29 protein-coding genes (1 of these 29 running past the window's edge) are annotated in these 57,671 nt (G+C 45.5%); 15 read left to right on the top strand and 14 right to left on the bottom strand.

Annotated features, from left to right (window positions below):
- From OSCI_RS24120 to OSCI_RS24110, 3 genes are all read right to left on the bottom strand, one after another.
- On the bottom strand, window positions 1-674 hold the 5' portion of the coding sequence (locus OSCI_RS24120) for a type I polyketide synthase (RefSeq protein ID WP_007357805.1). 4,345 nt of this gene lie to the left of the window's left edge; the window shows 674 of its 5,019 coding nt (coding positions 1-674); the start codon lies at window positions 672-674; the stop codon falls past the left edge of the window.
- Window positions 675-1,009: 335 nt separating this feature from the next.
- A complete protein-coding gene (locus OSCI_RS24115) occupies window positions 1,010-1,468 on the bottom strand; it encodes a hypothetical protein (protein WP_007357804.1) in 459 nt (152 codons plus the stop codon).
- A 250-nt stretch (window positions 1,469-1,718) separates the two neighbouring features.
- Entirely contained in the window at window positions 1,719-2,900 is a 1,182-nt protein-coding gene (locus tag OSCI_RS24110) for an amidohydrolase family protein (protein WP_234708817.1), read from the bottom strand.
- Here OSCI_RS24110 and OSCI_RS31745 point away from each other — a divergent pair.
- The 5 genes from OSCI_RS31745 to OSCI_RS28010 all read left to right on the top strand — a co-directional run bounded on the left by OSCI_RS31745 (window position 2,835) and on the right by OSCI_RS28010 (window position 16,657).
- Window positions 2,835-3,113, top strand: a complete 279-nt coding sequence (locus OSCI_RS31745) for a hypothetical protein (RefSeq protein ID WP_234708818.1) — start codon at window positions 2,835-2,837, stop codon at window positions 3,111-3,113. The two genes, OSCI_RS24110 and OSCI_RS31745, sit on opposite strands and share 66 nt — an antisense overlap.
- 529 nt (window positions 3,114-3,642) lie before the next feature.
- Window positions 3,643-4,857 carry an RNA-guided endonuclease InsQ/TnpB family protein gene (locus OSCI_RS24105; RefSeq protein WP_007357802.1) on the top strand — a complete coding sequence of 405 codons (1,215 nt, stop codon included), beginning with the start codon at window positions 3,643-3,645 and terminating at the stop codon, window positions 4,855-4,857.
- A gap of 89 nt (window positions 4,858-4,946) precedes the next feature.
- The gene (gene gntT / locus OSCI_RS24100; protein WP_007357801.1) at window positions 4,947-6,386 is read left to right on the top strand and encodes a guanitoxin biosynthesis MATE family efflux transporter GntT; all 1,440 of its coding nucleotides are present in this window, start codon (window positions 4,947-4,949) and stop codon (window positions 6,384-6,386) included.
- An 80-nt stretch (window positions 6,387-6,466) separates the two neighbouring features.
- Complete coding sequence (locus tag OSCI_RS24095) at window positions 6,467-7,663, top strand: arginine deiminase family protein (protein WP_007357800.1); 1,197 nt, start codon at window positions 6,467-6,469, stop codon at window positions 7,661-7,663.
- A 120-nt stretch (window positions 7,664-7,783) separates the two neighbouring features.
- On the top strand, window positions 7,784-16,657 hold the full coding sequence (locus OSCI_RS28010; RefSeq protein ID WP_007357799.1) for a type I polyketide synthase: 8,874 nt from the start codon (window positions 7,784-7,786) through the stop codon (window positions 16,655-16,657).
- Between the two features lie 13 nt (window positions 16,658-16,670).
- Here OSCI_RS28010 and OSCI_RS24085 read toward each other — a convergent pair whose 3' ends face one another.
- Complete coding sequence (locus OSCI_RS24085) at window positions 16,671-17,570, bottom strand: RNA-guided endonuclease InsQ/TnpB family protein (protein WP_007357798.1); 900 nt, start codon at window positions 17,568-17,570, stop codon at window positions 16,671-16,673.
- Complete coding sequence (locus OSCI_RS32525; RefSeq protein WP_083811334.1) at window positions 17,525-17,686, bottom strand: helix-turn-helix domain-containing protein; 162 nt, start codon at window positions 17,684-17,686, stop codon at window positions 17,525-17,527. The genes OSCI_RS24085 and OSCI_RS32525 overlap by 46 nt, the downstream gene beginning before the upstream one ends.
- 330 nt (window positions 17,687-18,016) lie before the next feature.
- On the opposite strand from OSCI_RS32525, the gene OSCI_RS24080 reads away from it, so the two are divergent.
- Entirely contained in the window at window positions 18,017-23,698 is a 5,682-nt protein-coding gene (locus tag OSCI_RS24080; protein WP_007357797.1) for a type I polyketide synthase, read from the top strand.
- 280 nt (window positions 23,699-23,978) lie between these two features.
- Here OSCI_RS24080 and OSCI_RS24075 read toward each other — a convergent pair whose 3' ends face one another.
- Window positions 23,979-24,764 carry a hypothetical protein gene (locus OSCI_RS24075; RefSeq protein WP_007357796.1) on the bottom strand — a complete coding sequence of 262 codons (786 nt, stop codon included), beginning with the start codon at window positions 24,762-24,764 and terminating at the stop codon, window positions 23,979-23,981.
- A 276-nt stretch (window positions 24,765-25,040) separates the two neighbouring features.
- On the opposite strand from OSCI_RS24075, the gene OSCI_RS24070 reads away from it, so the two are divergent.
- The 3 genes from OSCI_RS24070 (at window position 25,041) to OSCI_RS24060 (ending at window position 31,591) form a co-directional block, all read left to right on the top strand.
- Window positions 25,041-29,147, top strand: coding sequence for a type I polyketide synthase (locus OSCI_RS24070; protein ID WP_007357795.1), 4,107 nt, complete (start codon window positions 25,041-25,043; stop codon window positions 29,145-29,147).
- 120 nt (window positions 29,148-29,267) lie between these two features.
- Complete coding sequence (locus OSCI_RS24065; RefSeq protein ID WP_007357794.1) at window positions 29,268-30,704, top strand: amidohydrolase family protein; 1,437 nt, start codon at window positions 29,268-29,270, stop codon at window positions 30,702-30,704.
- A gap of 53 nt (window positions 30,705-30,757) precedes the next feature.
- Window positions 30,758-31,591 (top strand): 2OG-Fe(II) oxygenase, encoded by an 834-nt coding sequence (locus OSCI_RS24060; RefSeq protein WP_007357793.1) that lies wholly within the window; start codon window positions 30,758-30,760, stop codon window positions 31,589-31,591.
- 256 nt (window positions 31,592-31,847) lie between these two features.
- Here OSCI_RS24060 and arr read toward each other — a convergent pair whose 3' ends face one another.
- The 3 genes from arr to OSCI_RS24040 form a co-directional block, all read right to left on the bottom strand.
- Window positions 31,848-32,318: an NAD(+)--rifampin ADP-ribosyltransferase gene (gene arr / locus OSCI_RS32520; RefSeq protein ID WP_407635873.1), complete on the bottom strand. Its 471-nt coding sequence runs from the start codon at window positions 32,316-32,318 to the stop codon at window positions 31,848-31,850.
- 509 nt (window positions 32,319-32,827) lie between these two features.
- Window positions 32,828-33,472: a hypothetical protein gene (locus OSCI_RS24045; RefSeq protein ID WP_007357790.1), complete on the bottom strand. Its 645-nt coding sequence runs from the start codon at window positions 33,470-33,472 to the stop codon at window positions 32,828-32,830.
- Window positions 33,473-33,567: 95 nt separating this feature from the next.
- A complete protein-coding gene (locus OSCI_RS24040; protein ID WP_007357789.1) occupies window positions 33,568-35,127 on the bottom strand; it encodes a cytochrome P450 in 1,560 nt (519 codons plus the stop codon).
- Window positions 35,128-35,409: 282 nt separating this feature from the next.
- Here OSCI_RS24040 and OSCI_RS24035 point away from each other — a divergent pair, with 282 nt between their 5' ends.
- The gene (locus OSCI_RS24035) at window positions 35,410-35,589 is read left to right on the top strand and encodes a helix-turn-helix domain-containing protein (RefSeq protein ID WP_007357788.1); all 180 of its coding nucleotides are present in this window, start codon (window positions 35,410-35,412) and stop codon (window positions 35,587-35,589) included.
- Between the two features lie 530 nt (window positions 35,590-36,119).
- Here OSCI_RS24035 and OSCI_RS24030 read toward each other — a convergent pair.
- Together OSCI_RS24030 and OSCI_RS30935 are read right to left on the bottom strand one after the other, a co-directional pair.
- Window positions 36,120-36,413 (bottom strand): hypothetical protein, encoded by a 294-nt coding sequence (locus OSCI_RS24030; protein ID WP_007357786.1) that lies wholly within the window; start codon window positions 36,411-36,413, stop codon window positions 36,120-36,122.
- Window positions 36,414-36,940: 527 nt separating this feature from the next.
- Window positions 36,941-37,111, bottom strand: a complete 171-nt coding sequence (locus tag OSCI_RS30935; RefSeq protein ID WP_007357785.1) for a hypothetical protein — start codon at window positions 37,109-37,111, stop codon at window positions 36,941-36,943.
- Between the two features lie 168 nt (window positions 37,112-37,279).
- On the opposite strand from OSCI_RS30935, the gene OSCI_RS24020 reads away from it, so the two are divergent.
- A complete protein-coding gene (locus OSCI_RS24020) occupies window positions 37,280-37,873 on the top strand; it encodes a DUF3611 family protein (protein ID WP_007357784.1) in 594 nt (197 codons plus the stop codon).
- A gap of 535 nt (window positions 37,874-38,408) precedes the next feature.
- Complete coding sequence (locus tag OSCI_RS24015; RefSeq protein ID WP_007357782.1) at window positions 38,409-44,090, top strand: trifunctional serine/threonine-protein kinase/ATP-binding protein/sensor histidine kinase; 5,682 nt, start codon at window positions 38,409-38,411, stop codon at window positions 44,088-44,090.
- A gap of 169 nt (window positions 44,091-44,259) precedes the next feature.
- On the opposite strand, the gene OSCI_RS24010 is transcribed toward OSCI_RS24015, so the two are convergent.
- The 3 genes from OSCI_RS24010 to OSCI_RS24000 are packed head-to-tail and all read right to left on the bottom strand — an operon-like array spanning window position 44,260 to window position 48,249.
- Window positions 44,260-46,005, bottom strand: a complete 1,746-nt coding sequence (locus OSCI_RS24010; RefSeq protein ID WP_007357781.1) for an aconitase/3-isopropylmalate dehydratase large subunit family protein — start codon at window positions 46,003-46,005, stop codon at window positions 44,260-44,262.
- Between the two features lie 8 nt (window positions 46,006-46,013).
- A complete protein-coding gene (gene leuB / locus OSCI_RS24005; protein ID WP_007357780.1) occupies window positions 46,014-47,072 on the bottom strand; it encodes a 3-isopropylmalate dehydrogenase in 1,059 nt (352 codons plus the stop codon).
- Complete coding sequence (locus OSCI_RS24000; RefSeq protein WP_007357779.1) at window positions 47,065-48,249, bottom strand: 2-isopropylmalate synthase; 1,185 nt, start codon at window positions 48,247-48,249, stop codon at window positions 47,065-47,067. Before OSCI_RS24000 ends, leuB begins: the two co-directional genes overlap by 8 nt.
- 546 nt (window positions 48,250-48,795) lie before the next feature.
- Here OSCI_RS24000 and OSCI_RS23995 point away from each other — a divergent pair.
- From OSCI_RS23995 to OSCI_RS23985, 3 genes are all read left to right on the top strand, one after another.
- Window positions 48,796-56,184, top strand: a complete 7,389-nt coding sequence (locus OSCI_RS23995; RefSeq protein ID WP_007357778.1) for a non-ribosomal peptide synthetase — start codon at window positions 48,796-48,798, stop codon at window positions 56,182-56,184.
- A complete protein-coding gene (locus tag OSCI_RS23990) occupies window positions 56,177-56,383 on the top strand; it encodes a hypothetical protein (RefSeq protein WP_007357777.1) in 207 nt (68 codons plus the stop codon). The genes OSCI_RS23995 and OSCI_RS23990 overlap by 8 nt, the downstream gene beginning before the upstream one ends.
- A gap of 285 nt (window positions 56,384-56,668) precedes the next feature.
- On the top strand, window positions 56,669-57,671 hold a 1,003-nt coding region (locus tag OSCI_RS23985), incomplete at its 3' end, for a methyltransferase (protein ID WP_039962966.1).

Raw genomic sequence — 57,671 nt, 5'->3', positions numbered from 1 at the left:
TCTCGCTGACGCAGACTCTGACAGGCTTGATGAACAGAAACCAAAGAAGATGAACAAGCTGTATCGATCGCAAAACTGGGGCCCATCAAACCCAGGATATAGGATATCCTCCCCGCAGCGACGCTCACATCAGTGCCACTTAAGTCATACAAATCGGTTTGCCCAATCCGGTTCCTGTTTTCGATCTTTAAAGATTTGTAGTTGCTGCCACCAATACCGATAAATACACCAGTCGAACTATCAAAAAGGGTTGCGGGAACGATATTCGCCGATTCAAGAGCTTCCCAACTGACTTCAAGCAGTAAGCGTTGCTGTGGGTCCATGCTAACGGCTTCACGCGCAGAAATGTTAAAGAATGATGGCTCAAATGTATCGACCTCATCCAAAAAACCGCCGTAACGAGTATACATTTTCCCGACCGATGTGGGGTCGGCATCATAATATTTATCCACATCCCAGCGATCGGCAGGAATTTCTGTAATGGCTGATATACCCTCGCGCAGTAATACCCAAAAACGCTCTGGAGTGGTGACACCGCCCGGAAAACGGCAACTCATACCAACAATGGCGATCGGCTCATTCTTTTGGGCTTCTACCCCAGCTAATTGCGATCGTAGGCTATTGATCTCGTTCAAGGCATTTTTCATCAAAACGCCATAATTTGGCTGAGTCATCTTCGCTTATTACCCTGGGTAAGCCCCCATATCTTCTGACAGGGCTGTTTTATTCTAAGTTACTCCCTTCCCGCCAGAAAATTTTTGTATCTGGGGGTGGACAAATTATGCGATCGCACTGGTGGCCAGCCCACGAGTGATAACTAAGCAGTAATACTCACAGATATAGTTTTGAGAGCATTTCATGGGCGCGATCGTCCAACAGAAGGCTATTTTTTCGCGTAGGCGTAGCCAGCCGAAGGCATCGCACAAATCGAACTCACGTTTAATAAGATTTTTCCCCGTTTTACCCACCTAAAACTTTCACTCGAAGGGTGAAGCCCAAAAAACAGTAATCAAGCATCAAGATAGCTTATTAATAAATTACAAATCTCTTCCGTTAATGGTATTTTTGTTTCTATTTCTAGCCAAAGGTATTGACCAAAAGGATTATTTTCTAAAAACACATATTCATTGTTGGGAGTCACAATAAAATCCATCGCTCCATATAATAGTTTTTGCTCCTCCAAAAATTCGATGCAGAATCTTTCTATTTTTGCCGGTAGTTCAAAGATAGAATGTGGATTAATTTGAGTATGGAGTCGCCAATCAATTTTGGTCTCTTCATGGGCTTGTGAATCAATTTTAACGGCAAATACTTTTTTACCAATAATTGTAATCCTTAATTCAAAAGCTTTTTCGATATATTCTTGCAATTGAGTAGGTGATAAAGAAATATTTTTATAGAATTTATAAAAATCATTTTTGCCAATCTTTCTGGAGGGGATTCCCTGATTGAGCCCATCAATGGTCACATTTCCAGTATAAATGGTTTTAACTAAAATCTCTTTTCCGCACTCTAGAAAAAACTCTTTCGCTGTTTCTGGTTGAGTGGTTATAAGTGTTTTGGGAATTTTTACCCCGTATTTATTGACCAGTAAAAGTTGTTGAAATTTTACTTTCGCTTTATTGGCGATAAATGGTTAGTTGGGAAAAACCTGGAGAAATAGAGACTTTAGAAAACGAAAACAAACACACAAGAGTATTACAACTTCAAGGATATTCCTACAATTGACCCCTCGCCATCGCCTCCATCAGCACCAATTTTTTGTGGATGGGATCGGCCGCCACACATTGGGAGAGTCGTTGGGCTTCTACTTGCGCGTCGGCAACGATCGCGGATTCATCTACAGTGAGGACTCGGTAGTCTTCCACTAACAGTTTTCCCGCAACCATAACACTTTTAACTTCATGTCCTGAAGCAGCGTACACGAAGTTGGACACGAGATTGCGAATTGGATCTAGCAAGGTAGGCGAGAGGTTAAGGGCACTGAGGTCTAGTAAGATCAGGTCAGCTTCTTTGCCAACTTCAAGTGAGCCAATCTTGCGATCCAAGCCAATCGCCCGCGCCCCTTCGATGGTCGCCATGCGTAAGACTTCCCAAGCTGGCATGATGGTTGGATCGTGATATTTTATTTTGTTGAATAAGGCGGTCAGTTTCATCTCATTGAAGAGATTATTGTAGCTGCTGCCGATCGCAACGGGGCCACCTGCCTGCCGAAAGACGTGCGCGGGCGGCACTAGACCGTCGATGATGCCAATCATGCCGGAACAGAGCACCATACCAGCACCACTTTTGGCCACTTGTATCGCTTCTTCATCTGTCGCATCTGTCAGGTGAACCGCCAGCAACTGTTCGTCCAAATAGCCAATCTCAGCCAGAAAAGCAATCGGACGCTTACCATATCGTTTAACGATTTGCTCTGTTTCCCGATCGCCCTGCGCCACATGAAAATGCAGCATTAAGCCTTCCCGTTGTGCAATCTCTTTGGCTTCGCGTAGCATCTCCAGCGGCACCATATCTGGCGAATACATCCCTAACATGGTGGTGATACGTCCTTCTGCCGCCCCATTCCATGCACGGGAAAAGTCCACAGCCTCTGCCATCGCCCGCCGTCCCGCCTTTATATCGAAGGGATAAAGATCCCCCTCCTGAAGCGGTGGCAATTCCAGTGGGAGTGCGTCGAACATAGGGGCCAGACTAGCCCGTACTCCAATTTCATCAAAAAATTCTCCCCAGAGGGGACTAAAAACTTTATTATCGCAGAATGTTGTTGTGCCTGCCTTCAACTCTTCCACCACTCTCAAGCGTGTTGCAGCCATGCTCGCTACGGGTGTCATATGGGCGAAATAAGGCATTGTCGCGTCCATCAGCCAATTGGTTACATCTTGCGCCACCCCACGCATCAGCACCAAACTTGTGTCTACGTGAGCATTAATCAGCCCAGGCAAGACGGCGCAATTCGCGGCCTCAATAACCTTTCTGCCCTCAAAATGACTCAGCAACGCCTCGGTAGAATCAACGGCTACAATACGGCTACCCTCAATGGCGATCGCCCCATCAGCAATATATCCCACCCCCGCGCCCTGCATGGTAAAGAGATGAGCGTGGATTGCTAATGTATCTACCTGTTTTTTTGTTGTCATAAGATTCATGTTCGCTTCAGAAGAACGTAAACTTGAGATGAAAGACTGAAACTAAGTAATGCCAAGTCCGGTTGTCAAAACTCTTTATAAAAACTGACCCAATTCCGTTCTATCACCATCATCTTAGCTGCTGATACCGCTGCTCGTAGTAGTCCATACCAGGGTCGGCGTACTGTCCGCCAGTCGTCCAGAGCCGTTAGAAAACGGGACTTAAACGAAAATAGACAAGCAATAAAGGTACAATCCAGGCATGGCAGCAGATATTTCACATTAAGGCTTGAGTGATGAAAGAGCCAACTTCCGCCGCCATGCCTCCTTGCTTCCATAGATGGTGTAAACGCTTTGATGTTCTCTGGACACATCAAGCCCAAAAAAGGGAGTTTAGGAACTATATTGGGGGGTAACAACTGTTTGCAAAAGTCTACCTAAATCTGCTCAAATCTACCTAAAAACTGCGCTATGACGACTAAATGAGGAGAAATCAAAAACGGTAATTGAGATTATGTACGCCATCAAACTCGAACTCAAACTCAATAATAAGGAACGTACCTTGATGGCGCGACATTCTGGTTACGCTAGATTTTGCTACAACTACGCATTGAGCCTTTATCAAGAAGTGAAAAACCTCCCAGGTGGTAGCACAAAAAAAGTAGCAGCAATCGAAAGAGTTTTCACCAACCATGTCAAAAAGATGCCGGAATATCAATGGACTAACACCCTGTCTTCTAGGGTTTACAAAATGACATTCCGGTATTTTAAGGAGGCTTTATCCCGTTTCTTCAAAGGATTAGGAGAGTTCCCTAAATTCAAAAGAAAAAAAGATGGTGATTCATTCACTGTGGATGCTGCTGATTGGAATCACTCACTTTTATTGACAGCTAATAAGTCAATTAAAATTCCGACTCTCGGAACATTTCGACTCAAAGAATTTATCCCATTTCCCTGCGTAGCGCAGACGTTTACCATCTCTCGCACGGCGGATAAATGGTATGTATCCTTTGCTATTAAAGCCGAAAAAATACCACCAATGTTTCATCCCGTTGCTGAACCAGTGGGAATTGACTTAGGGGTATCAACATTTGCGACTCTTTCTGATGGCAATTCTTACGAGTCTCCTCGTCCACTCACTCAAGCGAAAACCAAGCTGAGCAAAGAACAGTGGAGAAATCGAAAAAAAGAATTGGGCAACAGAAAGTTAGATGTAAAAGCATCAAAAAATGCTCACAAACACTATCGTAGAGTTGCTAAAATTCACGCGAAAGTCGCTAATCAACGCCGTGATTTCTTGCAGAAAACCACAACAGAAATTAGCCAAAAATATGCTCACATTCGCATCGAAGATTTGAATGTGAGCGGGATGATTGCTAATCATAAGTTAGCGGCAGCCATTTCCGATTGTGGATTTTATGAATTTCGTCGTCAGTTGACGTATAAATCTGAAATGTATGCCACGAAAGTTGAGTTGGTAGATAGATGGTTTCCTTCTTCTAAAACCTGCTCAAATTGTGGTCATGTTCAGTCAATGCCATTAAAGGAACGAGTATTTAATTGCGGCGGCTGCAATTTATTAATTAATCGCGATCTAAACGCAGCAATTAACTTGTCTCGTTGTTCGGAAAAAGTAAGGCTAGCTCAGTCTGAAGTTACGCCTGTGGACAAGAAGGAGCCGACTCCCTTGGTAGAAGCAGGAAGTGAATGTCAAATCTGCCGTAGGTAGATTTGAGTAGGTTTCATGGAGCGGATTATTAGGAGAAAGTGAACGAAAAAGCCTGTCTCAAATTGCGAATAATGCTGTCGGACTAATCTATGAACCTGACATTTCCAAGCCAGTACGACTTTATACCCCGCTACTTCCGACTAGCTTTTACCAACGTCCTATCGAATATTATGGTACCGCTGGCTAATTTAGTCAGTATCATGTTCTTGGGTCATCTCTCGGAAATCCACCACCTAGCTGGAGTAGCCCTAGCTGGAAACCTCCTTAACTTTCTCTACTTTGTTTTATCGTTTTTACGAATGGGCACCACTGGGATAACAGCACAAGCCGTCGGACGAGATGACCGAGAGGGTGTGCTGTTGGTGGGACTGCGTAATGGTTTAATCGCTTTGGTGCTGGGGGTTGCGATCGTACTGTTGCAATACCCGTTGGGGGTGGTGGGGTTTTCTATACTAGATGTCGCCCCAGAGGTTAAGTCTTCAGCTCAAGCGTATTTTAACACCCAGAGTTGGGGAGCGCCTGCCATTTTGCTCAACTTTGTCCTGCTGGGCTGGTTTCTGGGACGGGAAAAAAATGGCTTAGTAGTGTTGTTGTCGGTTGTGGGCAATGCTGCTAATATCGCACTCGACTACTTGTTTATTATCCACTTAGACTGGTCGAGCATGGGGGCAGGAGTGGCTTCTGCTACAAGTCAATATCTCACCCTATTGGTGGGATTGTTTTTTGTGTGCAAAGAAATCCCGTGGCCAGAGGTACGAGAAGTAGCTGGAAAAATTTGGGACATAAAAGCTATACGCTCCAACTTAACTCTCAATGGAAACATCTTTGTCAGCAATTTAGTTTTTATGTTTACCGCCTTAACGTTTAACTACGAGGGGGCGCAAATGGGGACAATTATCTACGCTCAAAATGCCTTACTCTTACAAATATGGAGTTTGAGCCTCTACATTGTTGAAGGATTGGGATTCGGTACAGAAACTCTGGCAGGAAACTTTAAAGGGAAAGGAGCCACAGAACAGTTAGCACCCCTGGCAAAAGTTTCTGTGGGAATGGCTCTGCTGGTTAGCGTAGTTTTCGGCGGAGCGTGTTGGCTATTTCCCGATACTGTTTTTGGGTTGTTAACCAACCACACGGAAATCATTGAGAATATTGATATTTTTATTCCCTGGTTGGTACTTCTCCTAGTATGCAATTCATTATATTGCATACTCAGTGGGTACTTCTTGGGTTTGGCTCAAGGGCATATTCTCCGCAATGTTAGCTTAGTCGCGCTTGGTGTAGGATTTTTGCCTGCGGATGTAGCCGCAGTTAAATTTGAGAGTAACCATATCTTGTGGTTGGCTTTCTTTTTGTTCAACGCCATTGGAATGCTGATGTTTGGAGTCCAGATGGCCAGGACATATATCAGTGATGTTGAGGAGAATAGTGTATCTATTCCCGCTTTAGAAGCTACTCACACCTTGGCTTTAACTATAGAAGAAACCAGTCAAAAGATGGTAGCTGAAAAAATGGAGGTAGGTCAGGATTAAAGGTCATCGATCAACTAATGGTTAAATGTACTAAGAACAACAAACCACCAACAATTAACCCCAAAAATGTAGCGCGAGATATGCAAAAAAGAATTGTTAATGCCTGGAATGAATGGGATGAACTAGAAGAGATAGTGGTCGGGATTGCAGATGATGCCTATTTTGAACCGACTGAGCCAGGCAACCACCCCACTTTACGCGACAAAAACATTGCGGAAATATTACCTTTCCCCAGGGGGCTGAAAAAGCAAGAAGTCACAGAGAAAGCTAATGAGGAGTTGAATGGGCTGGTAGCACTTCTAGAATCACACTGCGTAACTGTGCGCCGCCCAGAGAAACATAACTTTGGCGTGTCTGTGAAAACGCCGCTCTTTGAGGTAGAGAATCAATATTGTGCGGTCTGCCCGCGTGATGTTTTGATCACCTTTGGTAACGAAATTCTCGAAGCAACTATGTCTCGGCGATCGCGTTTCTTCGAGTATCTGCCTTATCGCAAGCTAGTCTACGAATACTGGCACAACGATCCTTATATGATCTGGAATACTGCGCCCAAACCGAGTATGCAGGATGCCATGTATCGCGAAGAGTTCTGGGAGTGGCCGCTAGAAGAGCGCTTTAAGCGGATGCACGATTTTGAATTTTGCATAACCCAGGATGAGGTGATTTTTGATGCGGCAGACTGTAGCCGTTTTGGCTGTGATATCTTTGTGCAGGAGTCCATGACGACCAATCGTCTAGGAATTCGCTGGCTCAAACGGCATTTGGAGCCACGCGGCTTCCGCGTGCATGATGTTCACTTCCCACTAGATCTTTTTCCCTCCCACATTGACTGTACCTTTGTCCCGTTGGCACCTGGCGTTGTGCTAACGAATCCAGAGCGCCCCATCAAAGAGGGCGAAGAGAAACTCTTCATGGACAACGATTGGCAATTCATCGAAGCAGCACAACCCACTTCAAGCAACGAGGAGATGCCCATGTTCTGCCAGTCAAGCAAATGGTTGGCGATGAATGTGTTGAGCATCTCGCCCAAGAAGGTTATCTGCGAAGCGCAAGAGCATCGGCTTCATGATTTGCTCGACAAGCACGGCTTTGAGGTCTACCCGATTCCCTTCCGCAATGTCTATGAGTTTGGCGGCTCTCTGCACTGTGCAACGTGGGATATCCGTCGCAGGGGAACCTGTGAAAATTACTTCCCTAAACTAAACTACACGCCGCTAGCTGCAACAACCAATGGCGTGTCCTGCTTCATTATGTATAGCAACCGCCAGGGCGATTAGGGCAAGTACAACTGTTACCTTTAGTCCAGAATCCTTTACAGAGTAACCTCTTGCCTCTTCCCTCTTCCCTAGCCCCTAGCCCCTAGCCCCTAGCCCCTAGCTATAGAAGGCCCTCCACCCATGACAGAGAAAGAACGTCAACAGGTTTTATTTGATGGGAACGCAACGCAAACTGAGTTTCCCGATCTCTGCGTTCACCAATTGTTTGAGCAACAAGTTGCAGAGCAACCGGACGCGATCGCACTCATTTTCAACGATCGATCCCTTACCTATGGGGAACTAAATACACGCGCTAACTACGTAGCCCAGCGTCTCTTGTCCCTAGCCTGCCAGCCTGATGACCTCATCGCCATCTGCATCGAGCGATCGGCTGAACTGTTCATTGGTTTGTTGGGTATCCTGAAGGCTGGATGTGCATACGTGCCGTTAGATGCAGATTATCCAGCCGATCGCATCGACTATATGTTGCGTAACTCTAGCGCAGGTGTGTTGCTGACATCAAACAACGTTGCCCAGAAACTTGCATCAACCGTACCTGCGCTGCAAGGGTGCCAGCTTGTTTGTTTGGATGGAGAGTTCGAGGTTTTTCAAGAAAAGACGGTCTGTGACACGCTACAAACAGAAGTTTCTCCCAACAATTTGGCCTACTGCATCTACACCTCTGGTTCCACTGGCAATCCCAAAGGGGTTTTGATGGAACATCGATCGCTGGTCAATATGCTCTGGTGGCATCAGCAGACGCGGCGATCGGTTCGGGGTGTCAGGACGTTGCAATTTTGTGCAGTGAGCTTTGACTTCTCTTTCCATGAGATATTCTCCACGCTCTGTCTTGGCGGGACGCTGGTCTTAGTTCCAGACGCAGTACGCCAAAATCCCTTTGCGCTGGCCGAGTTCATCAGCCAACAGGCGATCGAGAAATTGTTCCTGCCCGTCACGGCGCTGCTACAGTTAGCCGAGGCTGCCGATGGGAGCAGACACATCCCAACTGCGCTTTGCGAAGTCATCACCACAGGCGAACAGATGCGTGTTACACCCGCCGTCGCCAACCTCTTTCGACATACTGGGGCTATCTTGCATAACCACTACGGCGCAACGGAATTTCAAGATGCCACCACCCATAACTTAGATGGCGATCCAGAGAGTTGGCCGACGCTGGTGCCAGTGGGGTGTCCGCTGCACAATGTTCAAGTGTATATTCTGGATGAGGCCCAGCAACCTGTGCCTGTTGGTGAAGAGGGTGAGTTCTGTATTGGTGGTGTTGGCGTGGCGCGTGGCTATCACAATCTGCCCGATCTGACGAATGAGAAATTCATCCCCAATCCATTTCTGGAATTCACTAAGACTAGCGGGCAGGGGGGCAAACTCTACCGCACGGGCGACCTAGCACGCTACCTGCCCGACGGCACGATCGAGCATTTGGGACGCATAGATCATCAAGTCAAGATTCGCGGCTTCCGTGTAGAGCTAGGTGAAATTGAGACTGTGTTGGCACGTCATCAGGCTGTGCGCGAATGTGTCGTTGTGGCACGCGAGGTTACAGGTGATACGCAGTTGGTGGGGTATATCATCCAAAACGATACAGATGGAGTCAGTTTCGAGCAACTAGAACCCATCTGGCGGCGACATCTAGAAGAGGTGCTGCCAGAACACATGGTGCCCTCCCGATTTATCCAGCTCGACGTTATGCCGTTGACCCCCAGTGGAAAGCGCGATCGCCATGCCTTGCCTGTTCCCAAGCGTGCGCGTCCGGCTTTGTCCACGCCATTGGTCAAGCCTCATACGCAGACAGAGCAACGTCTGGCAGAAATTTGGAGTAGACATCTTGCACTGGATAGCGTTGGCATTCATGACAATTTCTTTGAGTTGGGGGGCACATCTCTGCTCTTGACCCAGGCGCACAAAGCATTGCACAGCGTCTTTGACATTCAACTGTCGGCTGTTGCGCTCTTTCAATATCCGACGATTCAGACATTGGCCAGTCATATCGACTCCCAGCGTCACGGAAGCCAAAACGGAGAAAGTCAAAAAGGCGCACACGAGAATCTAAGCCAGCGTTTTTCGTCTCGCCAATCTGAATCCGCCCAATCTAATATTGCCATCATCGCAATGGCTGGACGCTTTCCTGGGGCTGAAACCATCGAGCAATTTTGGCAAAATCTCTGCAATGGCGTTGAATCGATCGCCTTCTTCAGTGATGATGAGTTGGAGCAAAGTTCGCCAGATTTGAGCAACAATCCCAATTACGTCAAAGCAGGGGCGGTATTGAATGAAATCGATCGCTTTGACGCTGACTTTTTTGGCTACAGCCCCAAAGAAGCTGCCGCGTGCGATCCACAGCAGCGTATATTGCTCGAATGTGCATGGGAAGCCTTTGAACGCGCTGGCTACAACCCCGAAACGTATCCAGGGTCAGTTGGTGTTTATGCCGGTTCGAGCCTGAGTACCTATCTGCTCAACAATATCTGCTCCGATTTAGGCATCATTACCGATCGGCCTTTTATCGAAACGGATATGGCGCAGTTTCAAGCCAAAATTGGCAACGATCGCAGCTATCTCGCCACACGCATTTCCTACAAGCTCAACCTCAAAGGGCCGAGTGTCAATGTGCAGTCTGCCTGCTCAACCTCATTAGTAGCAGTCCACATGGCCTGCCAGAGTCTCATTAGTGGAGAGAGTGACATGGCTTTGGCGGGTGGCATCTCTGTGGTTGTCCCCCACAAAGGGGGCTATCTCTATGAAGAGGGCATGATTCGATCGCGGGATGGTCACTGTCGCGCCTTTGATGCAGAAGCGCAGGGGACTCTCTTTGGCAATGGAGGTGGCTTGGTCTTGCTCAAACGCTTGCAGGATGCGCTGGACGATCGCGATCGCATTGTGGCTGTTATCAAAGGTTCGGCCATCAACAACGACGGGGCCCTCAAGATGGGCTACACAGCTCCAAGCGTAGATAGACAGGCCGATGTTATTAGTGAAGCACTCGCCAGGGCCGACGTGGATGCCAGCACTATCGGTTATGTGGAAACGCACGGCACAGGCACCAAACTGGGCGACCCGATTGAAGTTGCAGGGTTAACACAGGCATTTCAGCGCAGTACGGACAGCGTACTTGATGCACGGCAATGTGCCATAGGTTCAGTTAAAACTAACATCGGTCACTTGGATGAAGCGGCAGGCATTGCTGGTTTGATCAAGGCGGCGTTGGCTGTGCAACATGGGCAGATTCCACCGAGCTTGCACTATGTCAAACCCAACCCCCAGATTGATTTTGACGCAACCCCGTTCTTTGTCAACACGGAATTACGCGAATGGTCAAGGAATGGTCATCCGCGACGGGCGGGAGTGAGTTCTTTTGGTGTCGGTGGAACCAACAGCCATGTTGTGCTGGAAGAACCTCCTGTGCGAGAAACCACAGCGACTTCCTCTTTGCCAGAACGGAGTCATCACCTATTAACGCTCTCTGCCCCTACACAAAAGGCTTTACACGATCTGGTGCAACGCTACATCCACCATATCGAGGCACACCCCGATCTTGACTTAGGCGACCTCTGTTTCACAGCCAACACAGGACGCAAGCATTTTGAGCATCGTTTGGCAGTGGTGGCCGAATCAATTTCAGGCTTGCAAACACAACTCAAAACTGCACAGACTGCGATTTCAGCACAACAAGAAAATGCCACACCGACGATCGCTTTCCTGTTTACAGGACAAGGTTCGCAGTACGTCAATATGGGACGCACACTCTACGATACTGAACCAACATTCCGAGCAGCCCTCGATCGCTGTGATGCCATCCTGCAACAAGATTTAGGGATCGAGTCCATTCTCTATGTCATTTTTGGCTCATCTGAGCATAGCCTCTCGTTAGATAACACGGCCTATCTCCAGCCCGCCCTCTTTGCCGTCGAATATGCGCTCTATCAGTTATGGCGCTCGTGGGGCATCCAGCCGACCGTAGTGATGGGTCATAGCTTGGGTGAATACGTGGCCGCTTGTGTGGCGGGGGTCTTTAGCCTGGAAGATGGGCTTAAACTGGTTGCAGAGCGGGGACGGCTGATGCAGGCGCTTCCTCGTGATGGGAGCATGATTTCTGTGACGGCAAGTGAGGCGGAGGTTACAGATTTCATTCGGCCTTATAGGGGACAGGTGGCGATCGCAGCGATTAATGGCCCCCAAAGTGTTGTAATTTCTGGGCAACAGGAAGCGATTGCTGCTATTTGTGCCACGTTGGAAACTGAGAAAATCAGAAGCGAGAGGCTAAACGTCTCCCATGCCTTCCACTCGCCGCTAATGGAACCGATATTGGACTCTTTCTCGCAGGTTGCACAAGAGGTGACATACTCGGAACCGAAAATCAAGCTCATCTCCAATTTGACGGGACAATTGGCAAGCCATGAAGCTTGTACCCAGGAACCCCAAATCGCCACCGCAGAGTATTGGGTGCGCCATGTGCGGCAGCCTGTCCGATTTGCGGCAGGAATGGAGAGCCTGGAGCGTCAAGGGGCAAACATATTTATAGAAATCGGCCCCAAACCCGTTCTTTTGGGCATGGGACGCAACTGCTTGCCTGAAGGTGAGGGGGTTTGGTTGCCTAGTTTGCGCCCGAAACAGGATGATTGGCAACAGCTATTAAGTAGTTTGTGCAAGCTTTACTTAGCAGGTGTGACCGTCGATTGGGCAGGTTTCGATCGGGGGTATGCTCGTCGCCGCGTGCCACTACCGACTTATCCTTGGCAGCGAGAGCGGTATTGGGTAGAGCCAATTAGTAGTCATCAGCGATCGCTACCACCAGCCACAAATACTACCAAGTCAACTCGCTACGCCAGCGTGGCACAGCATCCTCTGCTTGGTCAACGGCTCCAGTTGTCGCGTACTCAAGAGATTTACTTTCAAAGCTTCATCCACTCCGACTCCCCAATTTGGGTAGCCGATCATAAAGTATTTGGAAATGTCATCATTCCGGGCGTTGCCTATTTCGAGATGGCACTGGCAGCAGGGAAAGCACTTAAACCAGAAAGTACATTCTGGCTCGAAGATGTGTCGATCGCACAAGCACTCATTATTCCCGATGAAGGGAAAACTGTGCAAATAGTTTTAAGCCCACAAGAAAAGTCCGCTTATTTTTTTGAAATCCTCTCCTTAGAACAAGAAAACTCTTGGGTGCTTCATGCCTCTGGTAAGCTATTCGTCCCAGAGCAATTGCTAGAAACCGAGCCCATCGACTTGATGGCGTTACAGGCACATTGTTCTGAAGAAGTAGCGGTAGACGTGCTTTATCAGGAAGAAATGGCGCGTCAGATGGATATGGGGCCAATGATGCGGGGGGTGAAGCAGCTTTGGCGTTATCCAGTCTCATTTGCCAAAAGCCATGATGCGATCGCACTCGCCAAGGTTAGCTTGCCAGAAATCTTGCTTCACGAGTTTAATGCCTACCAATTCCATCCCGTACTCTTGGATGCGGGGCTTCAAATGATAACGGTCTCTTATCCTGAAGCCAGCCAAGGTCAGACTTATGTACCCGTTGGCATTGAGAGTCTGCAAGTCTACGATCGTCCTAGTTCAGAACTGTGGTGTCGCGCCCAATATCGGCCTCCTTTGAGTACAGATCGAAAGCAGGATATTGATTCGCCACCAAAGAAACTGATTGCAGACCTTCATCTATTTGATACCGAGGGACGTGCGATCGCCATTATGTCCGGCGTGCAATCTGTCCTCGTGCGCCGTGAAGAAATGTTGCGATGGCGAAACGCCGCGCCGAAGGCATCGCAAGACTCTTGGCGAAATTGGCTTTATCAGGTCGTGTGGAAACCTCAAGCGCGTTTTGGACTCTTACCGAATTACCTGCCAACGCCAGATAATATTCGCAAACGCCTCGAAACAAAGTTAGCTTCGGCGATCGTCGAAGCAGATTTGGCAACTTATGGTATCGCCTATACCCAACTCGAAAGGTTAAGTCTGGCTTACGTTGTGGACGCTTTCCAACAAATGGGGTGGCTGTTTGAACTCGGCGAACGTTTTTCCACTGCCCAGAAGGGCTCGGAGTTGGGGGTTGTCGATCGACATCGGCAACTGTTCGCTCGTTTGCTCGATATCCTAGCCGAAGCAGGAATACTCCGAGGCGAAAAGTCGATGACGACATGGGAAGTTATTTCACACCCTGAAACGATTGACCTACAGGTGTTTCTCGATCGACTCGAAGCAAAAGAAGCACAAGCTGAGATCGCACTGGTCTCGCGTTGCGGTGCAAAATTGGCAGAAGTACTACAAGGAAGATACGACCCCATACAGTTGCTCTTCCCTGCGGGCGACACAACAACATTAAGCAAGCTCTATGGCGAAGCCAAAGTTTTAGGTGTCACGAATACTCTCGTACAAGAAGCGGTTCTTTCAGCCCTCGATCAGTTACCGCAGGAACGTGGTTGGCGAATTTTAGAGATTGGTGCTGGCACAGGCGGAACCACAGCCTACTTGTTACCGCATCTGCCTGTCGATCGCACAGAATATGTCTTTACCGACATCAGTTCCTTTTTTATCGGCAAAGCGAGAGAGCGCTTTAAAGATTACCCGTTTGTGCGCTATCAGGTATTAAACATCGAACAAGCGCCACAGGCGCAAGGATTTGAATCCCTAAAGTACGATTTAATCGTGGCGGCGGATGTATTACATACTACTAGCGACTTGCGTCAAACGCTGGCAAATGTCCAGCAATTGTTGGCACCAGGCGGGATGTTGATCCTGATGGAAGACAGCGAACCCGCACGTTGGGCCGATATAACTTTTGGCTTAACAGAAGGCTGGTGGAAGTTTACAGACCGTGACTTACGCCCCAACCATCCGCTATTGTCTCCCGATCGCTGGCAAATGTTGTTGCAAGAAATGGGATTCAGCCAAACAACTGCTTTATGGCCAGAAATAGATGGCCCCCATAAATTGCCACGCGAGGCGGCGATCGTGGCGCGTAAGGAACCAGCAGTCAGAACACCGCGAAGATGGCTGCTCTTGGCTGATGAGGAGATTGGTGGGCTACTAGCAAAACGGTTGCGTGGAGAAGGAGAGGATTGTACGCTCCTTTTACCAGGGGAAAAGTACGCAGAGATAGACTCGCAAACGTTCACGATCGCTCCTACAAGCCTTGAAGATTGGAAACAATTGTGGAAGCGGGTAACAAACATCCAAGAAATCGTGCATTGTTGGAGCATGGTTTCGACTGACTTGGAGGCGACCACTCTTTTAAGTTGTGGCAGTACGCTGCACTTAATTCAAGCGCTGGCAAGCTATCCAGAAACCCCTCCTCGCTTGTCACTGGTTACGTTGGGCGCACAAGCCGTCAACGAACATCACGTTCAAAATGTGGTTGAATCGGCTCTGTGGGGGATGGGAAAAGTAATTGCGATCGAACACCCAGAGCTAGGGGTGGTGCAAGTGGATTTAGACCCCAATACGACAGTTGAGGCGCAAGTGGAAGCGCTTAAGGGCGAACTTTTCGCGATCGCAGAGCCTGCATCAGCAACAGTGGAAGTAGAGCAGGGGGGCAAGGGGGCAGGGGAGCAGGGGGGCAGGGGAGAGATTTCCATATTCCATCTCCCCCGCTCCCCCGCTCCCCCGCTCCCCCGCTCCCCCGCTCCCCTGCTCCCCCGCTCCCCCGCTCCCCCGCTCCCCATTCTTTATGCGCCCGATCTGCAAACGCGACCTCGCGAACAGCAAATAGCATTTCGCGAACAAAGGCGTTATGTGGCAAGACTTTCGCCCTTAGCCCGCCCCACTAGAGGGGAAGATAAACAAGAGCCTCTCACATTCCGCGACGATGGCAGCTATCTGATTGCTGGTGGTCTAGGCGGACTGGGGTTACTGGTGGCTCGTTTTCTAGTTACGCATGGGGCCAGGCACCTTGTGCTGGTCGGACGACGTGGTGCGAGGGAGGAGCAGCAAGCTCAATTAAGCGAACTAGAGCAACTGGGAGCTTCCGTGACAGTCGTACAAGCCGATATTGCCGATGCAGCACAACTAACCCGATCGCTTGCAGCAGCAACGTACCCACCATTACGGGGCGTTATTCACGCGGCAGGTACATTAAATGATGGGATTCTACAGCAGCAAAGTTGGCAAGCCTTTGAAGAAGTGATGGCTCCCAAGGTAGCAGGTGCGTGGAACCTACATACACTGACCAAAAATCAGCCTTTAGATTTCTTTGTCTTGTTCTCTTCCGCCACCTCTTTGCTCGGTAACGCTGGGCAAGCCAATCACGCTGCGGCAAACGCTTTTCTTGATGCGATCGCCTCTTATCGTCGCCACTTAGGGCTACCGAGCCTATCAATTAATTGGGGTACGTGGAGCGAAGTGGGAATTGCGGCTCGACTTGGACTAGATAAGTTGTCCAGCAAACAGGGAGAGGGAACCATTACCCTGGCACAGGGTTTGCAAATTCTCGACCAGTTGCTCAAAGACGAGAGTACGGTGCATCAAGTGGGTGTCATGCCGATCGACTGGCCACAATTCTTAGCAAGGCAATTGACTCCGCAGCCGTTCTTCAGCGATGTGATGAAGAATATTGACACCTCCGGTAAACTAACCTTGCAGGAGAGGGGCTCTCGCTCCCAAGCTTACGGGCATAATATTCGAGATCAATTAGAGAAAGCTCCGCCCAAAGAGGGTATGACTCTCTTGCAGGCTCATGTTCGGGAGCAGGTGGCCCTAGTTTTGGGAATAGACGCGAATACTCTACTGGCAAAGCAAGAGGTGGGCTTCTTTACCCTGGGAATGGATTCCCTGGCCTCTGTCGAGTTAAGAAACAGGTTACAAGCCAGTTTGGGTTGCTCTCTTTCTTCCACTTTGGCTTTAGACTATCCAACGCAACAGGCTCTCGTGAATTATCTTGCCGACGAATTGCTAGAAACACCTAAGCAGCTACAAAAGCCTGAATCTGATGAAGAAGATGAGATGTCGTCAATAGATGAGATAACGCAGTTGCTTGCCGCGAAACTAGAGATGGAACTGTGAACGAACCTGACGGTCAACGGAGTACCGTTAGACCGCAGGCTTCTATTTCCCTTTGTGCAAGGGCTTTTTTGAGTGACGAAGTTCCCCCGCCACTTTGATGAATTAGACCAATCTTTTTGATCAGCTTAGCCGAGTTTTCATCTCGGTCTAAAGACTCGCCGCATTGACAAGAATGCCACCGCTCCGACAATTCTTTCGGTACTTTATTGAGGCAATTCCAGCAATGCTGAGAAGTTCCCCTCGGATCGACGAACAAAACATTCTTACCCAATTTCCAGGCAACATACTTGAGGACATTGGCAAATTGACCGTGAGCAGCATCAAGCATTGATTTGTTTAGACCACTCTTGGCTGCTTGACCATTCGGCAAATAAACCAAGTTGCCATCTTCAATGTCTGTCTTGATTTTAGCGCGTCTTGTTAAATTCTTGATACTCAAATCTTCAACCACCAAAACATCACACTTGCCAAATAGTTCATGTGCTGTCTTGAATTGAAAATCAAGCCTCGCTCTAGCTACAAATTGATGCAGCCGAGAAATCTTGCTCTTGAGAATATGCCAAGACTTAGAGCCTTTGACTCTACTAGCCAACTTTGCCTGAAGTTTTGCTAATTTCTCAGCAGATTTCCTCAAGAATCTAGGATTCTCAATTCTTTCACCGTTGGAGAGGTAAACATAATTAGTGATTCCTAAGTCAATACCAAGAGTGTTTTCAGTAGTCGGTTGAATCTCTGCAACCGTCACGGGAACCGTTTTATCTTCTAACGTCAGGGCAATATACCACCCGTCTGCCTCTCTAATAACCGTCCCCGTCTTGACCTTGAATCCTGTTGGTATTGGGCGATGGAATACCATCGGCACTTGACCTATTTTGGCCAGGCATTGATAGGTGTTCTCGTGGATTCCCACCATCTAAACCTTTCGCCGAGGCGGTAGTTGTATTGCCTACGGCAGAGTTCTAGGTGGGTCGCAATCGTTGCCAACTGAGCTTTTGTGGGCTTGAGGCGGTATTTGTAGGTGAGTTGCATTGGAAACTTCCTTTCGGCGACTTAGAAGTGAATTCCCTGAAAGAGTGAATGAGTTTTACCGCACAAAAATCACAGTTTAAATGCGAAACAGCTTAGTTCGTATTTCATCGCTTCCTGTGGAGGTGTCACTGTTTCTGCACTTAGAGGTATATTGAAAATCAGGATGCTCCAGAAGATTGATCCACGGTAGTCGAGTCTAATTGTCGGCTTCCGTACCTCCATCCGACGAGCCTTTCATCCCTGCGGTAATTTATTCGGGGTACTTCGCGCAGCGCTCAGATTCATCCCCTCTAAATATACCGAGGGACTTCCCGGCTGTTAGTTAAGCACATGGATAAAAAACTAGAAATATACGAACGATTAGTCAAGCAATCCTATCACAAGATAGAGGCTCTGGAAGCTGAAGTTAACAGGTTGAAGGAGAGCCAACACGAACCGATCGCGATCGTTGGTATGGGCTGTCGATTTCCGGGTGCGAATAGTCCAGAAGAGTTCTGGCAGTTGTTGCGTGATGGGGTTGATGCTATTGGTGAGGTACCAAAAGACCGCTGGGATGTTGATGCCTATGTAGACGGAAATCTGGAAAGCGCAGACAAGATGTCAATTCGCTTTGGTGGGTTTGTCGAGCAACTTGAGGAGTTTGATGCTCAATTCTTTGGCATATCACCGCGAGAAGCGGTTTCTCTTGACCCACAGCAACGTTTGCTATTAGAGGTGACTTGGGAAGCACTGGAAAACGCAGCGGTGATTCCACCTTCGGCAACGGGCGTATTCGTTGGTATTAGTAACCTTGATTATCGTGAAATACTCTTGAAGCAAGGAGCAATTGATACTTATTTGGCTTCGGGTAATGCTCATAGTACAGCCAGTGGTCGCTTATCCTACTTTCTAGGTCTGACAGGCCCCTGTCTCTCAATAGATACGGCTTGTTCTTCGTCGTTGGTGGCTGTACATCAGTCACTGATAAGTCTGCGCCAGCGAGAATGTGACTTAGCGTTGGTTGGGGGAGTCTATCGGCTGATAGCGCCAGAGGAAAGTATCTCACTAGCAAAAGCCCGTATGTTGTCTCCCGATGGTCGTTGCAAAGTCTTTGATGCGTCGGCAAATGGGTATGTCCGAGCCGAAGGATGTGGCGCGATCGTGCTCAAGCGCTTGTCGGACGCACAAGCCGATGGGGACAACATCTTGGCGTTGATTCGCGGGTCAGCCATCAACCAAGACGGTCGCACGAGTGGCTTGACCGTTCCGAATGGCCCCCAACAAGCTGCCGTAATTCGCCAAGCGATCGCCAATAGCGGCATCACACCAAAACAAGTTAACTATATAGAAACTCATGGCACAGGAACTTCATTAGGAGATCCGATCGAAGTCGGCGCGTTGGGAACGATCTTTAATCAGCGATCGCAGCCTTTAATTATTGGTTCAGTCAAAACAAATATTGGCCATCTAGAAGCCGCAGCAGGGATTGCTGGACTGATTAAGGTCGTCCTTGCCATGCAGTATGGCGAAATCCCGCCTAATTTACACTTTCACCAGCCCAGTCCTCGCATTAACTGGGAGCGATTGCCGATCGCCATCCCAACAGAACGCACAGCTTGGCCTGCGGGCGATCGCTTCGCCGGGATCAGTTCTTTCGGTTTTAGTGGCACCAATGCTCATGTCGTGTTAGAGGAAGCCCCAAAAATAGAGCCGTCTACTGTAGAGATTCATTCAAAGCAGCGTGTTCTTACCTTATCAGCAGAGACACCTCAAGCACTACAAGAACTTGCTCGGCGTTATGTGACTTATCTAACTAAAAACTTGCAGGAGAGTCTGGCGGATATTTGCTTTACAGCCAACACAGGGCGCAAACATTTTAAACATCGCTTTGCCGCAGTAGCAGAGTCTAAAACGCAGTTGCGCCAGCAATTGGAAACGTTTGCGCGATCGGGAGAGGGGCTCTTTGAGGCGACCTCTCTCTCAAAAATAGCTTTTCTCTTTACAGGTCAAGGCTCGCAGTATGTAGGAATGGGGCAAGAACTTTATGAGAGCCAACCTACCTTCAGGCAAACGATCGATCGCTGCGATCGGATTTTGCGATCGCATTTGGGCAAGTCGATCCTCTCAATACTCTATCCCAGCCAAGAGATGGGACTGGACGCAACATCCCAAATTGATGAAACGGCTTATACTCAACCCGCTCTTTTCGCTCTCGAATATGCACTGGTGCAGTTGTGGCGCTCGTGGGGCATTGAGCCTGATGTGGTGATGGGGCATAGTGTGGGAGAATATGTGGCCGCTTGTGTGGCGGGTGTCTTTTCTTTAGAGGATGGTCTCAAACTGATTGCGGAAAGAGGCCGTCTGATGCAAGAATTGCCTCGCGATGGGGCGATGGTATCGGTGATGGCCAATAAATCGCGCATAGAGCAAGCGATCGCACCTTTGGGCCGAGAGGTTTCTATTGCGGCCATCAATGGCCCAGAGAGTGTGGTTATCTCTGGTAAAAGGGAGACATTACAACAGATTACCCAACAGTTAGTTGCCGAAGGCATCAAGACACGCCAACTAACTGTTTCTCACGCCTTTCACTCGCCATTGATGGAGCCAATGTTAGGTCAATTCCGCCGAGTTGCCAACACAATCACCTATCAACCACCGCAGCTCAACCTAATCTCGAATGTCACAGGCCGACGAATATATGAAGAAATCGCCACTCCCGATTACTGGGTGAGACATTTGCAAGAGGCTGTCCGTTTTGCGGATGGGGTTAAGGTGTTACACGAACAGAATGTCAATTTCGCGATCGAAATCGGCCCCAAACCCACACTGCTTGGCATGGTTGAGTTACAAAGTTCTGAGAATTCATCCTCTGCGCCAATGATGATGATGCCCAGTTTGCGCGAGCATCGTAGCGACTGGCAGCAGATGTTGGAGAGCTTGAGTCAACTCTATCTACATGGTGTTGAGATTGACTGGATCGGTTTTGATAAAGACTATGTGCGACATAAAGTTGTCCTGCCGACATACCCCTGGCAGCGGCAGCGTTACTGGGTAGAATCAGCCCAACAGAAGCACGCCGCTAAAAGCCTGCATCCTCTACTCGACAGGTGCATGAAACTGCCGCGTCACAACGAAACAATCTTTGAGAAAGAATTTAGTCTAGAGACATTGCCCTTTCTTGATGACTATCGCATTTATGGTGCAGTTGTGTTGCCAAGTGCAAGCTATCTATCAATGCTACTGAGTATTGCCGAGTCATATACAAATGGTCATTTAAGAGGAGGGAATAGTGCAAAGCAAACTACCTATTTGCTAAAAGATGTTACCTTCCCTTTACCTCTGGCGATCGCTGATGAAGCGAGTCGCACAGTGCAAGTCGCCTGTTCTCCCTCTAATGCTGCGCTAAACAAGCGTGGCAACGAGACACAATTTGAATTGTTTAGCTTTGCTGAGGATGTACCTGAGAGCAACAGTACAGATGCTAATTTTGAGACACCCGTCACCCATGCCAACGGGCAATTTAAGCTTGAAGATACAGTGCCTCCTAGAGTGGAGCTAGAAGAAATACAAGCACGTTGCCCGCAGGAAATCGATCGCAACCTTTTCTATCAAACATTCACAGACAAAGGTCTGGTTTTTGGCCCTCGTTTTCGCTGGTTAGAAAAAGTATGGATAGGCAATGGAGAAGCCTTGGCGCGTCTGCAAAAACCGGAAAGCATTGAATCGTTCAACGGATATGTAATTCATCCCGGTTTGTTGGATGCCTGTACGCAAGTGCCATTTGCTATTTCGTCTGGCGATGAAAATGGGAAATCAGAAACGACAGTGCCCTTTGCGCTGAAGGAACTACGTTGTTATCAGCCTGCAAGCGGACAAACGTGGTGGGTTCATGCCACAGAAAAAAATAGATACACATGGGAAGTTTCTCTGTTTGATGAGAGTGGGCAAGCGATCGCGGAATTTGTAGGGTTAGAAGCTCGTGTTGCTATGCCCGAAGCCTTGCAAGGGGTAGACTTTTGGCATGACTGGCTCTATACCGTCGATTGGCGATCGCAACCTCTACTAATCTCGGAGGGGCTGGATGTTAATAAAACAGGTGCAGAAACGTGGCTTCTTTTTGCACAACCCGAAGGAATAGGGGCGGACTTGGCAGCACATTTGCAGAGCCAAGGAAAGCGGTGTATTTTTGTAGTGCCTGGGCGTGAGTATACTGTTACCGAGCAACACATTACACGCGCTGGACATCTTGGTGATGTCGCCCTCGATGGTGTGACAAAATTAACAACAGTTGTCACACTTAATCCCGCTTTTCTTAATGACTATAAATGTTTTTTGGAAACTCTGACAGACAGTGGATCGCCTTGTCAATATGTACTCTATCTGTGGAATCGTCACGATCTAACAAATGTTTTTAATAATTTGATAGTGCCAGATATCGTCCTAAACTTATGTGGTGGTCTTCTTCATTTGGTACAAGCCCTCAGCGAGATAGAGTGGGCACCCAAACTATGGTTAATTACACAAAATAGTCAAGCGGTTGGTGATGACTTAGCGAATTTACAGATCGAACAAGCACCCTTATGGGCATTGAGTCGAACCATCCGTGCCGAACATCCTGAATTTGATTGTCGTTGTTTGGATTTTGATACGCTCTCAAATGGAGTACCACTCTTATTGAACGAGCTGCAAGCCACAGAAGGTGAATCTCAAATTGCTTACCGCCAAGGAATACGATATGTTGCAAGGTTGATTCGTTATCAAGTAGAAAATCACGCGCTGATTCAAACAGAAATCAAGCCCGATGGAGGCTATCTGATCGCAGGTGGATTAGGCGGACTGGGATTGCAAGTGGCACTTGCACTTGCGGATGCTGGGGCAAAACACTTAATTCTCAACAGTCGCCGTGCTACGCTCTCAAACGAAGCCCAGTCGATTATCGACCGACTACGCCAAGAGGATGTTAGGGTTGATTTGATTGTTGCAGATATCTCTGATGCGGCAGATTGCGAACGACTTTTAATAGAAAGTCAGAGCAAGACCTCTATCCAAGGGATTGTCCACGCGGCGGGTGTTCTGGATGATGGCATCCTGATCCAACAAAATCGAGAGCGTTTTCAAAAGGTGATGGCGGCAAAGGTAGGCGGAGCTTGGCATCTGCACCAACAGAGCCAAACCCTCGACTTAGATTTCTTTGTCGCGTTCTCGTCTGTTGCGTCGCTCATAGAAGAGCCAGGACAAGCTAATTACGCCGCAGCCAATGCGTTTTTGGATTCATTAATGTATTATCGTCACGCCAGGGGCTCCAATAGCTTGAGTATCAACTGGGGGGCTTGGGCAGAAGTGGGGATGGCAGCTAATTTATCATTTGAAAAACAGGGAATCGCGGCAATTCCTCCAAAGCAAGGAGAGCATATTCTCGTCGAACTTATTCAAAAACTTAATAAGCATACAATCCCCCAAGTTGCTGTACAACCGACGAATTGGGCAGAATATCTATCTTATGTTGGCGGCATGAATATGCCATTTTATGAATACTTTGCACACCACTTGCGTAGCGAAGAAGAAACCAAGTTGCGGCAAATAGCAGGTAGCACCTCAAATAAAGTTAGTCTGCGGCAACAGCTTCAAACACTCCCGGAGACAGAGCGCGATGCCCTTTTGATGGAACATCTTGAAAAAACAGCACTCAAAGTTCTCGGTTTTGCTTCTAATCAAAAAATCGATCCTTCTCAGGGATTAATGAATATGGGACTGGACTCTTTGATGGCGGTTGAATTTCGGAATCAGTTGATATGTAGTTTGGAACGCCCTCTGCCAGCCACTCTGCTCTTTAATTGTCCAACACTTAATTCATTACATGACTACCTAGTAGCAAAAATGTTTGATGATGATGCTTCTATGCAAAAGGCAGAGCAAATGGCGCAACCAGCAGCACAGACAGCAGACAGCATATCAATAGAATCCAAAATAGATGATAATGAAAGCGTGGATGACATTGCGCGAATGCTGGCACAAGCACTCGATATGGGGTAAAGCTAGGGTTCGTGCAACGAGGGGCAACTCTAGATTGAAATCAAGAGGCTGTATGAGTTTCAGCCATTGCTATAAGCCTTCCAGGTTATTTTTTGCCGAAAGTGACACAAGAAGGTTAAGTTTGCTTTTGTACAGTGAGTGAAGAAGGGAAACCCAAAAGATATCACATCGGTTCTAAAAGAATTATCTCATAAATCACCGATTATGCGATCGCGTATCGTGTCCAGATTCTTTTGCTATACAACTTCTTTAACCTGGACATCATTTATGGAACGCAGCACTAAGAAAGTCGAAATTGATATAATTCCTGATAAATTTCATCGCAACGTTCACAAATATTGACAAGATGTAGCGGCAACGGCTCATCCTTAGCCTGATAGGGGAGAAAATTGGTAGAGCTTGCTACGGTGCTGTACCAAGGGGCTAGTTTTTCGTTCAACTCGACCTCCATGGGGGGCCAACTGAGCATAGCCTCAGTAAACTCAACCCCTACAGCCTGACAAAGCTTGGAGAGCATTCGCGGCGGATCGTTGAGCAGGTCATGTGCATCTATGACAGGCGGGATTGCTCCGCTCTTTTGATGTACATAGTCAAACAGCCGTTTTAATTCGATCCAGCCTGTTTCTTCAAAGGTAAAATGCGGCACAATCTTATGAAAAGATAAGAGCATTTCTTTGGGTTGGCGAATCAGAAAGCAGTTGGTGAAGGGCAAGATCCACTCAAGCCCCATTATCTCTTCGATTAAATGATACGCTTGATGCTTCTGATAGCAAATCGATTTCCCTTCGGGCAGGGGAGCCTTTAACAGCTCGATGATGTATTGCAAATTCTCTTCGGGTACGGGAGCCTTTAACCGCTCAATAACGTATTGCCAATCTGTGTAGGGCATTTGGCTAGAATCAAGATCCGCCCAAGTAAAGCCCAGATCCTTGCCTTTGATAAAGAGATAGGGAAAGGAGAGAATTTCATCAAAGACAGCGGTATCTGACCGACTCGACCAGGCTTGTAGCAACACTGTACCAAAACTGCGTGGCACAGACCACATTGCGATGCGTTTTTCTTGCATGATATGCTCCTTTACATAAGAATTACGACTTAACTTGCGTTTACTCTTCCGCAGGCTCAGCATATTTTTTAAGATAATTAACCCACTGTGCCAAACATTTGAAAAACGTTAGTCACGATACCATAAATCGTTACTTAAGAAAAGAAAATTTTACGGCAGATACGAACTTCGGCTCACCCCGTTAATGAATAAGAAAAGCTTATAATTGACGGGCGCGATCGCCTAATTTCAGACTCCACATTACCCCAGCGACGACTTTTGCAAGAGGTGTAATCAATGAATAATTTGCCAGAGAATCAGGTGACTTCTATAGTCAAGAAAGCATTGAATAAAATAGAGGAGCTACAAGCCGAGCTTGAACGTTTAAAATACGCGCAACGAGAACCCATTGCCATTATCGGAATGAGTTGTCGATTTCCGGGTGCGGATACGCCCGAAGAATTATGGCAACTGTTACGCAATGGGGTTGACGCAATTAGTGAGATTCCCAAAACCCGTTGGGATGTGGATAAATATTACGATCCGATGCCAGCCACACCGAACAAAATGTACGCACGCCATGCTGGTCTTCTGAAGCAGATCGATGGGTTCGATCCCGACTTTTTTCGTATCTCCGCGCGCGAGGCCGTTAGCTTAGACCCACAACAACGGCTGCTTTTGGAGGTGAGTTGGGAAGCATTAGAACGCGCTGGGCTGACAGGCAATGGCCTTAGTAAACAGACAGGGGTCTTTGTTGGCATCAGTGATTGCGATTATCGCGATCTGATTATGCGTAATAGTTCCGAACTAGATGTCTACTCTGGTTCTGGTAACTGCCATAGTACAGCCAGCGGTCGTCTATCCTATTATTTGGGACTTACTGGCCCCAATCTGGCTCTTGATACCGCCTGTTCATCCTCTTTGGTTTCTGTGGCATTGGCCGTCAAGAGCCTGCGTCAACAGGACTGCGATTTGGCCTTGGCGGGTGGTGTACAGACACAATTGGCACCGGATGGCTTTATCAGAGCCTGCCGATCGCGTATGTTGTCGCCTGATGGACGCTGCAAAACATTTGATGTGCGGGCAGATGGTTATGTCCGTGCTGAGGGATGTGGCATGGTAGTTCTCAAACGCCTATCCGATGCCATTACCGACAAGGACAATATCCTTGCCTTGATTCGTGGTGTCGCGGTCAATCACGATGGCTACACGAGTGGCTTAACCGTACCCAGCGGTCCTTCACAACAGGCGGTTATCCGGCAGGCATTAGCGGATGGTGGGCTACACCCAGATAAAATTAGCTACATCGAGGCACATGGCACAGGTACGTCATTAGGCGATCCCATCGAAATGGGTGCGCTTGGGCAAGTCTTTGGTCAACGCTCACAGCCGCTTATTATCGGTTCGGTCAAGACAAATATCGGTCATACTGAGGCTGCTGCTGGCATTGCTGGCCTGATCAAGGTTGTACTCTCAATGCAGCACGGTGAAATCCCACCAAACCTACACTTCCACCAGCCCAATCCTTACATTGACTGGGAGCGATCGCCAGTCAGCATCCCAACAGAAACAACATCTTGGTCTAGCAGCGATCGTTTTGCAGGAGTCAGTAGCTTTGGCTTTAGTGGCACAAACTCTCATATCGTACTAGAGAAAGCTCCAAACATAGAGCAACCTACTAATGATATTAATCAAACGCAGCATATTTTAACCTTATCTGCAAAAACACCCGCAGCCCTGCCAGAACTGGCTCAGCGTTATGCGGCTCAGATAGAAACCTATCCCGATGTTCGTCTGGCGGATATTTGTTTCACGGCGCATACAGGGCGCAAACATTTTAAACATAGGTTTGCGGTAGTTACGGAATCTCAAGAGCAACTGCGTTTGCAATTGGCAGCGATCGCGCGATCGCGGGGTGGGGAGCGAGAAGTCAAATCCTTACCAAAGATCGCCTTTCTTTTTACAGGCCAAGGCTCACAGTATGTGGGAATGGGTCGCCAACTTTACGAAACGCAACCTACATTCCGAGAAGCACTCGACCATTGTGACGACATCTTGCGTGCTGGCGCATATCTCGACCAGTCACTAATTTCGATTCTCTACCCAGAGGGAAAATCAGAAACCATTCACCAAACCGCTTATACTCAGCCCGCGCTTTTCGCTTTCGAGTATGCGATCGCGCAATTGTGGCGATCGTGGGGCATCAAACCAGATGTGGTGATGGGGCATAGTGTGGGTGAATATGTGGCCGCTTGTGTGGCGGGCATCTTTTCTTTAGAGGATGGCCTTAAACTCATCGCTACTCGTGGTCGTCTGATGCAAGCGCTACCTCAAGACGGAGCAATGGTTTCTTTCTTGGTAGATGAAGCTCGCATACAGGAGGCGATTACGCCTTACCGAGACGATGTGTCAATTGCAGCGATTAATGGGCGAGAAAGCGTGGTTGTCTCTGGCAAACGCATCTCTGTGATGGCAATTGCTGAACAACTCGCAACCGTTGGCATTAAGACACGCCAACTGACGGTATCCCATGCCTTCCACTCCCCACTCATGGCTCCCATATTGGATGAGTTCCGCCAGGTGGCAGCCAGCATCACCTATCACAAGCCGAATTTGCTGCTTGTCTCCAATGTCACAGGGAAAGTGGCGATCGCTGAAATCACCAGACCAGATTACTGGGTACGCCATGTGCGTGAGGCAGTGCGCTTTGCCGATGGGGTGAGGACGCTCCACGAACAGGGTATCAATATCTTTCTCGAAATCGGTTCCACAGCCACCCTGCTGGGTATGGCGCTGCGAGCAAGTGAGGAAGAGTCAACTGCCCCAGAAGGGACTGCTACTTGCTACTTGCCCAGTTTGCGCGAAAGCCAGAACGACTCGCAGCAGATGCTCTCTAGTCTGGGTGAGTTGTACGTGCATGGGGCTGACATTGATTGGGACGCATTTAATCGGGGATATCAACGACGCAAGGTGGTATTGCCAACCTATCCGTTTCAGCGACAACGTTATTGGCTTCCCGACTCTAATTTGGCACCAACCCAGTCAGCACAAAGCTTCGATCTTTCCAGTGCATCAGATCCCCTTCAACAAGCTCAGGACACTGCATCGCCACAAAATCATGGCGCGGTGTCCACTTTACTGATGGAATATTTGCAAGAAGGTGATGTCCACTCTTTGGTGGCGCTTTTGGACGGCGATCGCAAACTCTCTCCTGCTGAACGAGTTGCATTACCAACTATTTTGGAGCATTTGGTAGAGGAACAGCAGCGACAGGCAAGCTTGACCACAAATAGTCAAACACTTTTACAAAAAATAAGTCAAACTTCGCATCAGGAACGATATGAGATATTAAAGAACATTATCAAATCTGAAATCGAACCGATTATAGGAAGTGTTCCCGCCGACGAACAGAGGTTCTCCGATTTAGGAATTGATTCGTTGATGGCGGTCGAACTACGTAATAAGCTACGTTCTAGCACAGGGTTGGAACTGCCAGTGGCGATGGTTTTTGACTATCCCACGATTAAGCAGCTAGCCAGTTTCTTACTCGAAAGAATTGTGCCACAGGCAGACCAAGAGGAGGTTCTCATCGAATCCTCGGTTACTTCAAAACAGGACGCATTGGTTGAGGTGCAGTCTTTTGCACTCACCGAGCTGGGCTTGTCCCCTGCTTCCCTTCCCCTGCATCTTTATCCATGGACGGTTCGACCCGCAGTCATGGCAGATGTAGCAAGACTAAGCCAGCTTGAAAGGGAGGCGTATGGCTGGATTGGAGAAGATGCGATCGCGCCTCCCAAGCTCATTGCCGATCGGATCGATTTGCTCAACAGTGGTAATATGCCCTGGTTCTGGGTAATGGAGCGTAATGGAGAGTTGGGCGCGTGGCAGGTGCTACAACCAACATCTGTCGATCCATATACTTATGGAAGTTGGGACGAAGTGACTGACCAAGGGAGACTGCAAAAAACGTTCGATCCGAGTGGCCGCAATGTGTATATTGTCGCGGGCGGTTCTAGCAAACACTTCCCCACAGTAGCCAGCTACCTAATGACGCTTCAGACTTTGTTGATGCTGCGGGAAACTCGTCGTGACACAATTTTTGTCTGCCTAGCAATGCCAGGTTATGCCAAATACCACATTCAAACAGGGAAATCACCCGAAGAGTACATTGCGCTGACTGACAAGGATGGCATACCCATCGACGAGTTTATTGCACTTTCTGTCTATGACTGGCCTGTGCTCCCATCGTTTCGTGTTCTGCGAGATGGTTATCCACCTGACCGAGATTCTGGTGGTCATGCGGTTAGTACGGTTTTCAAGCTGAATGATTTCGATGCCGCGATCGAAGAAACATATCGTCGTATTATCCGCCATGCCGATGTGCTTGGTCTCGAAAGAAAGTAAGGTCTGAAAAAGTAAGGTCTGAATTTTGACTAGGCTTAGTGATGCAATTGATACGTACACAGTAATGGCCTGTATCTTTACCCATTACCATTCGCCATTTATAGATTAATAGAGGGTTTTATGACTAAAAAACAGGTAGATACATTAGCGATACACGCTCATCTCTTTACGATGCAGGGAACTGGTGTGGGGTATATTGCCGATGGGGCGATCGCGGTTGAGGGTAGCCGTATTGTAGCAGTTGATTCGACGGAGGCGTTGCTGAGTCGTTTTGAAAGCCACAAAACGATCGATGCGGTGAATTGTGCGGTGTTGCCTGGATTGATTGATGCTCACATACACACGACTTGTTCTCTTCTGCGTGGGGTAGCACAAGATGTAACCAATTGGCTGATGGACGCGACAATGCCTTATGGACTTCAGATGACACCCGCAGCGAACATAGCCGGGACGCGCTTGAGTGTGTTGGAAGGGCTGAAGGCAGGCACAACCACATTCGGCGATTCTGAGTCTCTTTACCCCCTCTGGGGAGAGTTTTTCGATGAAATTGGGGTACGTGCCATTCTGTCTCCTGCGTTTAACGCATTCCCACTCGACTGGTCGGAATGGAAGGAGGGAGACATCTATCCCTTTGATGTAAAGGCGGGGCGGCGGGCGATGGCAGAGGCTGTGGACTTTGCCTGTGCATGGAATGGAGCGGCAGAGGGACGTATCACCACGATGTTGGGACTACAGGCGGCGGATATGGTGCCGCTTGAGATGCTACGTGAAGCCAAGGAGATTGCACAACGGGAAAGCTTAATGCTGCATATTCATGTGGCGCAGGGCGAGCGGGAAACTGAACAAATTGTAAAGCGATATGGTAAGCGTCCGATCGCTTTTCTGGATGAGATTGGCTACTTGGACGAACAGTTGCTAGCGGTTCACCTGACAGATGCCACAGATGAAGAAGCGATACAAGTGGCCAAAAGTGGCGCTAGCATGGCACTCTGTTCGGGTGCTATTGCCATTATCGACGGTCTCGTGCCGCCCGCACACATCTTTCGGCAAGCAGGCGGCCCCGTTGCGATCGGTTCCGATCAAGCCTGCGGCAACAACTGTTGTAACATCTTCAATGAGATGAAACTGACCGCCTTATTCAACAAAATAAAATATCAAGACCCAACGATTATGCCTGCCTGGGAAGTGTTACGTATGGCGACCATTGAAGGAGCGCGGGCGATTGGTTTAGATCGCAAGATTGGCTCGCTTGAAGTAGGCAAAGAAGCCGATCTGATTTTAATTGATCTTACCGCTCCGAATCTCTCACCAACCCTGCTCGATCCAATTCGCAATCTCGTACCCAACTTCGTGTACGCTGCTTCAGGACATGAAGTTAAAAGTGTCATGGTTGCGGGAAAACTGTTAGTGGAAGACTACCAAGTTCTCACGGTAAATGAGGACGCTATTCTCGCTGAAGCGCAAGCGCAAGCGCAACAGCTTGAGCAACGGGTAAAAGCTGATTCCGCTCACCAAAAACTGGTATTGATGGAAGCGATGGCAAAGGGTACGTTATAGTATAAATGCCGATCTGCAACAACATTTCTGAATCAAAACTGGAGGAAAACCCAATGACTGTATATGAAAATAAGCTAGGTAGTTATAAAACAAATCAAGATGCCCTATTATCTGCGAAAAATCTCGAAGAATGGCATTTAATTGGACTTCTAGACCATTCAATAGATGCGGTAATCGTACCGAATTATTTTCTTGACCAAGAGTGTGCGATCATCGCCGAGAGAATAAAAAAGAGTAAGTATTTTAGCGCTTATCCCGATCACCCATCAGTTAGTCGATTAGGACAAGAGTTGTTTGAATGTGGTGAAAGTGAGCTTGCATTAGAAAAGCAGCAGGAAAAAGCACCTACATTGATGAAAGAAATGCGGAGGCTGATACATCCATACATAAGTCCAATTGATAGACTGAGGGTTGAACTTGATGATATTTGGAGTTATGGTTGCCATCTTGCAAAACTTGGGGATAAAAAAGTATTTGCTGGGATAGTTAGAGAGCATAAAGAAGATAGCCCTGGTGTACCACATTGTGATGTAATGGGATGGGGTTTTCTCAAATCCTATAAAGATAAGCCGAATCTTATAAATAACATCGCGGCAAATGTATATTTAAAAATGTCTGAATCAGGAGGGGAAATAGTGCTTTGGGATGAATGGCCAACTCAAAGCGAATATAAGATAGAACGAAATATAGACGATCCAGCTAGTGTCGGTGATAGCAAAAAGATCGGACAACCAAAACTTGAGATCAGACCGAACCAGGGAGATTTAATTCTTTTCAATTCAATGAGAATTCATGCGGTAAAAAAGATAAAAACGGGTGTGCGTATGACATGGGGATGTTTGATTGGATACTCTGGAACTGATGACCCGCTTGTTATTTGGACTTAATATTTAATTTCTTCGGATCAATACTTCGGACAGTTTTTAATATGCAACGGTAGAATGCGGGTTGTAGACTCCAAGATCGTCGCGTAGGCGTGGCAAGACATGGCCCCGGCGCAGAAGTGGGGGTTTGTTTTGCCCAACAGAGTACAACGCGAGCGCGGATTTCCGCGTTTTTGCTTATCTACGGCTTAACTTGCTAGAATATTCAAGGGCTTGGGGGGCGATCGCATACTCATACACTAATTATTATCTTCAAAAATTAATTAATAATTTCTCCTTTGTTACTGGCCAACTTTTCACGCCATTTTTGGAGATCTTCAGGTGTTTGTCTCACCCAATCTGTTACCTCGCCAACGATTTTTAATGGTGCGAGTGAGCGATAGGAGCGCGTTGGATTGCCCGGAAATTTTTTGTCTGTAACATTCGGGTCATTTTCAAACCCCCCTGTCGGTTCAACGATATAAACTCGTTCCCGTCCTTCGCCTTTTGCTAATGCAGCAGCAAGTCCCGCCCCATTAACAAGGGCTGTGAAATAAATGTGATTCATTTTGAGTTCGAGTTTGTAATTAGAACTGCCTCCGGCTGTCAGCAAATCGCCCACTTGCAAATCTGCTTTCGTCCCATGATAAAAGGGGCCTTTGTCAGAAGGTTTATCCTTAAACGAAGTTGCTAATTCATAATTCTTTTTTGCCTTGTCAGGTTCGTGTAAGTCCTCATAGCATTTGGCAATGTTTGAATATAGAGAAGGGAAAGCACTTTTAACAGTGTCGTTATTTATTTTTAATGCCAACTGCAAAGCTGTTTCGAGCCATTTTAATTTGTCGGAAACATCTTTTTGATATCGAGCTACATAATGGGCTGAAATAAATTTTTCAAAGTCGTATGTCGCTTCGTTCCAGGCTTGAAGAAACAGTTTACTTGCTTCTTCAGGTTTGCCTTTTTCTTCCATGCCCATACCTTGAAGACAGAGTTTAACAACATTGTTGTTTGGGTTGAATTCCATAATATCGAATTAATCTTAACGAACGGTAAGAATTGAGAAAATCTTGGACTGAAACCTTGGGTAAAGAACCTACGGATAAGGATTTTGCCCTGATCTCTCAAATTTTCTGGAATAACGAGACCTCAGCATTAGAGCGATACCTCTGGCTGGTTATGCTTTTTAAGCGCAAAAACGCGATAATCGCACTTTTGCGCCTTACCTTGAAGTTTTGACTTTGTTTAAGTCCCGATATTTAGTTACGGGCACCTACAGGTTCTAGTAGTAAAACATCTTTCAGCAGTACCAGTTCTATACCGACCTTTACTGTCGTAACATTGTGATTTACCCCGACATTCTAATTTTTCTTCGCAAACTACCTGACGTGGAAAAACACCCATATTTTGTACAGAAACTTGAGCCGTTAGCGAACCCTCTTCAATTACTTTATCATCTTCCTTAATTTGATAGAGTAACTTATTTTCACCTTCTAAAACTGCCAAATTTTTACCTTTATGTTTGTGGCTCAAGATCAACCCAAAATCTTCTGAAGACTCCCCTCGATCGTAACTTCTGTCAGTGTAAGGATAGGGGTTCGTTTCCATTCCCATAGTTACATTTGTAACGATCGCTCTTCTGTTAGGCCCCGGCGTAATTTTGCTGGAAACAAACCGAGCTTTTTGTCCCTCAGAATATGTGACAGTACCCGCACATTCTCCCACATATTCAACTCGTTTAAATTCGATCGAATTGATATTCAACTTATTGTCATTGAGTACCATCAACCTTGCATCTTCAGTCTGGGCACTAACTTTCAAAGCAGCTAATAGCACAAAAACCACAGCCAACAAAACCGTCGCAATTTTCCTTGATCTCAGACTATTAAAAAATCTTGTGCGTTTCATAAGACTTCCATCGGTTTGTTGTCAGAACTTGAGTCTTTAAAACTAAGTTAAGTGAATCGACACATGACAACCAAGAACGCCAGAAAGGTTTAGGCTCAGTTTCTCCCTCGAAAGCGCACTGGCATTCGATCTGACGGATAAATTAACAGGTTTTGCTGTAATTGTTCCAGAGAAGAACGACCGTTGACTAACTCCCAATCGAAATGGCGCACCAATAATGCTAACATCATCGTTCCTTCCAGCATTGATAGATGCTCTCCTAAACAACGATGCGAGCCTGAGCCAAAGTCTATCATTGGCAGTGAACTTGTTTCCTTATTCTTGTCTAGCCAACGTTCCGGCAGAAATTCCTCTGGGTTAGCATAAACTTCTGGATCTCTTCCGGCTGCAAGCATTGACCAGGATACTCTTGTCCCACGCGGAATCACTGTACCTTCAATTAGAGTATCCCGTTGAGCCTCCAATGAAGTTGAGCCGGAGGCAACTGAATAAAGGCGCAGTGTTTCTTTGATAATAGCACGAATATAAGCCAATTCTTTGAGGTTTTTTAGGTTAATCCCACTTTGTTTTTCCCAAGCTTGGTCAACGATATCTCGTGCTTGTTGAAATACTCTTTGATTTAAGCTCAATTCGCCAAGTGCAAAGGATAAAGTATGGGCTGTGGTGTCAGTTCCAGCTATTAATAGTTCAATCGATTCTGATATTAAGGTTTCGCGATCGTATTTTGGTTCTTTAGCGGCGACTTTGACTAACATTGATTCCCTAAACAAACTACTGACTTGTGGGAAATCAGTTTGATTTTGTTCTCTCATCTGTAAAGCTAAGTCTACGCGGGGAGTAAGAAATTCCGTTAAATACCGCCTTGCTGCCCAATAATCCCGTGAATTCTGAGTTGGCAAATATTTCATCCATCTTTTCTCCCCCGTAGCTTGTCGCAGGAAACGATAGCCTACAATAGACATCGCTTCGTATACCTTGCTAACTTCCAGGGGGTGTCCTTCCTGACTGGTACTATTTCTATCTACAGGAATACCTAGTACAAAAGAGGAAATCACCCTCATTGTTAGTTCCACAAACAGAGGATCTACCTCTACTTCTTTTGGGGATGCAACTTGTTTCAGTGTCTCAATGACTTGTTCGCAAGCTTGGCTAATTATTTCCAGATATTTGGAAATATTGCTCGAACTAAATTCTGGATTCCAAGCCTGGCGTCGCCACTGCCACTCCGTTGCAGTTTCTCCGAGCATAATAGAACCGCTGATATCGTTCCATGCTTGACGTAATTGCTTGGATCTAATTAAGCTACCATCTTTCATCCCATTGATAATAGTATCTTCAATTACTTTTGGTTTACTTAAAATGACAATTGGAGTCCTGCCATTCCAGATGACGTACATCGGGCCTAGCTGCTGGCTCCAATCAAAAAATTGCTGAAATAATTTCTTCTGTTTTACTGCTGCTAATATTTGTGGCAGATTTCCTAACACCCAATATTGGGGAGGCGAAGGGAGTGATTGTAGCGATTTATACGTTTCCTTTCCTTTCCACCATCGCCAGCTCAGTACAGACGCTATGCTAGTAACGCCTAATACTATTCCTAAATATGACAACAAGGAAGAAGAACCATTTATTTGAGAAGTAATGCTTTGAAACATAAATCCGCCCAAGTCTATCCAAAGTTTTTTATTCCCATATACTACCTTGAAATGGAGATTAACGCTCTTTTGTCACTAAGGGCGGAGGAAAAGTGGAAATCAGCACCATCTTCAATTACAGGAAGGACTCCAGAAAACCGATTCCTAAAAGTAATTAATCGATTGAAGCCCCCATGCCATTTTTAACTTTGCCCAAATTCCCGATGTATTTTCGGCTCACATAGATAGTGAAGAAGAGCGAACACTTTGGGAATTAAGAAGAGGAAAAATATTCCTCAAAGGATGAAAGCTCGGGCTGAAGCTGTGCGATTATCAGCTCAAGGGTGGCGAGTTGAAAAAATCAGCCACTATTTGAAGTGTTCGCCAAGCACAGTGTGTTCAACATTACATCGATGGCAAGAAAAAGGATTAGCTGGTTTGTGGGCGCAAGTATGTTACACCTGGGCAAAAAAAGTGAATTAGCAATCGCTGTCATAGAAGGAGTTGAAGCCCGATATAAACAAGATTGCTATGAAGTAAAAAGGTATCACTTCCATAGAGAATAGTTCTGTCTTTTGTCGATAATAAAGTGCTTTTTTCGGATACCTTAATCTTTCTTTACACAGCCTCTAATTAGGGCTTGCTGAATAAGTTAGGAAAAATCGCGTAGGCGAAGCCCGCCGCAGGCATCGCTCTTGATGGGCAATTCAAGCGGGAGCGAAACATAACTTTTTGTTGACTATAGCTTGCCCAGTTATAGCTTTTAATAATCATTGAACCGTAAATAGGTGTGATTTTCGGTTGGTGATATAAAAACACACAAAAAACCTGTCTTAACCAGGTAGAAAGGTTCATTACTGTAGATTGATTGACTGTTTACTTTTCTCACTCATTCAGCAAGTCCTAATTAATTCAACTCTATACAAGGTCATCACGATCGACCAGTGTGGTAGGGATGGGTTCACCGATGGATTTTATTACCCATAGATAATCTCGATAAACCCCAAATTCCCTTAGTACGGAGGATTTTTCTTAGACACATTCAGCATCGGCAACTGAGGTCTAGAAGAATGAGGAGGGAGATAATATTCTGGGGCTGGGGCCGGTTGCTCGATAGAGGAACTGTGGAGTTGCCACCAACGGAGAGCGATCGCCACGCTAGCAGTACCGAGTCCAAAAGCTAATAACGACCCACTCGCGGCCATACCGCCGATCGCGGCATCAACAGCCCCTACTGTAATCACAAAGCTGGTGACAGGCTCCCTGCGGTAAGCTGATTTTAAAATGCGCTGCCATGAAACATTCATCGCGGTTTACTCAGTTCTGTTTATCTACGATCTCTAAAACTTAGAGTTGGCGGAAAGTTCGGGATTTTCTAGCTCAAAGGCTACCCGAATTTAACTTTATATCCTCACCTTGGGGAATTGTAGGAGAGCGCGACCAAATTGCCAAGCTCTTGAGCTACAAAATTTTACCTCCGACATCTGGCGACGGCGATAATTTTCACTGGCGAGAATTTCACTCTTAGATACAGAACTCTTTGAAGTTGTTCTCGCTAATGTCTATTCTAACTAAATCCTAGAGGCGATCGCGGTGAAGAACGCTTGCTGCCCTTGACTAGAGCAGAATGGTAGGAATAACTCACCAGTTAAAAAAAGGTGGAAAAGTATGAGGAATAAGTCTTTTAACTTTCTACCCTTCTAGATAACTAAATCCCTTCTACCTTCTAGCTTTTGCCTTCTGCTTCGGTTCTCTAGCGTCCCTGAAACCCTGGCAAGTTTCCCAGACTAACCCCAAGGGTTAGGTAGGGGCACACCTTAGCCATTGCTAAAATTTAGTTAAGACCTAGCCAAGAGAGTAATCCCTGTCCAGTGAAATACTCGATAATCAGAGTTAGGGTAAAACCAACCATCGCGGCTCGACCATTGAGGCGTTCCGCGTAGTCGTTGAAGCCAAACTTTGGCTGTTCCAGCTTGGGAGTAGTGGTGGGTTGTAGTTGCGACATTGCTTGCGGTACCTCGCGACGTAATGCTAGTTAAGTTTAAACTAGCTTGTTTAGTTACAATTCTTCAACATTTATGTCTATTGTGTAAAGAGGGTTAACCTGCCGTCAAGCCTCCCTGGTTAGAAAAATGTTCTAAATTCAGCCTAATAGCTCCCATCAACTCGAAATATGTCAAATCAGTTAGAGTCCTTTTCGTCACTTCCGCCTGCTGTGCAGCGAGTTGCTTCTGCCCTTCGTAATGTAGGGTGGGTTTGCTTTTGGGCGCAATCAGTGCTATCAGTAGTTGCGGCGCTGATTTTGCTATTTGCTATCCCCTTTGCTTTGCCAAGTGCGGCTTCTGGTGCGCGTTCAACAAATCCTGGTACTGGTGGGGGTTTATTTTTTGCGATTTGCGGGCTAGGGGTACTAGCTTATAGTGTTTATCGAGCTTTCCGCTACACTCGCTTGTCCAGAGAATTGCGATCGCCCAGTACTACTACCCGCCCCAAGAAGGCTGACACGATTCAAGCAGTACGATTGGCCCTCATGAGCAATACGGTGGGGATGTTTCTGACTATACTAGGAGCAGAAGCGATCAGCGGCACGCTGTTAGCTAAATCTCTGGCTCAGCCACAAGCTTTATACAACCCCAATATCAATTTTAACCAGTTCATCCAGCCCCTCGATATTTTTGTGGTACTGGCTAACACCCACGCTATTTTTGCCCACTTTATCGGTATTGTTGCCGCCCTTTGGTTACTAGAGCGTATTTATAAGCAGTAGGAAGAGGGGTCAGACACTACGGAAGCAAGAACTCTGAGGACACAAATGGGGGCTGATTGGGGTCGATTTAGGAGGGTAATTTCTGGCGATCGCATCCAGGGTCAAGTTGTTGAGGGGGCCACCCTAATTATTGTAATTTGTGAAGCAGCGAGTTTCAGGGTTCTTGTCTTTTTAGTTGGGTGAGGGATTGTAATATTTCTTTCCCCACTCCTCTTGGATAGGTTTTGGCTTCTCCTTTCGATCCAGCCCACCTTTGCTGAGTGCTTTCCCAGCATCACTTGTACCTATCAACGCCTACCTACTTACTTACTTAGGGAATTGTACTAGCATAAGTAAGAGTAGCAAAGAATGTGGAAATTACGGATTTCAACTAGATGGAAATTAAGTTACTATACTTTATATTACAACTGTTGTTAACCATAAAACTGTAAGACTCTATTCTCCAGAAATTCTCAAGAATATAAGCTTGAGTTTGAATACGGTATATTCTAACACATTATCCCTTACAACCCTTGTTAAGATAGGTAAAAATTATATGAGTATCAAGATCAAATACAAACTAATAGAAAAAATTAACGAGGGTTTGAATACAGTAGTCTATCGTGCCCAGAGAAAAGAAGATGGACAGGCTGTCATCATCAAGCTTTTGAGAGCAGAATATCCTACTCTCGAAGAAATCATGCAATTGAGACATGAATATGAAATTGCTAGAAATCTTAATTTAGAAGGGATTGTCAAGCCCCACGGATTAGAAAACCATCGTAATGGTCTGGCATTAATATTAGAAGATTCAAAAGGAGAAGCCCTCAAAAAGTTTTTGAGCCAGCGCCAACTGGAACTTAAAGAGTTTTTATCAATTGCTATTCAGTTAGCAGACACTCTTGGTAAATTGCATGACAATAAAATTATTCATAAAGATATCAAGCCCACCAATATCATCATCACTCCTAATACCCTCGAAGTAAAAATTACCGACTTTAGCATTGCCACGCGATTATCTAGAGAGACGCAAACACTCAGTCATCCCACTTTACTAGAAGGAACCCTAGCCTATATATCGCCAGAACAAACAGGGCGAATGAATCGCTCAATTGACTACCGCACTGATTTCTATTCTTTAGGGGTTACATTTTATGAAATGATGTGTGGTGAACTGCCATTTAAGACTACAGATCCAATGGAATTAGTTCACTGTCATATTGCTAAACAGCCTGTCCCACTTTGGGAGATTATGGAGTTAAAAGAGCAAAATAGCGGATTAGAAGTCACGCAGGAACATCTCAACTCTAAAATCAAAAATCGCGCGATTATCAAAGCAATTTCTGACATTGTGATGAAATTACTAGCCAAGACTGCTGAAGATAGATATCAAAGTGGTTATGGTCTTAAGGCAGATCTAGAACAATGTCTAAATCAATTGCAACAAACGGGAACAATTGGTAACTTCATTCCGGGCGAGCGTGATAAGTCAGGTAAATTTTCAATTCCCCAAAAACTCTATGGCAGAGAAACACAAGTAGCCAATCTAATGGATGCTTTTGACAGAGTTAGCAGGGGAAAAGCGGAGATTATGCTAGTTTCCGGCTACTCAGGCATAGGTAAATCTTGCTTAGTTTATGAAGTCCACAAACCCATTGTCGGAGCAAGAGGTTATTTTATATCAGGGAAGTTTGACCAGTTTAAACGGAATATTCCCTATGGAGCCTTAATTCAAGCTTTTGAAGAACTAATTCGGCAATTGTTAACAGAAAACTCTGAAAGAATTGACTTTTGGAAACAGCAGATTTTAAATGAGTTAGGTCAAAATACTAGAGTTATAATTGACGTTATTCCCGAATTGGAATTGATCGTTGGCGAGCAACCTGAAGTTTCTCGATTAGGGGCAAGCGAATCACAAAACCGTTTTAATCTGGCCTTTAAACAGTTCATTCATATTTTCACTCAAAAAGCACATCCGCTAGTTCTATTTTTAGATGATTTACAGTGGGCAGATTCTGCTTCCTTAAAATTGATTCATGTGCTGCTAACTGACAAAGATAGCCAATATTTATTAGTAATTGGAGCCTATCGAGATAACGAAGTCAGCCCAACTCACCCGTTAATGCAGACCTTAGATAGTATTTATTCATCGGGATCGATCGTAAATAATATTATTCTGCAACCGTTGACACTTAGTACAGTCAATCAATTAGTTGCTGACACCTTGGGTGACAACGGCTCATCAGCAGTCTCCCCTCTTGCTTATGTTTCGGAGCAAAAGGGAGAAACTGAGGAAGAAAGTTTGCTTGCTAAAAACAATAACGATGAAATAGAAAAGTGCAAGTTATTAGCTGAGCTAGTTTTCAATAAAACTCAAGGTAATCCCTTTTTTCTCACTCAACTGCTCACATCCCTTTACGCCGAAAAACTGTTGAAATTCGACTTCAGCCTTGGCAAATGGCAGTGGGATATGAGCCAGATTCAAAGTATTGCGATCGCAGATTATAATGTCGTCGAACTCATAGCCAGAAATATTCTAAAACTGCCTTCCGACACCCAGAAAGTTTTAAAGTTAGCGGCTTGTATTGGCAACAGGTTTAATTTAGATGTTTTGGCAATAGTAAGTGAAAAATCTATATCAGAAACGGCATCTGCTTTATGGGATGGGCTTCAGACTGGTCTAATTTTGCCCTTTGGAGAAAGTGCTTACAAAATACCGTTACTGTGCAAGGGGAATGAGTCTTTGACAATAGCCAATAGTCAAGGATCGCAATTAGAAATTAATACTTACAAAGTATCTTACAGATTTTTGCATGACCGGGTGCAACAAGCGGCTTATTCTCTAATTCCTACTAAGCAGCAAAAAGCTACCCACCTAAAAATCGGTCAACTACTGTTACAGAATACAAATCAAGAAGCTTTAGAAGAAAATGTCTTTGATATTGTTAGCCAGCTAAATGTGGGAGTAGAATTCATTACCGAGCAAGCAGAAAAATACCAGCTTGCTCAATTAAATTTAATGGCTGGTCGAAAAGCCAAAGCAGCTTCAGCTTATGAAGCTGCTGTCATGCAATTAAGAGTAGGATTAAACCTCTTAGCAGAAAACAGTTGGCAGAGTAACTACGATCTGACACTTGCACTTTATGTAGAAGCCGTAGAAGCGGAATATCTCAATACCAATTACGAAAGGTCAGCAGCTCTTGCAGAAGTTGTTCTACAACAAGCTAACACCCTGCTCGAAAGAGTGAAAGTATATGAGTTACAAATCCAGTTTTATATGGCTCAAAACCAAATGTTAAAAGCCATCGATACTGGGCTGGAAGTGCTGGGTATGCTGGGTGTTTCCTTATCAAATGACGAAGGCGATGGGGGTTTTCTGGTTGAGTTGCCCAAGCTCACGGACTTAGACAATATCCCAGAGATGACCGATCCTTACAAAATAGCAGTATTAAGGATACTAATGTCCCTTGTTTCTCCTGCTTACACTACCAAGCCTGAGATTGTGCCCCTGATTGTATTGGCTCAGATCAATCTCTGTGTTGAACACGGTTATTCAGCATTAAGCGCTTTTACTTATGCTTTTTATGGTGTGATTGTGTACGCGAACAGTGGCGACATAGATACAGCATATCATGCAAGTCAGCTAGGTTTAAAGCTATTAGATAAGTTTGATACCAACTTTATTAAATGTAAAGTTTACAGTTTATTTAACGGTTTGATTAGACCCTGGAAAGCGCATCTCAATTACGCATTACAACCGCTTCAAGAGAGTATGCAAAGTGGACTGGAAACTGGAGATATAGAATATGCTGGCTATAGTGCTACTGCTTATTGCGCTAGCCTGTTTTTAACTGGGGAGCGATTAGACATTGTAGAGCAGCAACAAACGCAGTATGTTGATTTAGCGCTGAAAATAAAACAAGACTATTCTATTTATTACATTAAGATGTTGCACCAACTGACGTTAAATCTTCAAAAGGAAGCCAATGATAAATGTCAGTTGGTGGGTGATAGTTTTGATGAAACACAAATGCTGCCTGTTTTTATTGAAGCTAACAATCTGATTTTGCTGTTTATTGCCTATCTCGCAAAGACGATTTTATTTTATCTGTTTAAAGAACCCAAGAATGCTATTGCCAGCGGCAGTTTAGCAGCAGAACACGCTGTCAGTGTGATGAACATGATAGTATCTGCCGCTCACAACTTCTATTATTCGCTGGCTCTCCTTGCTCAATATTCCAAAGCTTCAAGCTCAGAGCAAGAACAATACCTGGATATTGTAGAGAAAAATCAGCAAAAAATGCGACAATGGGCAGATTCTGCTCCCTTTAACTTCCAGCATAAGTACGAACTGGTGGAGGCTGAGAAAGCACGGACTCAAGGGCAAATTCTAGAAGCAATGGAATATTATGACCGAGCTATAACGGGAGCTAAAGAACAAGGATATTTTCAGGAAGAAGCAATAGCTTCGGAACTAGCGGCCGAGTTTTATTTCTCCCTCGGTAGAGACAAGTTTGCTCAAATTTATTTAACACAGGCTTACTACGGATATATTCGTTGGGGAGCTAAAGCTAAAGTTAAAGATTTAGAGTCTAGATATCCCTTGGTATTTTCCGAGATGCTGATGCGAGAATCCACAGGTATAGAGATTAATAAGACAACAACTTCGACCACAGGAGGAAGTTCTGCGGTTTTGGATTTGTCTACTGTGAACAAAGCATCTCTGGCTTTGGCTGAAGAAATAGTTCTCGATAAATTGCTGGATAAGCTACTGAAAATTGTGATGGAAAATGCCGGAGCTACTAATAGCTCTCTGATTTTAGAAAAAGATGGAAAGCTTTTGATAGAAGCTACAGGTGTTGTGGATAAAAATACTGTTGTATGGTGTTGTGAATCACCAGTTGAAAACAGTGAAAATATACCTATTTCTATAATTAACTACGTGGGAATAGCTAAAGAAAATGTTGTGTTAAATGATGCAACAGTATCAGGAAGATTTATAAACGATTCTTACATTATAAAAACACAGCCCAAGTCAATATTGTCTATGCCTATTATTAATCAAGGCAAGCTAATTGGCATCCTTTACTTAGAAAATAATATCACAAGTGGTGCTTTTACACCTCAGCGGCTGGAAGTCTTAAAAATACTTTCTTCTCAGATAGCTATCTCCCTTAAAAATGCGATGCTTTATGGGAAATTGGAAACTGCAACTCAAAGGCTGAAAACAGCTAACGAGCAATTAGACGATTACAACCAAACCCTAGAACAGAAAGTGGAAGCAAGGACGGTAGAGTTACAAGAAAAAAATATACTTTTGAGAGAACAAGCAATTCAGATTGAACTTGCTCTACAGGAATTGCAAGCGGCACAGACTCAACTAATTCAAACGGAAAAAATGTCAAGTCTGGGGCAAATGGTTGCTGGTATAGCTCACGAAATCAATAATCCGATTAACTTTATATATGGCAATCTTACCCATGCTAGTGACTATTTCCATGACTTATTGGGAGTACTGAATCTTTACCAGCAGCAATTGCCTAATGCAACTCCTGAGATTAATAACCTTGCAGAAAATGTCGATCTGGAATTCTTAATTTCTGATTTTCCTCGACTGCTTGATTCGATGCAGGTAGGGGCGGAACGCATTCGCCAGATTGTCTTGTCGTTGCGGAATTTCTCGCGCTTAGATGAGGCGGTAATGAAAGAAGTAGATATCCATGAAGGACTCGATAGCACTCTGCTTTTGTTGCAAAATCAGCTAAAAGCTAGGCCAGAAAATAGAGGTATTGAAATTGTTAAAGAGTATGCAAATCTACCGAGTGTAGAGTGTTACCCCGGCTTCCTGAACCAAGTATTTATGAATATACTCAGTAATGCTATTGATGCGATAGAAGAGTCATTTGTGGTTTCTCCTACAGTAGCAGGAGAGAAAAAAGAACTTGTGACCAATAAAAAAGGAAAAATTTGCATTCGCACCAGTGTCGTCAATGGTAACAAAGTGCATATTTGTATTGCTGACAATGGAGCGGGGATGACAGAGGAAGTATGCCAAAGGGTTTTCGATCCTTTCTTTACTACAAAACCTGTTGGCTCTGGTACTGGTTTGGGTTTAGCTATTAGCTATCAAATTGTAGTGGAAAAACATCATGGTAGGCTAACTTGTATTTCAGCACTTGGAAAGGGAGCGGAATTTGTGATTGAGATTCCGATCAAGCAGGAAACTCAACACAGGTGATACCAAATCTGATTATGGTAAACTGCTTATGATCGAGGCTTCGGGCAGTTTGGTAGTGAAAGACTAAAAGTGTTATTGCTTTCATCGTGTAGGTAGTGAGCGATCGCCTATTTAACTTGTATAATTTAGAAGCTAAAACCCTGAGTATAGTCTAGAGTGGTTTGGACAATTAGATGTGCAAGAGTTTATTAGCTATTACCTTCTCCTTACTAAGCTGATCGCTAATTTTTCCCTCAACTGCCGAAATAGCCACCATGCGGGGAGAAGCTAAATAGTTATTCGCACTTGGATCGCCGCTTCGCCCTTTAAAATTACGATTGGTAGCATAAACGCCCGTCTCCTCCTTATTTAACACCCCAAGTCCAGCATTAATACAAGCACCACAACCTGATTTAAGAACAGTTGCTCCCGCCGCTTCAAATATTTGCATATACCCTAAATTCTCAGCCTTTTGACGCACCTCCAAAGAAGCTGGCACAATAAAAAGACTCACACCAGGAGCTACATGACGACCTTTAAGAACCTCAGCAGCTTGCGCCAAATCGGAAAGTTTCCCCCCCGTGCAAGAACCAATAAAAGCCTTAGTAATAGGCACTTCTCCTAACTCACTAATTGCAACTACTTGGTCGGGTTTAGGAGGACAAGCCACCTGTGGTTCTAAATCATTTAAATCAAAATGATAGATTTCTTCATAATCAGCATCCGGGTCACTAACAACTTCCTCAAATAAATCTTGACCGCAGCTTTGTAAATATTGGCGAGTTGTAGCATCAGGAGCAATTAACCCACACATTGCACCACACTCGATTGCCATATTAGATAAAGTCATGCGTTCTTCCATTGGCATTCGATCAATAATACTGCCTCGAAATTCCATCACCTTAGCCGCAGCACCGTCACAGCCGATTTTGCCCAGGATAAACAGCATAATATCCTTAGCAGTAATATATTCGGGCAAAGTTCCTTCAAGTTGAAAAAGTAGAGTGGGAGGAACTCGCACCCACATATCCCCCATTGCAAATATATTCGCCATATCCGTCGTTCCCACACCAGTGGAAAAACAACCAAATGCCCCATAGGTGCAAGTGTGAGAATCCGTCCCGGCGACAATCGTACCTGGACGAATAAAACCCTTTTCAGGCAGTAAAACGTGGCAAATACCCGCCGCTTCTCCAGGGGAAACTACATCTAATAAATGACAACCTTGCGCTCGTGCAAACTGCACCATTTCCGAATATAGTAAAGTAGCTTTAGGGTCTACTCGCACATCGTTAACTTGGATAAAGTGATCGGCTACTAAAACAACGCGGTTGACATCCCAAAGTTTGGCATCTTCCCCAAAATGCACGTAAAAAACCTTAGCAACTGGTGCAGCTACAGCATCGTGAGACATCGCTAGATCGACCTTAACAAAAACTGTTTCTCCTGGCTGTACATAATCATTTCCCGAAGCGCGTGCCAAAAGTTTTTCTGCCATAGTCATTGCCCTAACAGAAGTTGCACTTTTAGGAATAGAAATTTCACCTCTTTTGCGCTTTTGGTTAAAGGGAATTAAACCTCCTGCATTCATGATAGCTTCAACTACTGGATGATTTTGCGGTTGGGAAGAAATTTCTAAAGCCAGACCAATATTGATACTATTTCGGTAAAATATCTCCGCAAAAGAATGAGCGCGGACTTTTCTAATACCAGCAGCTTTAATAGCAATAGGAGCGTGTTCCCGACTTGAACCACAGCCGAAATTGCGTCCGGCTTCAATTTCACTATAGCCCAGAAGATTTCCTTCACCAATTAGATGTTCAAAAGCATACTGTTTTAAATACTCTGGGTCAGCAGTAGTACACCATTTAGCTGGTATAATATCGTCTGTATTAATATTATCCCCAAGCTTCAACACTTTTGGTTCGGTTTTCATAAGTTTTCTTACTCATTATTTGCTAAAACTAGCTCAGAAATCTGTTGAATTATAAGCTCAGTTAAAGTTTTTGTGTTCACCAAGATTTCTTGACCTTGGGGGGCTAAGTCAGCCGTGCGGTAGCCCAAAGCTAAAACTCTTTCTATCGATTGAATTAGGCGAGTAGCAGCATTGGTTTCTCCCCATTGTTGGAGCATTAATACAACAGCCCCGATCGTTCCTAAAGGATTAGCAATACCCATCCCAGCAATATTTGGTGCTGTACCGTGTATAGCTTCATAAAGGCCGAATCCTCCCTCGTTAATACTAGCAGAGGGTAATAACCCTATGGAACCTACTAATGCCCCTCCGATATCGCTGAGAATATCCCCAAATAGATTCCCAGCCAGAATAACATCAAATCGCTTCGGCTCGACTACGAGTTGCATTGCTAAGTTATCTACTAACATAGGTTCGACTAGAACATCAGGGAAATGCTTAGCTTCCTCCTGCACTAAACGGCTCCAAGGTATTTGTGGGAGAGCATTTTCCTTGTGGGCGACGGTGAGTAACCCTCGGCGTTCTTTAGCTTTTTGGAGAGCAACTCTAGCAATGCGGCGAATTTGCCAATCGTAGTATTTCATTGTGTGATAGCCATAAGAGCCATTATCGTCTTGCTCTCGTCCCGATGGGCCAAAATATATTCCGCTTACCAATTCCCTAACAAACAATATATCGAGTCCTTGAATCTTTTGGGGCTGGAGGCTAGATTTATTCAATAAAGTTTCAAAGGGACGCACAGGGCGAAGATTGGTAAAGAAGTCGAAGTGTTGGCGAAGTTCGAGAATACCACCCTTTGTCACTGCTCCGAACAAAATTCCATCAGACCCTTCGCATATTTGTGCCGTTTGTGCGGGGAAAAAATTTCCAAATTTATTGAAGGCAGGTTGTCCGATTAAGGCATCGTTTATAACTAGAGAAAATCCTTCTAGTTGTGCTAAATGCTGGAGAACCTTTAAAGAAGCATCTACTACTTCTGGTCCGATTCCTTCACCGGGGAGAGCTACCACGCGATATGGCTTAGTCATTAAAAAATCCTTGCTTGAATAGCTCAACTATCTCTTCAGGCGAAAAACATCGCTCCTCTTGGATGGAAAAAGATTTAATTTTATCTCGCATTCGGTTATATTCTTGAGGGGAGAGAGGCTGATTTAATTGCTTCTCAAAAAGGTACTGAAAATTGCTGGCTCCACTGCATTTTCCAAACCAAATTTCTGGTGAGGCGTAAGGAAAAATGTGGTAGCTATCTGGGTCGCGTAAAAAGCCATTTACATGAATGCCGCTTTCGTGACGAAGGGCAGCTTTAGAGTAAGGGGGAGCGGGACGAACTCCTAGAGAATCGAGATAGTTTGTTACTTGAGTGAGGGCTTCATAATCAATACCATCTACTTCTATTCCAAAGCGCCATCTCAGTCCATTTAAAACTTGCTCTAGTGGGATATTTCCTGCCCGTTCGCCGATACCTAAAAATGTCCCAGAAATCATTGAAGATCCGGCGATGACAGCTTGAATGGTATTTTCGAGAGCCATGCCTAAGTCATTATGAAAATGCACTCCCAATGCTGTATTATTGGTCAATTCTATGAGGTCGTGCACCCATACATAAGTCTTTTCTGGAGTGAGGATTCCCATTGTGTCGCAAAGGACAAAGTGTTCGATGTAGGGTTGGAATGAGCGAATGCAATCCACTAAAAAGTTAAACTCGGCCCGGCTGGCATCTTCGGCAGCAAACTCTACTTTTAAACCAACTTCTGCACTCGTCGCGTAACGCAGATTTTCCAAAACTTTATTAATCATATTCTGGCGAACGCGGTGGACAAGTGCATTAGGGAGATTGTCATCCTCTATTTTCTCTGGGGACGCTACTAAATTGCGAACTTCTGCATCTCTTAAAAGCAAAAGACGGTCTGAAACGGCATAGAAGAGAATTATTCGTTCTACTCCGCAGGCTAAAGCCTGGTCGATAAATTGTTTGCCAACCATTGTGGCAGCCATCATAATGCTCCCATTACCTTCTGCCACCAAGGTTTTTAGTAAATGTTCTTCAGTTTCGTGAACTGCTGGCATTATGTCTATTTGATGAACTCCGGTTTGGCTGATGAGCTTAGCTAAAGTTTTTTTAGTTTCGTAAGGGAGGAAAAGACCAGCTTGCTGTTCGCCATCCCGGAGGGTTTCATCAGAAATAATTAAGGGAAGTTTAGACATATTGTTCCTCCGCAAAAATGGATAGTAATTTTTACGAGTATCAATTGGGAGTTTACATTTCTTTTTTATTGCTCTTCTATATTTTACCCATTTTTTTATGACTGTAACTTATATCTTAAAAAGATTTGGTAAATCTTGGTTGCTTCAAGATGAAGAACATAGTGACGTAGATCACTGCAATATTTTTTAAACAGATATAAAAACAATAATTCGGACAGTTTCTTAGAGAAACGGCTGAAACCGTCATTTTAATGTTGACGATGCCTTCGGCTGGCTACGCCTACGCGGTGAGTTTGGAGTCCCAAACCCTGATTCTACCGTTGCCATTCAAAAGTGTTTAGAATATTGTAAGAAACTTTAGATGAAACAACAAAAATCTAGCGAGGTCAGCCATTGAATGTATAGGCTTATACTAGATTATTAAACGCTATATAAGAAAATTTTACTGGAAGAATTTCAGTGTGTTGGGTCTGGCGTAATATTGCAAAACAATACTTACGCGAAGGGTGCAAAAATTCAGTATTGCTCGATCTAAGGAAGAATAAAATGCTAGGTAATTTAAAGGATGCGTGTATCCACCAGCTATTTGAGTTCCAAGTAAAGCGATCGCCTGACGCTATTGCCGTAATTTTTGAAGGGCAGCAGCTAACCTATCAGGATCTAAACTCCCAAGCTAACCAGTTGGCGCATTATCTGAAGACTCTGGGTGTCGGGCAAGAGGTATTGGTTGCAGCCTGTGTAGAGCGATCGCTAGAAATGATTGTAGGTCTATTAGGTATTCTCAAAGCTGGGGGAGCTTATGTACCACTAGATCCGAATTATCCAGTAAATAGACTGGCATTCATGTTAGAACATTCCCAAACGCCAGTCTTACTTACACAAGAGCATTTAGTCGATTCTCTTCCCGAACACCAAGCTCATGTTATCTGTTTAGATGGGAATTCAAAAATAGTCGCTCGCTTCAGCAAAGAAAACCCTGAAACAGAGGTGGCAAGGGATAATTTAGCTTATGTAATATACACATCTGGCTCTACTGGTCAACCCAAAGGAGTTGCGATCGAGCATTGCGGTGCAGTTAACACGCTTCTTGATATTAACGATCGCTTTGAAGTTGGAGCAGGCGATCGCGTCTTAGCTGTATCTTCCCTCAGCTTCGACCTATCTGTATATGATATTTTCGGCTTGCTGGCTGCGGGAGGAACTGTTGTTATCCCCAAAACGACCGCAACCCCAGATCCAGCTCACTGGCTCGATCTAATGACGCAAGAACAAGTCACCCTCTGGGACTCAGCACCGCCATTGATGCAGATGCTTGTGGATGATGCTGCTAGTAATAGCAAAACCCTGCCATCATCTCTGCGATTAGTCCTTCTCAGCGGCGATTGGATACCCCCAACTTTGCCAGATCGAATCAAAGATTTGACCTCTAGGCTAGTGTCCGAAGAAAGTTTAGACCAATCTTCAACCCCTGCTGTCATTAGCTTAGGAGGTGCAACCGAGGCTTCCATCTGGTCTATCCTATATCCGATCGCCAACGTTGACCCGGAATGGAAAAGCATCCCTTACGGTCGGGCTATGACCAACCAGCATTTCTACGTACTGAACGAAGCAATGGAGTCATGTCAGGAGGGGGAACTAGGGCAACTCTACATCGGAGGTATCGGTCTAGCTAGGTGTTATTGGCGAGATCCTGAAAAAACCAGTCAGCGCTTCATCACTAATCCTCATACAGGCGATCGCCTATACTGTACAGGCGATCTCGGTCGTTATCTACCCGATGGAAACATCGAGTTTATCGGTCGCATCGACAACCAGGTGAAAATTCGCGGCTTCCGTATCGAACTGGGCGAGATTGAAGCGGTACTCAGGCAAAATCCTGATGTGGGAGATGCTGTTGTCATAGTCCGAGAAGATGTGCCTGGTAACAAACGTCTCGTGGCTTATGTGGTTGGAAAGCCACAAAATTCTTTATCGTCTGAGCCAGAGTTAGACAGCTATACCGAACTCATTTCGCAGTGGCGATCGCTCTACGATAATACCTATAGCCAGACCCCTACCCATCAAAACCAAACCTTTAATATTATCGGCTGGAACAGTAGCTACACAGGCGATCCTATCCCAGAAAACGAGATGCGCTCCTGGGTAGAGCATACTGTCGATCGCATTCTCCAATTGCAACCCCAATCCGTTCTAGAAATCGGTTGCGGAACAGGTTTATTACTATCTCGAATTGCTCCTCACTGCACTCAATACTCGGCTGCGGACTTGTCCCCACAAGCACTGCGCTATATCGAACAGATGAAGATGTCGGTGCCGGGATTAGAGAATGTCACACTTTTAGAAAGGACGGCAGACAACTTTGAGGGTATAGAAGCAGACAGCCTCGATACGATCGTCATCAACTCAGTAATTCAGCATTTCCCCAGCATTGAGTATTTGTTGAAAGTCCTAGAAGGTGCAGTGAATGCAGTCCGCAGTGGCGGGAATATTTTCTTAGGGGATCTGCGGAGTCTGCTGCTCCTGGAAGCTTATCATGCCTCCGTGCAATTATATAGGGCATCCCCAGAAATGGAGCGATCGCAATTACTTTCCACAGTGCGATCGCTAATGGCACAAGAAGAAGAATTGGTCATTGATCCAGCTTTTTTCACCGCTTTAAAACAACATCTACCACAAATCAGTCATGTCGAAATTCTGCCAAAGCGTGGTATTCAACACAATGAATTAACTCGATTTCGCTACGATGTAATTCTGCATATCGGAGAACCAGTTTCTGTCACCAAAGAGATCGAATGGTTAGACTGGCAACCCGATTGGACAATTTCATCCATTCGCCAATTACTACAAACAAACTCGTCGGAAATACTCGGTTTGCGACAAGTCCCCAACGCACGTTTAGACACAGAAATCAAAACTATCCAATGGCTAAACACTAACTCAGGGCTAGAAACTGTCAGAGAATGGCGTGAGAGTTTACAAAAACAATGTCCACTTGGAATAGATCCTGAAGAACTTTGGCTATTAGGTCAAGAAGTAGATTGCCAAATTGAGATTAGCTGGTTAGAAACCAGTGCTTCTGGCCGTTATGATGCAGTTTTTAGACATCGTTCCACAACACAAGTAGCTGAAAATCAAAAGATAGTATTTACCCAAGAAAATACTATTCCCCTCAAACCTTGGAACCACTACGCCAATCGACCATTACAGAGGAATGTTGCCCAAAAGTTGATACCGCATCTCCGCAATTTCCTGCAAGAAAAACTGCCAGATTATATGATGCCCGATCGCTTTGTCATGTTGGAGGCACTACCGCTTACCCCCAACGGCAAAATCGATCGCCGTTCTCTACCTGCACCAGACACTTCCAGACCCGATTTGCAAGAAAATTATGTAGCACCTCGCACCCCGATCGAAGAAATCATAGCAGGAATTTGGGCTGAAGTGCTGGGAATAGAACGAGTTGGCATTTACGACAATTTTTTGGAATTGGGCGGACATTCCTTACTGGCGATCCAGATCGACAGCCGATTACGCAACACATTCAAACTAAAATTGCCTGTGGGTAGCTTGTTTGGATCTGCCACCATAGCCTCACTAGCGCAGCGCATTTCAGAAAGCGATTCGGAAAAGGTTCACTTGCAAGCTACCCCCATCCAAGCAGTTTCTAGGAACCAAAACTTGCCTCTTTCATGGAACCAGCAACAATTGTGGTTCCTATCACAATTGGCACCTGATACCCCTGTTTATAACGAACCCTGCACGATTCGTTTTCCCGGTGCTATTGACGTTAATTCTCTTTCAAAAGCTCTCAACGAAATTATCAAGCGTCACGAAAGTTTGAGAACAGGCTTCATTACAGTGGATGGACAGCCAATTCAAGTTATCGCTCCACCTATCGATACTTTCAATCTAGCGTTTGTAGATTTGAGGCAATTACCTGTAAGCCAACGGGAAGCAGAAGCTTTACGGTTAGCAACGATAGAGACAAAACAACCATTTGATTTAACTTTTGCCCCATTGCTGCGGGCTACTTTAATGCAGCTATCAGATGAAGAATACAGATTATTCCTGACATTCCATCACATCGTCATGGACGGTGTTTCTATATATAATGTATTTCTTCCCGAACTAGCGGCACTCTACGAAGCTTTTTGTAATGACAAAACTCTAGTATTCCCAGAATTACCCGTACAGTATGCCGACTTTGCTGTTTGGCAGCAACAGTGGTTTACAGGAGAAATTCTGGAAAGTCATTTAGACTACTGGAAGCAACAGCTAGCTGATTTGCCTGTACTACAACTGCCATTAGATCGTCCCCGACCGCCTATTCCAACTTTTCGGGGTAAAAGGCAACGTTTGAGCCTATCCAAAAACCTGACAGAAGCACTCAAGGCTCTTTCTCGGCAGGAAGGAGTCACGCTCTATATGACCCTGCTGGCGGCATTCAAGACCTTGCTCTATCGCTACTCTGGACAAGAAGATATTGTGTTGGGTACTTTCAGTGCGGGTCGCAACAGACCAGAGATAGACAAGTTAATTGGGTTTTTTATTAATACCCTAGTCTTGCGTACCGATCTGTCAGGAAACCCTAGTTTCCAAGACCTACTCTCTAGAGTGCGGGAAGTAACTTTGGCAGCTTATGCTCATGAAGATGTACCGTTTGAACAACTGGTAGAAACACTGCAACCAGACCGAAACTTCAGCCAAAACCCCTTGTTCCAAGTGGCGTTTGCTCCTCAACCTCTAATACCATCTTTGACTGAGGGTTGGAATGTGAGTTATCTGGATATCCAGACCGATACGGCGAAATTCGACCTGATTTTGGATGTAGAGGAAAGACCGGAGGGCATCATTGGTCGTATTGAGTACAACACAGATTTGTTTGAAGCTAGCACGATTTCTCGAACGATCGCACATTTCCAAACTCTGCTGGAAGGAATCGTTGCTAACCCAGCGCAGAAAATTGCCGAGTTGCCTCTTTTAACTGAATTTGAGCGGCAGCAGTTGGTGGCGTGGAATCATACTCAGACCAATTATCCCAAAGATGCGTGCATACACCAGTTATTTGAAGAGCAGGTGGAGCTCGCGCCTGATGCGATCGCGCTAGTCTTTGAAGATCAGCAACTTACCTATCAAAAGCTGAATCAACGAGCAAATCAGTTAGCACATCATCTCCGCAATTTGGGTGTAGGGCCAGAGGTACTGGTAGGCATTTGTGTAGAGCGCTCACTAGAAATGATCGTGGGAATTTTGGGTATTCTCAAAGCTGGTGGAGCTTATGTACCGCTAGACCCGACATATCCTAAAGAGCGCTTGGCCTTCATGCTAGAAGATGCCTCTGTGCCTGTGCTGCTGACTCAGACGCGGTTGGTCGAATCTCTTCCGCACCAAGCGCGTGTCGTTTGCCTGGATGCAGACTGGGAAGTCATTGAGCGACAGAGCGAGGAAAACCCTTCACCTCAAGTAATACATGATAATTTAGCCTATGTAATGTATACATCAGGCTCTACCGGGATACCCAAAGGGGTTAGCGTCATCCATCAGGGGGTAGTACGGTTAGTTAAAGACACCAACTATGTCAACCTGAGTGCAGAAGAAGTATTTCTACAATTGGCTCCCATCTCGTTTGATGCTTCGACTTTGGAGATTTGGGGCAGCCTGCTCAATGGGGGACGTTTGGTAATCATGCCCCCTCATACACCATCTTTGCAGGAGTTAGGAGAGGCTATTTGGGGATACCAGATCACGACGCTGTGGCTCACCGCTGGATTATTTCACATCATGGTGGACGAACATTTAGAAGACTTAAAACAGGTGCGTCAACTACTAGCGGGGGGCGATATATTATCTGTACCTCACGTACAAAAGGTGATACAAGAACTAAAAGGATGCCAGTTGATTAATGGTTATGGCCCGACAGAGAACACCACCTTTACCTGCTGCTACCGAATAACAGAGGTAAATCTGATAGAGAATTCTATTCCTATTGGACGATCGATCTCCAACACGCAGGTGTATCTGCTCGATACCCATTTACAGCTTGTTCCTATCGGTGTCCCAGGAGAGCTTTATATTGGCGGTGATGGTCTGGCACGGGGCTACCTCAACCGACCCGAACTAACTGCCGAGCGCTTTATTCTCAATCCCTTCAGCGATAAGCCGAGCGATCGCCTCTACAAAACTGGGGACTTAGCCCGCTACCTACCCGACGGCAATATCGAATTCCTGGGTCGCATCGACCAGCAAGTGAAAATTCGCGGCTTCCGCATCGAACTGGGAGAGATTGAAGCGGTATTGAGCCAACACCCGGAGGTACGGGAGTCTGTCGTTATCAAGCGGGAGGATACATCCGGCAATCAGCGCCTAGTAGCTTATGTTGTTTCCAACCTCAGACCTGAACGTACTCCCTTCAAGAGTGAGTGTCTGGCAGAATTTGACGGGAACCCGGCAGTAAAACTTGGTACAGAAGACATCTCATTAGGTGGTGTCGGCTTAGTGGGCGTACCAGATAGTTGTCAGGTCGGTCAAACCGTCCGCCTGCGCCTGCATCTGCCTGGTTTCGATGAGGAGCTATGGTTGGAGGGAACTGTCGCTTGGTGTCGGAGAAATCAAGCTGGGATTGAGTTGGCTCTGAGCGCGATCGAACAAAATATTTTTCAACACAGTATAGAGTATCTTCTGGAAACTCAGGGTTTCTGGAAAGTTTTGCAACGCACAGCGGTCGGGAGTTTACGGAATCTTGTCAAGCAGAAGTTGCCCAACTATATGATCCCCTCCAGCTTTGTGTTTTTGAATGCCTTGCCGCTGACACCCAATGGCAAAATAGACCGCAAGGCGCTGCCAGAGCCAGATACTTTTAACCCACAGTTGGAAACAACTTATGTTGCACCCCAAACCGATCTAGAGCAAATTATTACTACTGTTTGGCAACAAGTTTTACACCCGGAGAAAGTAGGTGCAGACGATCGTTTATTAGAAATCGAACTGGGCGAGATCGAAGCGATATTGAGCCAACACCCGGATGTGCGGGAGTCCGTAGTTATGAAGCGAGAGGATGCGATCGGCAACCAGCGCTTAGTAGCTTATATTGTTTCTAACCTCACACCAGAACGTACTCCCTTCAAGAGCGAATGTCTGGCAGAATTTGACGGTCACTCAGCATTGGAACTTCGCACCGAAGACATCTCTATCGGTGGTGTCGGCTTAGTGGGCGTACCAGATAGTTGTCAGCCCGGTCAAACTGTCCGCCTGCGGCTACATCTGCCTGGTTCTGATGAGGAGCTAGGGTTGGAGGGCACTGTGGCTTGGTGTCGCGGAAACCAAGCAGGGATTGAGTTAGCTTTGAGTGAGATCGAACAAAATATTTTTCAACACAGCATAGCGTATCTTCTGGAAACTCAGGGTTTCTGGAAAGTTTTGCAACGCACAGGAGTAAGAAGTTTACGCAATTTTCTCAAGCAGAAACTGCCCAACTATATGATCCCCTCCAGCTTTGTGTTTTTGAATGCCTTACCGCTGATCTCCAATGGTAAAAGAGACTCTCTGGCGCTACCAGTTCCAGATGCTATTAACTCACAGTTGGAAACAACTTATATTGCACCCCAAACTGAACTCGAACAAGCTATCGCTACGGTTTGGCAACAGGTATTAAACTTAGAAAAAGTAGGTGTCGATGATAATTTCTTCGATCTAGGCGGTCATTCATTATTGATGGCTCAGGCTCATAGCAAACTGTGCGAAGTGGTGGACAGAGATGTTTCAATGATTCAGATGTTTAAATATCCAACCATCAGCTCTTTGGCTAAATATTTAAGTCAGGAAGAAAGCGAAGAATCCTCAGTTTCAGAAAATCGAGACCACATCAAAAAACAAAAACAAGCTATCAATCGCCAAAAGCAAAAACAACGCTCGCAAGGAAAGAATAAAAATGGATAACTCTCGCTTTCAAGTGGGCGCAGGCGATCGCGTCTTCATCCGGAGCGCTGACCCTTGCTCTTTCAGAACTCATGCTTTTGAACACCCAACTGCTCTTAAAACCACCGGAACTAAGTATTTTAGTTCATTCGTAGAAACTGTACTCATGTATATTACGCTACAAATTTTTGATTGTAAAAAAGTTTGTACTAACTCTTGACAACTCTCTGAGTATCGTGTAATGATTCTGAGAATCGCATTCTCTTGAAAGGTGAGACTGTCAAAAATAAAAATCTGTAAGTTAGCTTAAATACATCAAAGCAACAAAGTTTTATGTCTAGTCTAAAAATTTGACACATTGCCTTCATTGTCAATGTGTAACTGCTAAAAGCTGGCCGTCTACTACGTAGATACTCTAAAAAACACTTTTACGGGTTAATTTACCATTTCATTGCGATCGCACGCTTCCTCTAAATCTTTACAGATAACTTCACAAGAAAAACACATGGCTTTATATACAGAGAATGCCCAAGCTGAAGGTAAAAGTTCATCGTCAGCGCTACTAGAAATAATCTATGGGTATAAAAGAACCCAAGCTCTTTTTGTGGCAGCTAAACTGGGAATTGCAGATATTCTGAGTAACGGTTCTCAAACTGCCGATGAACTTGCCAAAGCTACCAGTGCAAATTCTATTAGTATTTATCATCTGATGCGCCTGCTGGTAAGCATGGGTATCTTTTCTGTGGAAAATGACAAGTTTAAGTTAAATCCTATGGGAAAATACCTGCTAAGTGGTACTTCTGATTCTTTACGAGGTACGATTCTGGGTAATGGTAATGAAGGGTATCAGGCATGGGGGAATTTACTTTACGGTGTAAAAACAGGAAAATGCTCATTTGACAAGACTTTCAAGATGAGTGTATATAGCTATCTTAAGCAGAATTCTGAGGCAGCCATAAATTTCAATGAGTGGATGAAGGAGACAACCAGGGAGTGGATTCTTCCACTTTTTGAAGCTTACGATTTTTCAGACGTTAAGACAATTGTGGATGTGGGAGGTAACATTGGAACATTAACAGCTTTTATTCTGAATAAAAATCCCAAGATGGAAGCGATTTTGTTCGATCGCGAAGATGTTGTTGTCGGTGCCAATCAGTTTTTAGAAGTGGCGGGAGTTAAAGATAGGTGTCAAATCGTGGGAGGAAACTTTTTTGAGTCAGTTCCCGGTGGTGGCGATCTTTACTTAATCTCTCGCGTTCTCCTTAATTGGGAGGATGATGATGCCATTAAAATTCTGAATAACTGTTACCAAGCCATGACAGCTAAAGACAGGTTGATGGTTGTTGATTTTATGTTCCCTCCGGGTGAAATATCCCCACTTATCGGTGTGAACAGCCTAAATTTGCTCGCTATGTGCGGTACTATTATGCGTACAGAAGATGAATTTTATAATTTACTTTCATCATCGGGATTCAAAGTGATGAATAAAATAGAAACCAAAGGACCAA

This window comes from Kamptonema sp. PCC 6506 (genome assembly GCF_000180455.1).
GTDB classification, from domain to species: Bacteria; Cyanobacteriota; Cyanobacteriia; order Cyanobacteriales; family Microcoleaceae; genus Kamptonema; species Kamptonema formosum.
Note: the sequence above shows the minus strand (reverse complement) of the source record. Positions and strands in the feature narration are given on the sequence as shown.

Coding starts and splice junctions, on each gene's coding strand:
- OSCI_RS31745 (WP_234708818.1), top strand. CDS start 2,835: ATGGGCGAAATAAGGCATTGTCGCGTCCATCAGCCAATTGGTTACATC.
- OSCI_RS24110 (WP_234708817.1), bottom strand. CDS start 2,900: ATGCGTGGGGTGGCGCAAGATGTAACCAATTGGCTGATGGACGCGACA.
- OSCI_RS24105 (WP_007357802.1), top strand. CDS start 3,643: ATGTACGCCATCAAACTCGAACTCAAACTCAATAATAAGGAACGTACC.
- gntT (WP_007357801.1), top strand. CDS start 4,947: ATGAACCTGACATTTCCAAGCCAGTACGACTTTATACCCCGCTACTTC.
- OSCI_RS24095 (WP_007357800.1), top strand. CDS start 6,467: ATGCAAAAAAGAATTGTTAATGCCTGGAATGAATGGGATGAACTAGAA.
- OSCI_RS28010 (WP_007357799.1), top strand. CDS start 7,784: ATGACAGAGAAAGAACGTCAACAGGTTTTATTTGATGGGAACGCAACG.
- OSCI_RS24085 (WP_007357798.1), bottom strand. CDS start 17,570: ATGGTGGGAATCCACGAGAACACCTATCAATGCCTGGCCAAAATAGGT.
- OSCI_RS32525 (WP_083811334.1), bottom strand. CDS start 17,686: ATGCAACTCACCTACAAATACCGCCTCAAGCCCACAAAAGCTCAGTTG.
- OSCI_RS24080 (WP_007357797.1), top strand. CDS start 18,017: ATGGATAAAAAACTAGAAATATACGAACGATTAGTCAAGCAATCCTAT.
- OSCI_RS24075 (WP_007357796.1), bottom strand. CDS start 24,764: ATGCAAGAAAAACGCATCGCAATGTGGTCTGTGCCACGCAGTTTTGGT.
- OSCI_RS24070 (WP_007357795.1), top strand. CDS start 25,041: ATGAATAATTTGCCAGAGAATCAGGTGACTTCTATAGTCAAGAAAGCA.
- OSCI_RS24065 (WP_007357794.1), top strand. CDS start 29,268: ATGACTAAAAAACAGGTAGATACATTAGCGATACACGCTCATCTCTTT.
- OSCI_RS24060 (WP_007357793.1), top strand. CDS start 30,758: ATGACTGTATATGAAAATAAGCTAGGTAGTTATAAAACAAATCAAGAT.
- OSCI_RS24045 (WP_007357790.1), bottom strand. CDS start 33,472: ATGAAACGCACAAGATTTTTTAATAGTCTGAGATCAAGGAAAATTGCG.
- OSCI_RS24040 (WP_007357789.1), bottom strand. CDS start 35,127: ATGTTTCAAAGCATTACTTCTCAAATAAATGGTTCTTCTTCCTTGTTG.
- OSCI_RS24035 (WP_007357788.1), top strand. CDS start 35,410: ATGAAAGCTCGGGCTGAAGCTGTGCGATTATCAGCTCAAGGGTGGCGA.
- OSCI_RS24030 (WP_007357786.1), bottom strand. CDS start 36,413: ATGAATGTTTCATGGCAGCGCATTTTAAAATCAGCTTACCGCAGGGAG.
- OSCI_RS30935 (WP_007357785.1), bottom strand. CDS start 37,111: ATGTCGCAACTACAACCCACCACTACTCCCAAGCTGGAACAGCCAAAG.
- OSCI_RS24020 (WP_007357784.1), top strand. CDS start 37,280: ATGTCAAATCAGTTAGAGTCCTTTTCGTCACTTCCGCCTGCTGTGCAG.
- OSCI_RS24015 (WP_007357782.1), top strand. CDS start 38,409: ATGAGTATCAAGATCAAATACAAACTAATAGAAAAAATTAACGAGGGT.
- OSCI_RS24010 (WP_007357781.1), bottom strand. CDS start 46,005: ATGAAAACCGAACCAAAAGTGTTGAAGCTTGGGGATAATATTAATACA.
- leuB (WP_007357780.1), bottom strand. CDS start 47,072: ATGACTAAGCCATATCGCGTGGTAGCTCTCCCCGGTGAAGGAATCGGA.
- OSCI_RS24000 (WP_007357779.1), bottom strand. CDS start 48,249: ATGTCTAAACTTCCCTTAATTATTTCTGATGAAACCCTCCGGGATGGC.
- OSCI_RS23995 (WP_007357778.1), top strand. CDS start 48,796: ATGCTAGGTAATTTAAAGGATGCGTGTATCCACCAGCTATTTGAGTTC.
- OSCI_RS23990 (WP_007357777.1), top strand. CDS start 56,177: ATGGATAACTCTCGCTTTCAAGTGGGCGCAGGCGATCGCGTCTTCATC.